59 protein-coding genes (2 of these 59 only partly in view) are annotated in these 57,100 nt (G+C 73.8%); 56 read left to right on the top strand and 3 right to left on the bottom strand.

Translation table 11 applies throughout. From position 1 onward, the window contains the following. On the top strand, positions 1–711 hold the 3' portion of the coding sequence (locus ASF50_RS09850) for an FAD-dependent oxidoreductase (protein WP_056904387.1). It extends 1,023 nt beyond the left edge of the window; 711 of the gene's 1,734 nt are visible here — the last part of the coding sequence; its start codon lies beyond the left edge, outside the window; the stop codon is at positions 709–711. 54 nt (positions 712–765) lie between these two features. Here ASF50_RS09850 and ASF50_RS19460 read toward each other — a convergent pair whose 3' ends face one another. Continuing rightward, positions 766–903: a hypothetical protein gene (locus ASF50_RS19460; RefSeq protein WP_165699018.1), complete on the bottom strand. Its 138-nt coding sequence runs from the start codon at positions 901–903 to the stop codon at positions 766–768. A 122-nt stretch (positions 904–1,025) separates the two neighbouring features. On the opposite strand from ASF50_RS19460, the gene ASF50_RS09845 reads away from it, so the two are divergent. The 5 genes from ASF50_RS09845 to pdxS are packed head-to-tail and all read left to right on the top strand — an operon-like array spanning position 1,026 to position 4,796. Continuing rightward, the gene (locus tag ASF50_RS09845) at positions 1,026–1,811 is read left to right on the top strand and encodes a TetR/AcrR family transcriptional regulator (RefSeq protein WP_156697724.1); all 786 of its coding nucleotides are present in this window, start codon (positions 1,026–1,028) and stop codon (positions 1,809–1,811) included. After that, the gene (locus ASF50_RS09840) at positions 1,808–2,368 is read left to right on the top strand and encodes an HIT family protein (protein WP_056904386.1); all 561 of its coding nucleotides are present in this window, start codon (positions 1,808–1,810) and stop codon (positions 2,366–2,368) included. The genes ASF50_RS09845 and ASF50_RS09840 overlap by 4 nt, the downstream gene beginning before the upstream one ends. 3 nt (positions 2,369–2,371) lie before the next feature. Next, complete coding sequence (locus ASF50_RS09835; protein WP_056904385.1) at positions 2,372–3,208, top strand: inositol monophosphatase family protein; 837 nt, start codon at positions 2,372–2,374, stop codon at positions 3,206–3,208. A 12-nt stretch (positions 3,209–3,220) separates the two neighbouring features. Then, positions 3,221–3,829 carry a phosphatidylinositol phosphate synthase gene (gene pgsA / locus ASF50_RS09830; RefSeq protein WP_056904384.1) on the top strand — a complete coding sequence of 203 codons (609 nt, stop codon included), beginning with the start codon at positions 3,221–3,223 and terminating at the stop codon, positions 3,827–3,829. A 52-nt stretch (positions 3,830–3,881) separates the two neighbouring features. Beyond that, entirely contained in the window at positions 3,882–4,796 is a 915-nt protein-coding gene (gene pdxS, locus ASF50_RS09825) for a pyridoxal 5'-phosphate synthase lyase subunit PdxS (protein ID WP_056862745.1), read from the top strand. A 99-nt stretch (positions 4,797–4,895) separates the two neighbouring features. Here pdxS and ASF50_RS09820 read toward each other — a convergent pair whose 3' ends face one another. Further along, positions 4,896–5,756, bottom strand: coding sequence for a hypothetical protein (locus tag ASF50_RS09820; protein WP_056904383.1), 861 nt, complete (start codon positions 5,754–5,756; stop codon positions 4,896–4,898). Between the two features lie 249 nt (positions 5,757–6,005). Between ASF50_RS09820 and ASF50_RS09815 the strand changes: the two genes are divergently transcribed. From ASF50_RS09815 to ASF50_RS09725, 19 genes are all read left to right on the top strand, one after another. Next, a complete protein-coding gene (locus ASF50_RS09815) occupies positions 6,006–6,539 on the top strand; it encodes an alternate-type signal peptide domain-containing protein (protein WP_056862747.1) in 534 nt (177 codons plus the stop codon). Positions 6,540–6,543: 4 nt separating this feature from the next. Further along, positions 6,544–7,146, top strand: a complete 603-nt coding sequence (locus ASF50_RS09810; RefSeq protein ID WP_056904382.1) for a signal peptidase I — start codon at positions 6,544–6,546, stop codon at positions 7,144–7,146. Beyond that, complete coding sequence (locus tag ASF50_RS09805; RefSeq protein WP_056904381.1) at positions 7,139–7,747, top strand: SipW-dependent-type signal peptide-containing protein; 609 nt, start codon at positions 7,139–7,141, stop codon at positions 7,745–7,747. The genes ASF50_RS09810 and ASF50_RS09805 overlap by 8 nt, the downstream gene beginning before the upstream one ends. Next, complete coding sequence (locus ASF50_RS09800; RefSeq protein WP_056904380.1) at positions 7,744–8,190, top strand: hypothetical protein; 447 nt, start codon at positions 7,744–7,746, stop codon at positions 8,188–8,190. Before ASF50_RS09805 ends, ASF50_RS09800 begins: the two co-directional genes overlap by 4 nt. Positions 8,191–8,351: 161 nt before the next feature. Continuing rightward, positions 8,352–8,945 carry an alternate-type signal peptide domain-containing protein gene (locus ASF50_RS09795; protein WP_156718234.1) on the top strand — a complete coding sequence of 198 codons (594 nt, stop codon included), beginning with the start codon at positions 8,352–8,354 and terminating at the stop codon, positions 8,943–8,945. Then, complete coding sequence (locus ASF50_RS09790; protein ID WP_056904378.1) at positions 8,945–9,538, top strand: signal peptidase I; 594 nt, start codon at positions 8,945–8,947, stop codon at positions 9,536–9,538. Before ASF50_RS09795 ends, ASF50_RS09790 begins: the two co-directional genes overlap by 1 nt. Before the next feature lie 105 nt (positions 9,539–9,643). Beyond that, the gene (locus ASF50_RS09785) at positions 9,644–10,270 is read left to right on the top strand and encodes a hypothetical protein (RefSeq protein ID WP_056904377.1); all 627 of its coding nucleotides are present in this window, start codon (positions 9,644–9,646) and stop codon (positions 10,268–10,270) included. 64 nt (positions 10,271–10,334) lie between these two features. Further along, on the top strand, positions 10,335–10,904 hold the full coding sequence (locus tag ASF50_RS09780) for a TasA family protein (protein ID WP_056904376.1): 570 nt from the start codon (positions 10,335–10,337) through the stop codon (positions 10,902–10,904). Beyond that, the gene (locus ASF50_RS09775; protein WP_056904375.1) at positions 10,901–11,746 is read left to right on the top strand and encodes a hypothetical protein; all 846 of its coding nucleotides are present in this window, start codon (positions 10,901–10,903) and stop codon (positions 11,744–11,746) included. The genes ASF50_RS09780 and ASF50_RS09775 overlap by 4 nt, the downstream gene beginning before the upstream one ends. A 61-nt stretch (positions 11,747–11,807) precedes the next feature. Next, positions 11,808–12,407 (top strand): pyridoxal 5'-phosphate synthase glutaminase subunit PdxT, encoded by a 600-nt coding sequence (gene pdxT / locus ASF50_RS09770; RefSeq protein WP_056862756.1) that lies wholly within the window; start codon positions 11,808–11,810, stop codon positions 12,405–12,407. 81 nt (positions 12,408–12,488) lie between these two features. Next, positions 12,489–13,256 (top strand): YebC/PmpR family DNA-binding transcriptional regulator, encoded by a 768-nt coding sequence (locus ASF50_RS09765; RefSeq protein ID WP_056862757.1) that lies wholly within the window; start codon positions 12,489–12,491, stop codon positions 13,254–13,256. 152 nt (positions 13,257–13,408) lie between these two features. Next, positions 13,409–14,044, top strand: a complete 636-nt coding sequence (gene ruvC, locus ASF50_RS09760; RefSeq protein ID WP_056904374.1) for a crossover junction endodeoxyribonuclease RuvC — start codon at positions 13,409–13,411, stop codon at positions 14,042–14,044. Continuing rightward, positions 14,041–14,637: a Holliday junction branch migration protein RuvA gene (ruvA, locus tag ASF50_RS09755; RefSeq protein WP_056904373.1), complete on the top strand. Its 597-nt coding sequence runs from the start codon at positions 14,041–14,043 to the stop codon at positions 14,635–14,637. The genes ruvC and ruvA overlap by 4 nt, the downstream gene beginning before the upstream one ends. Before the next feature lie 49 nt (positions 14,638–14,686). Next, positions 14,687–15,703, top strand: a complete 1,017-nt coding sequence (gene ruvB, locus ASF50_RS09750) for a Holliday junction branch migration DNA helicase RuvB (protein ID WP_227489176.1) — start codon at positions 14,687–14,689, stop codon at positions 15,701–15,703. Between the two features lie 204 nt (positions 15,704–15,907). Next, positions 15,908–16,237, top strand: a complete 330-nt coding sequence (yajC, locus tag ASF50_RS09745) for a preprotein translocase subunit YajC (RefSeq protein ID WP_056862761.1) — start codon at positions 15,908–15,910, stop codon at positions 16,235–16,237. A gap of 1 nt (position 16,238) precedes the next feature. After that, entirely contained in the window at positions 16,239–18,110 is a 1,872-nt protein-coding gene (secD, locus tag ASF50_RS09740) for a protein translocase subunit SecD (protein ID WP_056904372.1), read from the top strand. Continuing rightward, positions 18,110–19,372 carry a protein translocase subunit SecF gene (secF, locus tag ASF50_RS09735; RefSeq protein ID WP_056904371.1) on the top strand — a complete coding sequence of 421 codons (1,263 nt, stop codon included), beginning with the start codon at positions 18,110–18,112 and terminating at the stop codon, positions 19,370–19,372. Before secD ends, secF begins: the two co-directional genes overlap by 1 nt. Further along, positions 19,369–19,929, top strand: coding sequence for an adenine phosphoribosyltransferase (locus ASF50_RS09730; RefSeq protein ID WP_056862764.1), 561 nt, complete (start codon positions 19,369–19,371; stop codon positions 19,927–19,929). Before secF ends, ASF50_RS09730 begins: the two co-directional genes overlap by 4 nt. Positions 19,930–20,199: 270 nt before the next feature. Then, the gene (locus ASF50_RS09725; RefSeq protein WP_056862989.1) at positions 20,200–22,449 is read left to right on the top strand and encodes a RelA/SpoT family protein; all 2,250 of its coding nucleotides are present in this window, start codon (positions 20,200–20,202) and stop codon (positions 22,447–22,449) included. 131 nt (positions 22,450–22,580) lie between these two features. On the opposite strand, the gene ASF50_RS09720 is transcribed toward ASF50_RS09725, so the two are convergent. Next, on the bottom strand, positions 22,581–23,810 hold the full coding sequence (locus tag ASF50_RS09720) for a DUF349 domain-containing protein (RefSeq protein ID WP_056862765.1): 1,230 nt from the start codon (positions 23,808–23,810) through the stop codon (positions 22,581–22,583). Between the two features lie 141 nt (positions 23,811–23,951). Between ASF50_RS09720 and ASF50_RS09715 the strand changes: the two genes are divergently transcribed. The 31 genes from ASF50_RS09715 to hrpB form a co-directional block, all read left to right on the top strand. Then, the gene (locus ASF50_RS09715) at positions 23,952–24,680 is read left to right on the top strand and encodes an MBL fold metallo-hydrolase (protein ID WP_056904370.1); all 729 of its coding nucleotides are present in this window, start codon (positions 23,952–23,954) and stop codon (positions 24,678–24,680) included. A gap of 5 nt (positions 24,681–24,685) precedes the next feature. After that, on the top strand, positions 24,686–26,047 hold the full coding sequence (gene hisS / locus ASF50_RS09710) for a histidine--tRNA ligase (protein WP_056904369.1): 1,362 nt from the start codon (positions 24,686–24,688) through the stop codon (positions 26,045–26,047). Then, complete coding sequence (gene aspS / locus ASF50_RS09705) at positions 26,044–27,834, top strand: aspartate--tRNA ligase (RefSeq protein WP_056904368.1); 1,791 nt, start codon at positions 26,044–26,046, stop codon at positions 27,832–27,834. The genes hisS and aspS overlap by 4 nt, the downstream gene beginning before the upstream one ends. A gap of 158 nt (positions 27,835–27,992) precedes the next feature. Next, the gene (locus ASF50_RS09700; RefSeq protein ID WP_056862769.1) at positions 27,993–29,024 is read left to right on the top strand and encodes an ABC transporter permease; all 1,032 of its coding nucleotides are present in this window, start codon (positions 27,993–27,995) and stop codon (positions 29,022–29,024) included. An 88-nt stretch (positions 29,025–29,112) separates the two neighbouring features. Further along, entirely contained in the window at positions 29,113–30,876 is a 1,764-nt protein-coding gene (locus ASF50_RS09695) for an ABC transporter substrate-binding protein (RefSeq protein ID WP_056862770.1), read from the top strand. Positions 30,877–31,129: 253 nt separating this feature from the next. Beyond that, the gene (locus ASF50_RS09690) at positions 31,130–32,152 is read left to right on the top strand and encodes an ABC transporter permease (RefSeq protein WP_228943334.1); all 1,023 of its coding nucleotides are present in this window, start codon (positions 31,130–31,132) and stop codon (positions 32,150–32,152) included. 11 nt (positions 32,153–32,163) lie between these two features. Further along, complete coding sequence (locus ASF50_RS09685) at positions 32,164–33,261, top strand: ABC transporter ATP-binding protein (RefSeq protein WP_056862771.1); 1,098 nt, start codon at positions 32,164–32,166, stop codon at positions 33,259–33,261. After that, positions 33,261–34,484, top strand: a complete 1,224-nt coding sequence (locus tag ASF50_RS09680) for an ABC transporter ATP-binding protein (protein WP_056862772.1) — start codon at positions 33,261–33,263, stop codon at positions 34,482–34,484. Before ASF50_RS09685 ends, ASF50_RS09680 begins: the two co-directional genes overlap by 1 nt. Continuing rightward, positions 34,471–35,847 (top strand): replication-associated recombination protein A, encoded by a 1,377-nt coding sequence (locus ASF50_RS09675; RefSeq protein ID WP_235557627.1) that lies wholly within the window; start codon positions 34,471–34,473, stop codon positions 35,845–35,847. The genes ASF50_RS09680 and ASF50_RS09675 overlap by 14 nt, the downstream gene beginning before the upstream one ends. A gap of 22 nt (positions 35,848–35,869) precedes the next feature. After that, entirely contained in the window at positions 35,870–36,421 is a 552-nt protein-coding gene (locus ASF50_RS09670; RefSeq protein ID WP_056904367.1) for a hypothetical protein, read from the top strand. A gap of 10 nt (positions 36,422–36,431) precedes the next feature. Then, positions 36,432–36,812: a DUF6167 family protein gene (locus ASF50_RS09665; protein WP_156718232.1), complete on the top strand. Its 381-nt coding sequence runs from the start codon at positions 36,432–36,434 to the stop codon at positions 36,810–36,812. Next, positions 36,812–39,484: an alanine--tRNA ligase gene (gene alaS / locus ASF50_RS09660; RefSeq protein WP_056904366.1), complete on the top strand. Its 2,673-nt coding sequence runs from the start codon at positions 36,812–36,814 to the stop codon at positions 39,482–39,484. The genes ASF50_RS09665 and alaS overlap by 1 nt, the downstream gene beginning before the upstream one ends. A 3-nt stretch (positions 39,485–39,487) precedes the next feature. Continuing rightward, on the top strand, positions 39,488–39,982 hold the full coding sequence (ruvX, locus tag ASF50_RS09655; protein ID WP_056904365.1) for a Holliday junction resolvase RuvX: 495 nt from the start codon (positions 39,488–39,490) through the stop codon (positions 39,980–39,982). Continuing rightward, entirely contained in the window at positions 39,975–41,249 is a 1,275-nt protein-coding gene (mltG, locus tag ASF50_RS09650) for an endolytic transglycosylase MltG (RefSeq protein ID WP_056904364.1), read from the top strand. Before ruvX ends, mltG begins: the two co-directional genes overlap by 8 nt. Positions 41,250–41,259: 10 nt before the next feature. Next, positions 41,260–42,099 (top strand): shikimate dehydrogenase, encoded by an 840-nt coding sequence (locus tag ASF50_RS09645; RefSeq protein ID WP_056904363.1) that lies wholly within the window; start codon positions 41,260–41,262, stop codon positions 42,097–42,099. Continuing rightward, the gene (locus ASF50_RS09640) at positions 42,096–42,989 is read left to right on the top strand and encodes a prepilin peptidase (RefSeq protein WP_156718231.1); all 894 of its coding nucleotides are present in this window, start codon (positions 42,096–42,098) and stop codon (positions 42,987–42,989) included. The genes ASF50_RS09645 and ASF50_RS09640 overlap by 4 nt, the downstream gene beginning before the upstream one ends. A gap of 79 nt (positions 42,990–43,068) precedes the next feature. Continuing rightward, positions 43,069–44,247, top strand: a complete 1,179-nt coding sequence (gene aroC, locus ASF50_RS09635; protein ID WP_200920109.1) for a chorismate synthase — start codon at positions 43,069–43,071, stop codon at positions 44,245–44,247. Continuing rightward, on the top strand, positions 44,244–44,765 hold the full coding sequence (locus ASF50_RS09630; protein ID WP_308196067.1) for a shikimate kinase: 522 nt from the start codon (positions 44,244–44,246) through the stop codon (positions 44,763–44,765). Before aroC ends, ASF50_RS09630 begins: the two co-directional genes overlap by 4 nt. After that, on the top strand, positions 44,762–45,934 hold the full coding sequence (aroB, locus tag ASF50_RS09625) for a 3-dehydroquinate synthase (protein WP_056904361.1): 1,173 nt from the start codon (positions 44,762–44,764) through the stop codon (positions 45,932–45,934). Before ASF50_RS09630 ends, aroB begins: the two co-directional genes overlap by 4 nt. After that, positions 45,931–46,368 carry a type II 3-dehydroquinate dehydratase gene (locus tag ASF50_RS09620; protein WP_056904360.1) on the top strand — a complete coding sequence of 146 codons (438 nt, stop codon included), beginning with the start codon at positions 45,931–45,933 and terminating at the stop codon, positions 46,366–46,368. Before aroB ends, ASF50_RS09620 begins: the two co-directional genes overlap by 4 nt. Before the next feature lie 115 nt (positions 46,369–46,483). Next, positions 46,484–47,047 carry an elongation factor P gene (efp, locus tag ASF50_RS09615; RefSeq protein ID WP_056862780.1) on the top strand — a complete coding sequence of 188 codons (564 nt, stop codon included), beginning with the start codon at positions 46,484–46,486 and terminating at the stop codon, positions 47,045–47,047. Then, positions 47,047–47,454, top strand: coding sequence for a transcription antitermination factor NusB (nusB, locus tag ASF50_RS09610; protein WP_056862781.1), 408 nt, complete (start codon positions 47,047–47,049; stop codon positions 47,452–47,454). Before efp ends, nusB begins: the two co-directional genes overlap by 1 nt. 87 nt (positions 47,455–47,541) lie before the next feature. Then, positions 47,542–48,927, top strand: a complete 1,386-nt coding sequence (locus ASF50_RS09605; RefSeq protein WP_056904359.1) for a dihydrolipoyl dehydrogenase family protein — start codon at positions 47,542–47,544, stop codon at positions 48,925–48,927. Between the two features lie 102 nt (positions 48,928–49,029). After that, the gene (locus tag ASF50_RS09600) at positions 49,030–49,848 is read left to right on the top strand and encodes a DUF1206 domain-containing protein (RefSeq protein WP_082503078.1); all 819 of its coding nucleotides are present in this window, start codon (positions 49,030–49,032) and stop codon (positions 49,846–49,848) included. Between the two features lie 58 nt (positions 49,849–49,906). After that, positions 49,907–50,116 (top strand): I78 family peptidase inhibitor, encoded by a 210-nt coding sequence (locus ASF50_RS09595; protein ID WP_056904357.1) that lies wholly within the window; start codon positions 49,907–49,909, stop codon positions 50,114–50,116. Positions 50,117–50,229: 113 nt separating this feature from the next. Beyond that, entirely contained in the window at positions 50,230–51,720 is a 1,491-nt protein-coding gene (locus tag ASF50_RS19650) for a MinD/ParA family protein (RefSeq protein ID WP_056904356.1), read from the top strand. 93 nt (positions 51,721–51,813) lie between these two features. After that, on the top strand, positions 51,814–52,830 hold the full coding sequence (locus ASF50_RS09585) for an NADPH:quinone reductase (protein WP_056904355.1): 1,017 nt from the start codon (positions 51,814–51,816) through the stop codon (positions 52,828–52,830). 155 nt (positions 52,831–52,985) lie between these two features. Next, on the top strand, positions 52,986–53,612 hold the full coding sequence (gene pyrR, locus ASF50_RS09580) for a bifunctional pyr operon transcriptional regulator/uracil phosphoribosyltransferase PyrR (protein ID WP_056904354.1): 627 nt from the start codon (positions 52,986–52,988) through the stop codon (positions 53,610–53,612). Further along, entirely contained in the window at positions 53,609–54,637 is a 1,029-nt protein-coding gene (locus tag ASF50_RS09575) for an aspartate carbamoyltransferase catalytic subunit (RefSeq protein WP_056904353.1), read from the top strand. The genes pyrR and ASF50_RS09575 overlap by 4 nt, the downstream gene beginning before the upstream one ends. Positions 54,638–54,639: 2 nt before the next feature. Beyond that, positions 54,640–55,947, top strand: coding sequence for a dihydroorotase (locus tag ASF50_RS09570; protein ID WP_235557681.1), 1,308 nt, complete (start codon positions 54,640–54,642; stop codon positions 55,945–55,947). Positions 55,948–56,840: 893 nt separating this feature from the next. Beyond that, a protein-coding gene (gene hrpB, locus ASF50_RS09565; protein WP_414855737.1) for an ATP-dependent helicase HrpB crosses the window boundary here: on the top strand, positions 56,841–57,100 show its start. Its footprint extends 2,572 nt past the window's final position; the window shows 260 of its 2,832 coding nt (coding positions 1–260); its start codon is at positions 56,841–56,843; its stop codon lies off the right edge, out of view.

Genomic DNA, 57,100 nt, shown 5'->3' with positions numbered 1-57,100 from the left:
GTCGAGGGCGACCTGCGCCGCCAGGTGCTCGCCGAGCTCGCCTCCCGCACCCCCGACCCGGCGCTGCGCACGATCGTGCTGCGCTTCCTCACCTCGCCGACGCGGCTGCTCGCCGGACCCGACGGACGGGTGGGCGGGATCGAGCTGGTGCGCAACGAGCTGGTCGCCGACGCCGCCGGGGTGCTGCGCGCGCGGTCCACCGGCGAGACCGAGGTGCTGCCCGTCGGGCTGGTGCTGCGCTCGGTGGGCTACCACGGCGAGCCCGTCGACGGCCTGCCCCACGACGCCGCCACCGGCACCGTGCCGCACACCGCCGGACGGGTCGTCCCCGGCGTCTACGTCGCCGGCTGGGCCAAGCGCGGCCCCAGCGGCTTCATCGGCACCAACAAGGCCGACGCCCAGGAGACGGTGTCGACCCTGCTCGACGACCTCGACGCCGGCCTCGTCGCGGGGCCCGACGGGTCCGTCGGGGGGCCGCGGTCGCAGCGGGGCGACCTGGCCCGGGTGCTGCGGGAGCGCGGTGTCGCGGTGGTCGACCTCGCCGGGTGGCGCGCGATCGACGCCGAGGAGCGCCGCCGCGGTGCCGCTGCGGGGCGCCCCCGGACCAAGGTCGTCGACGTCGCGGAGATGCACCGGATCGCGGCGCAGGCGGCGGACGCCCGGCCGCGCCGGCGGACCCTGCTCGGCGTACGGACCTCGAGCAGGGCCTGAGCGCGCGAGCCCGACCGAGCCCGACCGAGCCCGGGCGCGCGGTCGGCGCTGGGCTCAGCGCTTGCGGTCGGTGAGCTTCTCCACCCCGCTCGTCGCGGCGTCGGCCGCCTTGTCGCGCTTGGCTCCGCGCTTCTCCTTGAGGGACTTCCCGGACTTCTTCGACAGGGCTTGGCGCGGGGACTTGTCGCTCATGGCGGTTCCTCTGGTGGAGGGCCTGGATGGCCCCGTGCGATCGACAGTACGCCGGTGCCACGGGTTAGGGTTGTCAGCACAGCGACAGCGACGCGCCGACGGGCGCACGGGACGGGGTGGGGATGGCGTCGACCGAGCGCGGCCGTCCCGACGGGCGCCAGGCGCGCTGGGACCGCCACAACCAGGAGCGGCGCCAGCAGATCATCGACGCCGCCCTCGCGGTGATCGAGGCCGGTGAGCCCGGCGCCGAGGTCCACGTGCAGCAGTACGCCGAGCAGGCCGGCCTCAGCCGCACCGTCATCTACCGCCACTTCGCCGACCGCGCCGACCTCGACCGGGCCGTGCAGACCGCGATCGTCGAGGGGCTGGCCGCCGAGCTGCTGCCCGCCGTCACCCTCGACGGCACCATCCCCGAGATCGTCGGCCGCGTCGTGCGCACCTACGTCGACTGGGCCACCACCCACCCCGCGCTGCACCACGTGGCCGAGCAGGACACCTCCCTCGACGGCTCCGGCCCGCTCCAGCAGGGCATCGAGCGGATCGCCGCCCAGGTGGTCGAGGTGATCACCACCGCGGTCGACCTGCTCGACCTCGAGGTCAGCGAGGACGAGCGCGCCGCCCTCGACCCGCTGGTCTTCGGCCTGGTGGGCGCGGTCTTCGGCGCCGTGCGCCGCTGGATGGCCAAGCCCGAGCAGACCCCGCCCGCCCCGCTGCTGGTCGCGCTGACGACCGACTCGGTGTGGTTCATCCTCCAGGGCCACGCCCGGAGCCTGGGGCTGGAGCTGCGCTCCGACCAGCCCATCGAGCAGCTGCTCGAGCAGGCCTCCGCCGCCGTCGACGCGGCGGCGAGGGTCGAGACCAGCGACCTCGTCGACCTCCCGCCCGCCCGGGTCGAGGGCCCGCGGTGAACGGCCGAGGAGCCGAGGACGAGGCGGTCCTGGTGCAGGACGGCATCGGCGAGCCCGACGGCCTCGACCGGCTGTGGACACCCCACCGGATGGCCTACATCCGCGGGGAGAACAAGCCGGCCGACGCGACGTCGGGGGAGTGCCCCTTCTGCCGGATCCCCTCGCTGCCCGACGAGGACAGCCTCGTGGTGCACCGCGGCCGGCTGAGCTTCGTGCTGCTCAACCTCTACCCCTACGCGCCGGGCCACCTGATGGTGTGTCCCTACCGCCACATCGCCGACTACACCGAGACCACCGACGAGGAGGCCGCGGAGATCGCCGACCTGACCCGCACGGCCATGCGCGTGGTGCGCTCGGTCTCCGGTGCGGGCGGCTTCAACATCGGCATGAACCAGGGCGAGATCGCCGGGGCCGGCATCGCGGCCCACCTGCACCAGCACGTCGTGCCGCGCTGGCCCGGCGACCAGAACTTCATGCCGATCATCGGGCGCACCAAGACCCTGCCCGAGCTGCTCGGCCAGACCCGCGCGCTGCTCACCGACGCCTGGCCCTCCTGAGCCGTGGCCCCTCCCGCGCCGCGCGACCGGCGTCCCGACCCCGCTGACGTGGAGCTGGCCGTCGCGCTCGTGCGCGACGCGGGGCGCCTGGCGCTGCGCATGCGCGGCGCCGGAGCCCTCGACACGACCCGCAAGACGTCGGTCTCCGACGTCGTCACCGCGGCCGACCACGCCGCGGAGCGGCTGGTGCTCGAGCGGCTCGCCGCGCTGCGCCCCGACGACGGCGTGCTGGGGGAGGAGGGCGCCGAGCGGGTCTCGCGCAGCGGCCGCACCTGGGTGGTCGACCCCGTCGACGGCACCTACAACTTCGTGCGCGGTCTCACCGGGTGGTGCTCGGCCCTGGCCCTGGTCGAGGGCGACCCCTCGCGCCTCGACGCCGCCCTGCTGGGGGCGGTGCACCACCCCCACGACGACACGACCTGGGTCGGCGGCCCGGCCCTGCCGAGCACGCGCGACGGCGTGGCGCTCGACCCGGTGGTCGACCGCACCCTTGACCAGGCCTGCGTGGCGACCTACCGCCACCCCCCGACCCACGCCACCCCGGCCGGCCTGGCCTGGGGCCACGCCCTGGCGCCCGCGGCGACGGTGCGGATGCTCGGGTCGGGGTCGATGGACGCCGCGCTGGCCGCCGGCGGAGTCGTCGACGTGGTCGTGCAGCACTCCGTGCCCGACTGGGACCGGCTGCCCGGCGAGGCGCTCCTGCGCGGGGTCGGGGGCGTCGCGCGCCTCGTCGAGGCCGCGGGCCGGCGCTGGTACGTCGCCGGCGCTCCGAGCGCGGTGGCCGAGGTCTGCGAGCGCCTGGCCGAGGCGGGTGCCGGTGCCGCGGCGCCGGGCCGCTAGCCTGCTCCCGCCATGATGGAACGTTTCCGCGCCTTCTGGACGAAGGTCATCGCCCCCGTCGCCCACCTCCTGATCCGCCTCGGGGTGAGCGCCGACGTGGTGACCCTCGTCGGCACCCTCGGGCTCAGCGCCGGCGCCCTCGTCTTCTTCCCCCAGGGCATGCTGCTCACCGGTGTGATGGTGGCGACCGCCTTCGTCTTCAGCGACCTCATCGACGGCTACATGGCCCGGTCGCAGGGCAAGAGCAGCAAGTTCGGCGCCTTCCTCGACTCCACCCTCGACCGCATCGGCGACGGCGCCATCTTCATCGGGCTCTCGCTCTACTTCGCGGGCCCGGGCGACAGCACGCTCTACCTCGTGCTGTGCCTGGTCTGCCTCCTCATGGGGGCGGTGACCTCCTACGCCCGCGCCAAGGCCGAGGGCCTCGGCTTCACCGCGAAGGTCGGCATCGCCGAGCGCGCCGACCGTCTCGTGGCCATCCTGGTGATGACCGGGCTGAGCGCGATCTTCGACGCCCCGATCCTGCTGCACGTCGTGCTGTGGGCCCTCGCCGTGGCCAGCACGGTCACCGTGGTGCAGCGGATCTGGGTCGTGCGCCAGCAGGCACTCGCCGAGGTGTGAGGACCCTCTCGTCGAATGGGTCGGGCAGGTAAACGGCCGTAGAATTCGTCCCATGGCTGACACCGCTGGCACCCCGTCCGAGACCACCGGCACCGGCACCACCCGCGTCAAGCGCGGCATGGCCGACATGCTCAAGGGCGGCGTGATCATGGACGTCGTCACCGCCGAGCAGGCCAAGATCGCCGAGGACGCCGGCGCCGTGGCCGTCATGGCCCTCGAGCGGGTGCCCGCCGACATCCGCGCCCAGGGCGGCGTGAGCCGGATGAGCGACCCCGACATGATCGACTCGATCATCGAGACCGTCTCGATCCCCGTCATGGCCAAGGCCCGCATCGGCCACTTCGCCGAGGCGCAGGTGCTGCAGAGCCTCGGGGTCGACTACATCGACGAGTCCGAGGTGCTGACCCCGGCCGACTACGCCAACCACATCGACAAGTGGCAGTTCACCGCCCCCTTCGTCTGCGGCGCCACCAACCTGGGCGAGGCCCTGCGCCGCATCGCCGAGGGCGCGGCCATGATCCGCTCCAAGGGCGAGGCCGGCACGGGCGACGTCTCCAACGCCGTCATGCACATGCGCACCATCGGTGGCGAGATCCGCCGGCTCTCCTCGCTGCTGCCCGACGAGCTCTACGTCGCCGCCAAGGAGCTCCAGGCGCCCTACGACCTGGTCAAGGAGGTCGCCGAGCGCGGCTCGCTGCCCGTGGTGCTCTTCACCGCCGGCGGCATCGCCACCCCGGCCGACGCCGCGATGATGATGCAGCTCGGCGCCGAGGGCGTCTTCGTCGGCTCGGGCATCTTCAAGTCCGGCAACCCCCAGCAGCGCGCCGAGGCCATCGTCAAGGCCACGACCTTCTACGACGACCCCGACGTGGTCGCCAAGGTCTCGCGCGGCCTGGGCGAGGCGATGGTCGGCCTCAACGTCGACGAGATCCCGCAGCCGCACCGCCTGGCCGAGCGCGGCTGGTGACGTCCGGGCCCGCCGCGCCCTGACGGGCCGGCGGGTCGTGCGGCCCGGCGTCGGCTGGGCCGACGCCGCCGGCTCGGCCGCCGCCGGTCACCGCAGGGCTCAGCGCAGCTCGGGGCAGGGCAGCCGCGCCCGGTCACGGGCCGTGAGGGCGTCGTAGTCGCCGACCAGGTCGAGCACCCGGCCCGTGGTGTCGAGGTAGGCGCGGAAGTCGTAGGGCGCGGCCGCCCAGTAGAGCTGCGGCTCGCCGCCGTCGGCGACGGTGTAGCGGCCCGACGGCTCGCCCATGAGGTCCACCACGACGCCCGACGGCGACCCGGCCTCGAGGTCGCACCACGCCGCGACCCACCGCGCGGTGACGGCGTCGTCGACGGCCCCGCCGCCCCGGGCCACGGTGGCGAGCACCCGCCACCGCGCGTCGTCGTAGGTCATCGTCACCGTCTGGTCGCGGCCGGGCAGGTCGACCGCCAGCACGGTCCGCTCCGCGGTGGCCGAGGTGACCTCGAGACCGGCGACGTCGGTCGCGAGGGTCTCGGTCGGCTCGTCCCACAGCACGCCGACGAAGCCGGTGCAGGGGTCGCCGAGGCCGGCACGACCCAGCAGGATCGCCCTGCTGCGCAGTTCGATCGTCAGCTCGGGCGCCTGCCGCGCGCAGGCCCCGGCGGCGTCGCGCGCCGCGAGCGCCCCCAGCCACGCCAGGTACGCCGACTCCGCGGCCGTGCCGCCGCCGGGCGCACCGGGGCCCGCCGTCGCGTCGCCGGCGTCGGACCCGGCGTCGGACCCGGCGTCGGACCCGGCGTCGGACCCGGCGGTGTATGCGTCGGTGTCTTCGGGGGCGGTGGCGACCGACGGGTCCGCCGGGAGGGAGGCGGCCCGGCGCGGAGCGCCGGGGTCGGTGCAGGCGCCGAGCCCGAGGACGGGGGCGAGGAGCAGCGCCGCGACGACGACGCTGGCCCGGGTCATGGTGTCAGCCTGCCACGCGGCGTACGCCCCCGGCGGCGCACGGACGGGCGGGCCCGTCCGGGCCATGCCACGACCCGCACCGCGCACCGACGGGCGGGCCCGTCCGGGCCATGCCCGGCCCCGACCGGGTGGACCGGGTGGACGGACGGGTCATCGACGCGCGGAAGCCTCCGACGGGCGCCGCGCCGACCGATGGGCACGGGGAGCCGGCTGCCGCCAGGGCGCTGCCGGAGCCAGGAGGGCGTCGACGTGCGCACCATCGTCAAGGGATCACTCGCCGCGGGCGCAGGCGTCGTGCTGCTGCTCGGGGGCGCCGGCACGCTCGCGGTGTGGACCGATGCCGAGGACCTCCCCGGCACCGGCTCCACCAGCGGCTACCTCGACCTCACCGACCCGGTCTGCGACCCGTGGGAGCTCGACGGGGGCGCTGCGTTCACGACCCAGCTGATCGTGCCCGGCGACGAGCTCAGCCACCGCTGCACCTTCACCCTCGACGCCGCGGGTGAGCACCTGTCGGCGACCTTCGAGACCTCCGACCCCGTCGTGACCGAGACCAACGCGCTGGTCGACGACCTCGTGGTCTCCACCGCCTACACCGTCGGCGGCGTCCCCGTCGACCCGGAGGCCGGCGGGGTGGCGGTGCAGGACGGTGACGTCGTCACCGCGGTGGTGACGGTGTCCTTCCCGCTGGGGTCCGACAACGCCAGCAACGTGCCGACCGCCGGGCTGCAGGCGACGCTCGAGGACATCACGGTCACCGCGACCCAGGACCACTCCGGCTGAGGCCGTGCGCGTCCTGACGTGGGTCCGTCGCGTCGCCCGGGTCGCGGCCTGGGCGGCGACGCTGCTCGCGCTCGCAGCGCTGACCGTGGGGCTGGTCGTGCCGCGTCTCGCAGGCGGCTCGGCCTACACCGTGCTCACCGGCTCGATGCGGCCCGGGCTGCCGCCGGGCACCCTGGTCGTGGTGCGGCCGGCCGAGACCGGCGCGCTGCGCACCGGCGACGTCGTCACCTACCAGCTGCGCAGCGACGAGCCCGCCGTCGTCACCCACCGCATCGTGGCCGTCGGGGTCGACGGGGCGGGCGAGCTGCGCTTCACCACCCGGGGCGACGCCAACGACGTCGCCGACCCCGTCGCCGTGCGGCCCGAGCAGGTGCGCGGACGGCTCTGGTACGCCGTGCCGCACCTCGGCCACGTCGGGCGGCTGCTCAGCGGGGAGCAGCGGCGGCTGGCCGGCCTCGTCCTGGCCGGCCTGCTGCTGTCCTACGCCGCCTCGGCGTACGCCCGGGCGGTGCGGGAGCACCGCGCCGCGTCGTCGCGGCGCACCCCCGTCGCACCGGGGCGGCACCGGGCCCCGGTCGAGCACCCCCGCGAGCGCGCCGATGCCTAGCCACCGCGCGACCCCCGCCCGCGGCGGGGTGCCCCGACCGCTGCGGTCGCTGCGGGTGCGGGCGGCGCTCGGTCTCGCGGTCGTGGCCTGCGTCGCGACCACCGGCACGTGGGCGGCGTGGACCGACGAGGTGCCGGTCAGCGGCGCCACCGTCACCGCGGGGAGCATCGACCTGACCGTCGACGGCAGCAACGCCGTGACCGGCTACACCTCGCTGTCGGTGGGGGCGATGGTGCCCGGGGGCAGCGTCGCGGCGGTGCTCACCGTGCGCAACGCGGGCACCGCTCCGCTGCGCTGGACCGCCACGTCGACCGCGACCAACGGCGACGGCAAGGGCCTGGCCGCGACGCTGGTGGTCAAGGTCACCGGCGACACCACGGTCACCGGCAGCGCCCCGACCACCACCTGCGCCGGCACCGCCCTGGCCGGCGCGGGCTCCGCGCTCAACGGGGCGCTGGTCGGGACCGGTCGCACCCTGGCCCCCGCCACTACGGAGAAGGTGTGCGTGCAGCTCACCCTGCCCGGCAACGCGGCCAGCGGCCTGCAGGGCGCCACGACGGCGGTGACCCTCACCTTCACGGCCTCCTCGGACCTGTCGTGACCCCGCGGCACCGGGACGACCCACGCCCGCCCGGCCGGGCCCGCGCCGCGGCGCACGCCACGCTGGCGGCGCTCGCGCTCGCCGCCGGCCTGCAGCCGGCGCCGGCGCGGGCCGCCCCCTGGACCGACACCGTCGGCGTCGGCGGCACCATCCTGAGCGCAGGCACCGTGCCGGCGCCGGCCACGTTCACCTGCACCGGTCTGGGCCTCGGCAGCGTGCGGTTCACCTGGTCCCCGGTGGCGGGCGCGACGAGCTACACGGTGTCCTACGACGGCGGAGCCGGATCGGTCACCACGACCGGCACCTCGGTGGACCTCGTGGGTCTGCTCAGCGGGGGCACGGCCTGGGTGCGGGCCCACGTCGCCTACCCGTCGGTGACCTGGTCCTCGGTGCCCTCGACCACCCGCACCTACACCTTCGTCGTCGTGAGTCTCTGCGGCTGACCCGCGCCACCGCACCCGAGTCCCGTCCTGGCCCGCACGGAAGCCGGTGAGTAGTCCGTCCGGGCCGGTGCGGCGCCGGTCGGGCAGAACCCCTGACCCGTCATGACCATCTCCGTCGGAGGGCCATGACCCCGGCGCGACGGGCCCGTTGAGGAGGTGTCTTGCCCGCCACCCACCGACCGGAGCCCCTCATGAACAAGACCACCAAGGGTGCCCTCGCGGCGTCCACCGCCGCCGTGCTGCTGCTCGGGGGCGCCGGCTCGCTGGCCTACTGGACCGACAGCGACACCGTCCAGCCCGGGTCCTTCGCCAGCGGCGAGATCAAGCTGACCGACGGCGCGTGCGCGACCAGCTGGACCTACGCGAGCGGCAACGCCAAGGCGGGGACCGTGGTCACCGCCATCGTCCCCGGCGACAGGATCACGAAGACCTGCACCTTCACGGTGCTCGCCAAGGGCGACAACCTGTCGGCGACGCCGACCCTGCCGGCGTCGATCCCCGTCCGCAAGACGTCGTCCGACCCGGGCACGTCCACCCTCGACGCCACCGCGGCGGCGACCTACACCACCACCAGCGGGTTCACCGGGGGCAAGCTGACCCGCTCGAACGACAACGACACGCTGAGCGCGGCCATCACGGTCTCCTTCCCGTACGGCGACGCGACCACCAAGAACGCCAACGACACCCAGAACCTCATCGCCGCGGTCGACGCGCTCACGGTGTCCCTGGTGCAGGACAACCCCAACCCGGCCTGATGAGCAGCCGCAGCCGCAGCCGCAGCCGCAGCCGCAGCCGTAGCCGCGGCACAGCGCGGGGCTGGGCGGGGCAGGTCGCCGCCTGGACCGTGCTGCTCGCGGTCGCGGCGGTCGTCGCGGCCGGGGTCGTCGTGCCACGGGTGGTCGGGGCGACGCCCTACACGGTGCTCACCGGGTCGATGGCCCCGACCTACCCGCCGGGGACCCTCGTCGTGGTGAGGCCCGTCGACGCCGCCGACGTCGGCCCGGGCACGCCGGTGACCTTCCAGCTGGAGTCCGGACGGCCCGAGGTCGTGACCCACCGCGTCGTCGGCGTGGCCTACGACCTGACCGGCCGGCGGCTGCTCACCACCCAGGGCGACGCCAACCCGGTGCCCGACGCCGAGCCCGTCGAGGCCGCGCAGCTGCGCGGCGAGGTCTGGTACGCCGTGCCGCACCTCGGCCGTGTCAACGCGCTGCTCACCGGCCACCAGCGCCAGGTCGCGGTGTGGGTCGTCGGCGGTGGGCTGCTGGCCTACGCCGGCGCCATGTTCGCCGGAGCCGCCCGCGAGCGGGGTCGCCGCCCGCGCCCGACCCACCTGCGCACCGCCTGACCTCCACCGCTTGACCTGCACCGCACACCGCGATCGTCCGCGGATGCGCCGCCGCCCGCCCGTCCGTTCGACCGCCCGCCCGACCGACCCAGGAGAGGAGCCACCGTGTCGCACGCCCGTCGCCTCCGCACGGTGCTCGTCGCCGCCGTCCTGGTCGCGCTGCCGGTGAGCACCGTCGCGATGCGCCCGGCAGCCGGGCCGCCCGGGGCGGGTGCGAGCCGGGCCGAGGAGTCGGCGCTGCGCGACACCGACGTGTCGTCGTACCTCGCCGTGTCGCGCGACCGCGCCTTCGTCTCGGCCTGGGACGGCCCCGTGTGGGGCCGCGGGGTCCGCTGGGTGCCGGGGGAGCGGCGCGCGGGGGACTTCTGGGTGCGCAACGACGGTCCGGTGCCGGCCGACCTGACCCTCACGGTCGCCTCGCGCGGCGCGAGGCCGCTGCTCGCGGCCGACCGGTTCAGCGTGCGGGTGGCGGGTCGTGCCCGTCGCGGCGCTCCCAGCCGCGACCTCACGCGGAGCCTCGCCCGGGTGGAGGGGTCGCTGCGGCGCACCGCCCCGGTCGTGCTCGCCTACCACCTGCGCCCGGGCCGGCTGGTGCACGTGCGGGTCGTCGCCGCCCTGGCCTACACGGCCGGCAACCGCACCCAGGGCCGGGGATCGCGCGTGTCCCTCGAGCTCCGCCTGACCCAGGACGTCAACGGCTTCCGTGACGACACGGTGGTGCTCCGTGGCTGAGCACCGCCGGACCCGGCGGCCGTCCCGGCCCGCGCGCCCCCGACCCACGGGGCGCCGTCGGGCGGTGGCGCCGCGGCACGGTCGGGCCACCAAGGGCTGGGCGGCGCTGGCGCTGGCAGGGGGACTGGTCCTGGGCGCCGGCAGCAACGGCACCTTCGCCTTCTGGAGCGACACCGACACCGTGGCCAGCGGCTCCTTCACCACCGGGCGCCTCGACCTCACCGTCGACGGCGCCCAGGGCAACCCCACCGCCCACACCGTCACCAACCTCGCGCTCGCCACGATGGTGCCGGGGGAGAGCGTCGCCGCGACGCTCACCGTGCGCAACGCCGGCGACGCGCCCTTCACCTTCCGCGCCAGCGCCACCAAGGCTGGCGACCTGGCCACGCCGCTGGTGGTCGAGGTGGTCGCCGGGTCGACGCAGACCGGGGACGACGCGACCTACCCCCGCACCGAGGGGTGCTCCGGCGGCACGCCGCTGTCGCCCACCACGGCGACCCGGCTCGACGTCGCCGCCTCCACCACGCTCTGCGTCAAGGTGACCCTGCCCTTCGAGACCGCCGACACCTTCCAGTCGAAGACCGCGCCGAGCACGGTCTCCCTCGCGCTCGCCGCCAGCCAGGTCGCCCCGTGAGCCGCCTCGCCGCTGTCGTGCTCGCGCTCCTGCTGGGGCTGGGCGTCGGCGCGGCCCTCGGGGCGTCGCCCCGCGCGACGCTGGCCGCCTTCTCCGACTCCGCCGCCGCGAGCAGCGGGGAGCTCACCAGTGGGGCGATCGCCAAGCCGACCTCGCCGGTGGGCAGCCGCTCGCTGGCGGGCGCGGTGACCCTGAGCTGGGCGGCCACACCGGCGGGCACCGGCACGGCCGGCACCTACCGGGTGCTGCGCTGGAGCGCGCCCACGGGCGGCACCAGCGTGCAGGCCTGCGCCACCACGGCCCCCACCACGACCTGCTCCGACGCGGGCGCGCCGCTGCTCGCCACCACGTACTACTCCCTCGTCGCCACCGTCGGCGCCGCCTGGAGCAAGGAGTCCGACCGGGTCGCGGTGCCGGTGGCCGGCTCCTCCGACACCGTCGCCCCCGCGCTCGCCGTGGGCTTCCCGACCACCGGCACGTCCTCCTCGTCCAGCTCGTTCTCGACCAAGGTCGCCGCCGGCTGCCCGGCGGGCGGGGTGGCCTGCGGCTCCACGTCGGACAACGTCGCCACCACCGAGGTCACCTACCGCCTGGAGCGGCGCAGCGGCACGGGCCCGGGTGCGAGCACGGTGTGCTGGAACGGGTCGGCGTGGGCTTCGGCCACCTGCCTGCTCGGCCAGCAGCCGGCCACGCTGGTCGGCGGCACGGCCTGGCGGGTGCCGGGCTCGCCCGAGTCCGCCTATCCCAACACCTTCGGGGCGGCGGCCTTCACCCTCACCGTCCGTGCCGTCGACGCCGCCGGCAACGCCACCACCGCGACCAGCACCTTCTCCACCACCTGACCCGCCCCGCGCGGTCCCACCTGCCCGCGCGGGGCTCCGGGCCCGGCCCTACGATCGCCCGGTGCCGTCACCCCGCATCGGAGTCCTCGCCCTCCAGGGCGACGTGGTCGACCACGTCCGCGCGCTGCGTGCGCTGGGGGCCGAGGCGACCGGCGTACGCCGCGCGGCGGAGCTGGCCGCCGTCGACGCACTGGTCGTGCCGGGCGGCGAGTCGACCACGATGATCCGCCTGGCGAGGGTCTTCGACCTGCTCGGACCGCTGCGCGAGCGGATCGCCGAGGGCCTGCCGGTGCTCGGCACCTGCGCGGGGATGATCATGCTGGCCGACCGCGTCGAGGACGCCGCGCCCGGGCAGGAGACCCTCGGCGGGCTGCATGTCACGGTGCGCCGCAACGCCTTCGGGCGCCAGGTCGACTCCTTCGAGGGCCCGCTCGACGTGGCCGGCCTCGACTCCCCGGTGCACGCCGTCTTCATCCGGGCGCCCTGGGTGGAGGCCGTCGACGACGACGTCGAGGTGCTCGCGCGTGTGGCGCACGGTCCGGCCGTGGGTAGGATCGTCGCGGTCCGGCAGGGCCCGCTCATGGCCACCTCGTTCCACCCCGAGGTCGGCGAGGACACCCGCATCCACGGGTTGTTCCTCGACCTGGTCCGGGAGCGTTGACCGGCCGGCGCAGCACTTCGACAAGCACGACCGCCCCGGTGCGCCGGGAGCAGGGCGTGGACGGACGGGAAGAGGGAACGCATGTCGGGGCACTCCAAGTGGGCGACCACCAAGCACAAGAAGGCCGCGATCGACGCCAAGCGCGGCAAGATGTTCGCCAAGCTGATCAAGAACATCGAGGTCGCGGCCCGCATGGGCGGCGGTGACCCCACCGGCAACCCGACGCTCTACGACGCCATCCAGAAGGCCAAGAAGTCCTCGGTGCCCAACGACAACATCGACCGCGCGGTCAAGCGCGGCTCCGGTGCGGAGACCGGCGGCGCCGACTACCAGACGATCATGTACGAGGGCTACGGCCCCTCCGGCGTCGCGATGCTCATCGAGTGCCTCACCGACAACAAGAACCGCGCCGCCATGGAGGTCCGCACCGCCATGACCCGCAACGGCGGCTCGCTGGCCGACCCGGGCTCGGTGTCCTTCCTCTTCCACCGCAAGGGCGTCGTCGTGGTGCCCGCGCAGCAGGAGGGGAAGACCGTCTCCGAGGACGACGTGCTCGAGGCGACCCTCGAGGCCGGCGCCGACGCCGTCAACGACCTGGGGGAGGCCTTCGAGGTCGTCTCCGAGCCCACCGACCTGGTGGCGGTGCGCACCGCGCTGCAGAGCGCCGGCATCGACTACGACTCCGCCGACGCCTCCTTCGTGCCCGACATGCAGGTCGCGCTCGACAAGGACGCCGCGGCCAAGATGTTCCGCCTCGTCGACGTCCTGGAGGACCTCGACGACGTGCAGAACCTCTACGCCAACTTCGACGTGGCCGACGACGTCATGGCCCAGCTCGAGGACGCCTGACCCGAGGCCGGGCCCGACCTCGTTCCCCCTGGCCGCGCCCGGCCCGCGTGTCGCCGCGGCGCAGGTCGGTCGTGGTGGGTAGCGTTGCCTGCGAACACATGTTCGACACGACGCCGGCCCACCGAGGCCCGGTGCGAGGACCAGGAGGCGCGATGCGGGTGCTCGGGATCGACCCCGGCCTGACCCGCTGCGGCCTCGGGGTGGTGGAGGGGTCGGTGGGCCGCCCGCTGACCCTCGTCGACGTCAACGTGGTGCGGACCTCCCCGCACCTGCCGGTCGCGGAGCGCCTGGTCACCATCGAGAAGGGCGTGGACGCCTGGCTCGACGAGTTCTCACCCGACGCCGTCGCGGTGGAGCGGGTCTTCGCCCGCTCCGACGTGAGCACGGTGATGGGCACGGCGCAGGCCAGCGGGATCGCCATGGTGTGCGCGGCGCGACGCGGGCTGCCGATCGCGCTGCACACCCCTAGCGAGGTCAAGGCCGCGGTCTCGGGCAACGGTCGCGCCGACAAGCAGCAGGTCGGGGCGATGGTGACCCGGATCCTGCGCCTCGACGCGCCGCCGAAGCCGGCCGACGCGGCCGACGCCCTGGCCCTGGCCATCACCCACATCTGGCGCGGCGGGGCCCAGCAGCGCCTCGACGCCGCCGTCGGGGCCAGCGGCGCGCGCGCCCACCGGCAGGCGCAGGTCGACGCCCAGGTCAGGGCCCAGCGGGCCGTCCAGCAGCAGGCGCGCAGGCGCGCGTTGGAGCAGGCCGCCGAGGTCGCGGCCGGGAGGAGCAGCAGGTGATCGCGTTCGTGCACGGCCAGGTGGCCACGGTGGGCCTGTCCAGCGCCGTCCTCGAGGTGGGCGGCGTGGGGCTCGAGCTGCTCTGCACCCCCGGCACCCTGGCGTCGCTGCGCGTGGGGCAGCCGGCGACCCTGCCCACCAGCATGGTGGTGCGCGAGGACTCCCTGACGCTCTTCGGCTTCCTCGACGACGACGAGAAGGCCTGCTTCGAACTCGTGCAGACCGCCTCCGGCGTCGGTCCCAAGCTGGCCCAGGCGGTGCTGGCCGTGCTCGCGCCCGACGACCTGCGCCGCGCAGTCTCGGCCGAGGACGTCAAGACCCTCACGCGCGTGCCCGGCATCGGGCAGAAGGGCGCGCAGCGGATCATCCTGGAGCTCAAGGACCGCCTCGGCGCGCCCGTCGGCGGTCGCTCGGCGCCGGCCGCCGCCTCGGCCGAGCCGTGGCGTGAGCAGGTGGCGACCGGTCTGGTCGGTCTGGGCTGGTCGGCGAAGGACGCCGAGAAGGCCGTCGACGCCGTGGCCCCCGAGGCGGGGCCGGTGCCCGACGTCGCGGCGCTCCTGCGCGCCGCGCTGCGCTCGCTGAGCAGGGCCTGACGTGCGCGAGGAGGACCTCGCGGCCGCCGAGGACGCCTACTTCGGGTCCCTGACCGCCGCCGAGGCCGAGGGCGACGAGCGTGCGGTCGAGGCCGCGCTGCGACCGCGCAGCCTCGACGAGGTCGTCGGGCAGGCCCGGGTGCGCGACCAGCTGGGCCTGGTGCTGGAGGCGGCGCGGATGCGCGGGCGCTCGCCCGACCACGTGCTGCTGTCGGGCCCGCCGGGTCTCGGCAAGACCACGCTGGCCATGATCATCGCCCACGAGATGACCGCACCGCTGCGCCTGACCAGCGGCCCGGCCATCACCCACGCCGGCGACCTGGCCGCGATCCTGTCGGGGATGAACGAGGGCGAGGTCCTCTTCGTCGACGAGATCCATCGGATGTCGCGCCCGGCGGAGGAGATGCTCTACATGGCGATGGAGGACTTCCGCGTCGACGTCGTCATCGGCAAGGGGCCCGGCGCCACCGCCATCCCGCTCGAGATCCCGCCCTTCACCCTCGTCGGCGCGACCACCCGTGCCGGGCTGCTGCCCGGCCCGCTGCGTGACCGCTTCGGCTTCACCGCCCACCTCGAGTACTACGAGCCCCACGAGCTCGACCGCATCGTGCACCGCTCGGCGGGCCTGCTCGGGGTCGAGCTGCGCCCCGACGGCTCCAGCGAGATCGCCTCGCGCTCGCGCGGCACCCCGCGCATCGCCAACCGCCTGCTGCGCCGGGTGCGCGACTTCGCGCAGGTCCGCGCCGACGGCGTCGTCACCCTCGACGTGGCGCGCGCGGCGCTCGACCTCTACGAGGTCGACGAGCTCGGCCTCGACCGGCTCGACCGGGCCGTGCTCGACGCGCTGTGCCGCCGCTTCGGCGGCGGCCCCGTGGGGGTCTCCACCCTCGCCGTGGCCGTGGGGGAGGAGCGCGAGACCGTCGAGGAGGTCGCCGAGCCCTTCCTGGTGCGCAACGGCTTCCTGGCCCGGACCCCCCGCGGGCGCATCGCCACCCGCGCGGCCTGGCACCACCTCGGCCTGGCCGCACCCGCCGCGGTGGCCGACACGGCGCTCTTCGACGACTGAGCGGTCGCGCGCCGCGTGGCCACGCCACCGCCGCGCGCCGGGCCCGCACGACCTGGTCCGAGAGGGTGTGGCGGTGCGCGCCCCGCCGGGCACGGTGGTGCACGACGTGGCCTGGGCCACGGCTACACTTTGCCGTCGGTCGCCCCCGGGACTCCTCCGGGGTCCCGCGGCCCTGCACCCACTCCCTGCTCGAGAGGTCTTGTCGTGTCGACGCTCGTCAACCTGCTGCCGATCATCCTGATCGCGCTGGTGTTCTGGCTGCTGATCATCCGGCCGCAGACCCGGCGCCAGAAGGAGCTCGTGCGCATGCAGGGCTCCCTCACCGTCGGCGACCGGGTGATGCTGACCTCGGGCGTCTTCGGCGAGGTCCGCGAGATCACCGACGAGCACGTCGGGGTCGAGATCGCCGACGGCGTCGTGATCCGCGTGGTGCGCGGGGCGATCGGCTCGATCATCCCCGCCCACGACCCGCTCGAGGACCCGACCGACGGGCCGGCCCTCGGCGAGGGCCGCGCCGAGACCGAGGAGCGCTGACGTGGCGCGCCCCTCGACCCGTCCGGGCCGCACCCTGGTGGTGTTCTTCCTCGGCGTGGCGATCCTCTACGGGCTCACCGCGCTGGCCGGCACCTGGAAGCCGGCCCTGGGCCTGGACCTCCAGGGCGGCACCCGCATCGTCCTGATCCCCGACGGCGACCCCTCGCAGGAGAACCTGGAGGAGGCCCGCCAGATCATCGACGACCGCGTCAACGGCTCCGGCGTCTCCGAGGGCGAGGTCACGACCTCGAGCGGCAACATCACCGTCGAGATCCCCGGCGAGGACCAGAGCGACCTCGAGGAGACCGTGCAGCGCACGGCCCAGCTCCGCTTCCGTCTCGTCGCGTGCTCCCCGCTGCTCGGCACCTCCTGCGGCGCGGCCGGCCAGGTGAGCACCGACCCCGGCACGCAGGTGCCCGGCGCCACCACCCCCGGTGGCCAGCAGGGTGGCCAGCAGGGCGGCACCCAGAACGGTCAGCAGAACGGCCAGCAGCAGGGCGGCCAGCAGGACGGCGCCGGTCAGAGCGGCAACAACCGCCCCGCTCCCGGCTTCGCCCAGCGCGACCTGCTCACCTCCGGCACGGCCTCGCCCAGCCCCAACGGCCAGCCCAGCGACCAGCCCAGCGGCCAGCCCAGCGGCCAGGCCGGCGACGGTGCGAGCACCAGCCCCTCGGCCCAGCCCTCCGGCAGCGCCTCGCCCTCGGGCAGCGCCGGCCCGGGCGCCGCCGCCGGCGGCCAGGCCGCGATCGACAGCTGCCTGGCGGCAGCCGCCGACGACGAGACCCTTGCCGACCCGCTGGCCTGGATCAACAGCCCCACCCCAGCGTGCGCCGAGGCGTTCACGGCGTACCAGTGCCCCGCCGAGGGCACCGGCCAGGCCATGCCCGACGACCCGGCCACGCCGCTCATCACCTGCGACGACGAGGGCATCCCCTACCTGCTGTCGAGCTCGATCATCGAGGGCACCGACCTCACCGACGCCGCCGCGGGCATCCCGCAGGGCCAGGTCGGCTGGGCGGTCACCCTGTCGTTCAACGGCGAGGGCACCGACACCTTCGGCGAGGTCTCCCAGGCCCTGGCCGGCCAGGAGCGTCCCTTCGCCATCGTGCTCGACGGCGGCGTGATCTCCGCGCCCACCATCGACACCCCCATCCTCAACGGCGAGGCCCAGATCACCGGCGACTTCGGCGAGGAGGAGGCCGACAGCCTGGCCACGAGCCTGAAGTACGGCTCGCTGCCGATCGCCTTCGGCGACACCTCGGTCGAGACGATCGGCCCCTCGCTCGCGGGCAGCCAGCTCAGCGCGGGCATCTACGCCGGCGCGGCCGGCCTGCTCCTGGTGATGCTCTACTGCCTGGTCTACTACCGCGGCCTGGGCCTGGTGGTCGTCGGCTCGCTCGCCGTCGCGGCGGCCATCACCTACGCCATGGTCCTGCTCCTGGGCGCCGGCGCGGGCTTCACGCTGACCCTGCCCGGCATCGCCGGTCTCATCATCGCGGTCGGTGTCACCGCCGACTCCTTCATCATCTTCTTCGAGCGCATCCGCGACGAGATGCGGGAGGGCAAGTCGATGCGGGTCGCGGTCGAGTCGGGCTGGCAGCGCGCCCGGGTCACCCGGCTGGCCGCCAACGTGGTCTCGCTGCTCTCCGCGGCGGTCCTCTACATCTTCGCGACCGGCGTCGTGAAGGGCTTCGGCTTCGCGCTGGGCCTCTCGACGCTGATCGACCTCGCGGTGCTGTTCTGGTTCACCAAGCCGATGGTGTCCTACCTCGCGCGCTACTCGTTCTTCAACGGCGGCGGTCGGCTCTCCGGCCTCAGCCCCGAGACCCTGGGCATGGACCGGGTCCCGGCCACGGCAGGAGGCAAGGCCTGATGGGCACGTTCTCACGGCTCGGCAACGACCTCTACGGCGGTCGGAAGTCGATCGACTTCGTCAACAAGCGCGGCCCCTGGTACCTCGTCTCGGTGCTGCTCGTGGCCGCGGCGATCGCCATCGTGCTGCTCAAGGGCCTCAACTTCGGCGTGGAGTTCACCGGCGGCACGCAGTTCGACGTCGACGTCGCTGCGAGCTCCGCGACCCAGGACACCGCCGACGAGCTGCGCCAGGAGATCGCCGACTCCGGGATCGAGGCCGCGGGCACGCCCACGGTCACGACCTCGAGCCGCGACGCGCTCATCGTGCAGACCGAGAACCTCTCCAACGCCGACAACGACGCGATCCTGCAGATCATCGACGACGTCACCGGCGCGTCCGGTGACGCGATCTCCCAGACCGAGATCGGCCCGAGCTGGGGCCAGCAGGTCGCCCAGCGCGCCGTGCTCGGCGTAGTCATCTTCCTCATCCTCGTGGTGCTCTTCATCTGGGCCTACTTCCGCGAGTGGAAGATGTCGGTGGCCGCGCTCGTCGCGCTCTTCCACGACATCGCCATCACGATCGGCATCTACGCCCTCTCCGGCTTCCCCGTGACACCGTCGGCTGTCACGGGTCTGCTGGCGATCCTCGGGTTCTCGCTCTACGACACCGTCGTCGTCTTCGACAAGGTCCGCGAGAACACGACGTCGGCCGAGCTGCGCCGCACCCGCTACACCTACGCCGAGGCCGCCAACCTGGCGGTCAACCAGACGCTGGTCCGGTCGATCAACACCGCGATCGTCGCGCTCATCCCGATCGGCGCGATCCTCTACGTCAGCACCGTGCAGCTGGGCGCGAGCTCCCTGCAGGACCTGGCGCTCTCGCAGTTCGTCGGCATGGCGGTCGGTGTCTACTCCTCGATCTTCCTGGCGCCCCGCCTGCTGGTGCACATGAAGTCCTCGGAGACCGAGGTCAAGCTGGAGGAGAAGCGCGCCAAGGCCCGGGCCCGGGCCATGGCCGACCCCTACGCCACCGTGCCGAGCTTCGCCGAGGACATGCCGGTCGAGGACGAGCCGGGCACCGACCCGGCCGACCGCCCGGTCGTCGACCGCGACCGGCCGCAGATCGCCGGCAACGCCCCGCGCACCGCACCCCCGCGGGCCTCGGAGGCGGTGGGACGCGGTCGGGTGGTGCCCCCGTCGCGGGGTCCGGTCGCCGACTCCCGCGCCGCCGGTCGGCAGCAGCCCTCGCGCCAGACCCGCTCCAAGCGCGGCAAGAAGTGACCTCGCCCGGCGAGGACCCACTCGCCCCCGCCCGTGACGCCCTGGCCCGGTTGATCCTCGACGTGGCCGACTACCCCGAGCCGGGCGTGGTGTTCAAGGACATCACCCCGTTGCTCGCCGACCACGACGGCCTCAGCGCCGTGGTGGCCGCGCTGGCCTCGGCCGGGCGCTCGGGCGCCGACAGCGTGGTGGACAAGGTCGTCGGCATGGAGGCGCGGGGCTTCATCCTGGCCGCGCCGGTGGCGCTCTCCCTCGGTGCCGGCTTCGTCCCGGTGCGCAAGGAGGGCAAGCTGCCCCGTGAGACCCACGGCGTCTCCTACTCCCTGGAGTACGGCGAGGCCACGCTGGAGATCCACCGCGACGCCATCGCCCCCGGCGACCGCGTCCTGCTCGTCGACGACGTGCTCGCCACCGGCGGCACGGCGCGCGCGACCCAGCAGCTGGTCGAGCAGTGCGGCGGCAGCGTCGTCGGCGTGGCGGTGCTGATGGACCTGTCCTTCCTGCCGTGGCGCGAGGCGCTCGGCGAGCTGCCGGTGACCACGCTGATGACGGTCTGACCCGGCCCGGCCACGGACTAGACTGACCAGGTGACCGAGGAGCGCACGGCCCCGCAGACCGGGTCCGGTGCGCCCGGCCCCGCCGACTCCTCCCCGGGCGCCGCGGCGGACGCCGCCTCTTCCCCGTCCTCGTCCGGCCCTGCGCCGCGTGTCGAGCCCGGCACTCCGGTCGACCGCCCGGGCGCGCCGCGCCAGCCGACCCGCACGCCCCCGCGGCGCCCCGACCGCGTCGCCGACCACCGCCAGGTCGAGGCGCCGTCGTCACGCAGCATGCGCTCCCGGCTGGCCCGGATGGGCACGCGCAGCGGCCAGAGCGGCACCAACCCCGTGCTCGACCCGCTGTTCCGTGCCGTACGCGCCAACCACCCGAAGGCCGACCTCGCGCTGCTCGAGCGGGCCTACGCCACCGCCGAGCACCACCACGGCTCGCAGATGCGCAAGAGCGGCGACCCCTACATCACCCACCCGCTCGCGGTGACGACCATCCTGGCGGGCATCGGCATGACCGAGCCGACGCTGGCCGCGGCCCTGCTGCACGACACCGTCGAGGACACCGACTACACCCTCGAGCAGCTGACCAAGGACTTCGGCGAGGAGGTCGCGCTCCTCGTCGACGGGGTGACCAAGCTCGACAAGGTCCGCTACGGCGAGACCGCCGAGGCCGAGACCATCCGCAAGATGATCGTCTCGATGTCGCGCGACATCCGGGTGCTGGTCATCAAGCTGGCCGACCGGCTGCACAACATGCGCACCCTGCGCTTCGTGCGCCAGGAGACCCAGGAGCGCAAGGCCCGCGAGACCCTCGACATCTACGCCCCGCTGGCCCACCGGCTGGGCATGAACACCATCAAGTGGGAGCTGGAGGACCTCGCGTTCGCCACGCTGCACCCCAAGATCTACGACGAGATCGTGCGGATGGTCGCGGAGCGGGCGCCCTCGCGCGACCAGTTCATGGCCGAGGTCATCAACCAGGTGGAGGCCGACCTGCGCGAGGCGAAGGTCAAGGCGAAGGTCACCGGTCGCCCGAAGCACTACTACTCCATCTACCAGAAGATGATCCTGGGCGGTCGGGAGTTCTCCGACATCTACGACCTCGTCGGCATCCGCGTGCTGGTCGAGGAGGACCGCGACTGCTACGCCGTCCTCGGCGTGCTCCACTCCCGGTGGAACCCCGTGCTGGGGCGCTTCAAGGACTACGTCGCGATGCCGAAGTTCAACATGTACCAGTCGCTGCACACCACGGTGATCGGTCCGCAGGGCAAGCCCGTCGAGATGCAGATCCGCACCTTCTCCCAGCACCGCCGCGCCGAGTACGGCGTGGCCGCGCACTGGAAGTACAAGGAGGACGGCCGCGCCGGCCTCGACACCGACCGTCGCGCCGAGCCCGGCCAGACCGGCGGCGATATGACCTGGGTGCGCCAGCTGCTCGACTGGCAGAGCGAGGTCGAGGACCCGGGCGAGTTCCTGGAGTCGCTGCGCTTCGAGATCAACCGCGCCGAGACCTACGTCTTCACCCCGCGCGGCGACGTGATCGCACTGCCCTCGGGGGCCACCCCGGTCGACTTCGCCTACGCCGTGCACACCGAGGTCGGCCACCACACCATCGGCGCGCGGGTCAACGGCCGGCTGGTGCCGCTGGAGTCGACGCTGGAGAACGGCGACGTCGTGGAGGTCTTCACCTCCAAGTCGGTCAACGCCGGTCCCTCGCGCGACTGGCTGACCTTCGTGAAGTCGCCGCGCGCCCGCTCCAAGATCCGCCAGTGGTTCACCAAGGAGCGGCGCGAGGAGGCGATCGAGCAGGGCAAGGAGCAGATCGCCAAGCTGATGCGCAAGGAGGGGCTGCCCCTCAAGCGGCTGCTGTCCCACGAGTCGCTCACCCTGGCCGCCGAGCACTTCAAGATCAGCGACGTCTCCGCGCTCTACGCCGCGGTCGGCGAGGGCAACCTCTCGGCCCAGGCCGTCGTACGCCGCGTCATCGACCTGCACGGCGGGAGCGAGGGCGCGCAGGAGGACCTCGCCGAGGCCGTGACGATCACGGGCCGGCGCGGTCGCAGCAAGGTCGCCGGGGCCGGCGACGCCGGCGTGGTGGTCAAGGGCGCGCCCGACGTGTGGGTCAAGCTCGCCAAGTGCTGCACGCCGGTGCCGCCCGACGCGATCCTCGGCTTCGTCACCAAGGGCGGGGGAGTCTCGGTCCACCGCCAGGACTGCACCAACGCCAGCTCGCTGCAGTCGCAGCCCGAGCGGCTGCTCGAGGTCGAGTGGGCGCCGGACTCCAAGTCGACCTTCCTGGTCAACATCCAGGTCGAGGCCCTCGACCGGGCCCGGCTGCTCTCCGACATCACGATGGCGCTCTCCGACGCCCACGTGAACATCCTCTCGGCCAACCTCTCCACCACGCGCGACCGCGTGGCCAAGAGCCGGTTCACCTTCGAGATGGCCGAGACCAAGCACCTCGACACGGTGCTGCGCGCCGTGCGCGGCGTCCCCGGCGTCTTCGACGCCTACCGCGTCACCCAGTAGTCCGCGCCGCGGCGCCGGTCGATCTCTTACCGACCGTTGAGACCTCTACCTGACAGTCGTGACGGTCAGGTAGAGGTCTCAACGGTCAGTAGGACGCGTCGGCCCCCGCGCTCAGCCGGGGCCGACCGAGGTCAGCCGGAGAAGTCGGCGCTGGCCCGGCGGGCCATGTCGAGGAACTGTCGGCGCGAGGCCAGGTTGTCCTCGAGGTCGGCGACCTTCTTCTGGTCGCCCTTCTCGCGGGCCTTCTCCAGGTCGGCCTCGACCTGGGCGATGGCCGACTCGAGCTTGGCGACCATGTCGGAGGCGCGGGCCGACTTCTCGGGGTCGGAGCGCTTCCACTGGTCGTCCTCGACCCCGCGGATGGCCTGCTCGACCGCGCGCATGCGGCCCTCGAGCTCCTTCATCCGGTCGCGCGGCACCTTGCCGGCGGCGTCCCACCGGTCGGCGAGGTCGCGGAAGGTGCGCTTGGCGGCGTCGAGGTCGGTGACCGGCACGAGCGCCTCGGCCTCGACGAGGATCTGCTCCTTGACGACGGCGTTGCCGGCGAACTCCTGGTCGAGCGCGGCGTTGGCGGCGTCACGCGCACCGAAGAAGGTGTCCTGGGCGCCGCGGAAGCGCTTCCACAGCGCGTCGTCGGCGTCCTTGGGCGCGGGGCCGGCGGCCTTCCAGTCGCGCATCAGGTCGCGGTAGCGGCCCGACGTCGGGCCCCAGTCGGTGGAGTCGGCGAGCGCCTCGGCCTCGGTGGCCAGCCGCTCCTTGACCACGCGCGCCGACTCGCGCTTCTCGTTCTGCTCGGCGAAGTGGCTCTTGCGGCGGCGCGTGTAGGCCGTGCGGGCGGTGGAGAAGCGGCGCCACAGGGCGTCGTCGGAGGCGCGGTCGATGCGGGGGAGCGCCTTCCACTGCTCGAGCAGGTCGCGCAGGCGGTTGGCGCCGTTGCGCCAGTCGGTGCCCTCGGCGAGCTTCTCGGCCTCCGCGACCAGCTTCTCCTTGGCCGCCTTCGACTCCGCGGAGCGCTGCGCCTTCTCGGCGCGCCGGGCCTCGCGCTGCTGCTCGAGCACCGGGGCGAGCGCGTCGAGCCTGGCCTCGAGGGAGGCGAGGTCGCCGACGGCGTTGGCGTCGGTGACCTGCGCACGCACCTTGCCGAGGGACTCCGTCGCCTCCTCGGGCGACATCACCCCCGACTTGATGCGCTGCTCGAGCAGCTCCACCTCGAAGGTCAGCGCGGCGAAGCGCTCGGTGAAGAAGGTCAGCGCCTCCTCGGGCGTGCCCTCGGGGTACTGCCCCACGGAGCGCTCCCCGTCGGCGGTCTTCACGTAGACGGTGCCGTCGTCGTCGACGCGGCCCCACTGCTCGCTCGTCACTGCGGTTCCCTCGGTCTCGGTGTCACTCGGTGGTCACTCGGTGGACGCGAGGCCCCATGCTAGTCAGACCGTGGCCGCGGGGGCCGAGGCGCCCGCCAAACCGGTGCGACGAGGGCCCGGGAGCCTCGCTAGGGTGAGGGCGTGCTGATCGCCGGATTCCCCGCAGGCCCCTGGGGCACGAACTGCTACGTCGTGGCCACCGGGCCCGGGGCGGAGTGCGTCGTGGTCGATCCCGGCAAGGACGCCGCCGACGGCGTCGCCGAGGTCGTGCGCGAGCACCGCCTCAAGCCGGTCTCGGTCCTCGTCACCCACGGCCACCTCGACCACATGTGGTGCGTGGCCCCGGTGGCCGGGGGCTACGACGCCACGGCCTGGATCCACCCGGCCGACCGCCACCTGCTGAGCGACCCGATGGCCGGCATGTCGCCCGAGACCAGCCGGATGCTGCTCGGGCAGTCCTACGAGTGGGCCGAGCCCGACGACGTGCGCGAGCTCGCCGACGACCAGCACCTCGAGCTCGCGGGCCTGCGCTTCGTCGTCGACCACACCCCGGGCCACACCGCCGGGTCGGTCACCTTCCGCACGCCGTACGCCGCCGCGGCGGGGCAGCCCGAGGTTTCCGAGGTGATGTTCTCCGGCGACCTGCTCTTCGCGGGCTCGATCGGTCGCACCGACCTGCCCGGCGGCGACCACCCGACCATGCTGCGCAGCCTCGCCAGCAAGGTGCTGCCCCTGGCCGACGACGTGGTCGTGCTCCCCGGTCACGGCGAGCAGACCTCCATCGGGCGCGAGCGCGCCACCAACCCCTACCTGCTGGACCTGGCCGACGGCGACACCGACGGCCCGGCCCGCGTCACCCGAGGTCTCTAGAGCCGATGAACGCCAAGATCCGCCCGCTCAGCGGGTTCCCCGAGCTGCTGCCTGCCCAGCGCGTCGTCGAGCAGCAGGTGGTCGACACCCTGCGCCACGTCTTCGAGCTGCACGGCTTCGCCGGCATCGAGACCCGCGCGGTGGAGCCGCTCGACCAGCTGCTGACCAAGGGCGAGACCTCCAAGGAGGTCTACGTGCTGCGTCGCCTGCAGGAGCAGGAGGGCGGCAAGGACGCGGGCCTGGGCCTCCACTTCGACCTCACCGTGCCCTTCGCGCGCTACGTCGTCGAGAACGCCGGGAGGCTGGAGTTCCCCTTCCGCCGCTACCAGGTGCAGAAGGTGTGGCGCGGCGAGCGCCCCCAGGACGGCCGCTACCGCGAGTTCACGCAGGCCGACATCGACGTGGTCGGGCGCGACACGCTGTCGTTCCACCACGACGTCGAGGTGGCCCGGGTGATGCTCGACGCGCTGCGCCGCATCGACTTCCTGCCCGGCTTCCGGCTCCAGGTCAACAACCGCAAGCTCCTCGAGGGCTACTTCCTCGGCCTGGGCCTCGACGACCCGGCCCCGGCCATGACGGCGGTCGACAAGCTCGACAAGCAGTCGCCCGAGGCCGTGGCCGCCCTGCTCGTCGAGGGCGGGCTCGACGAGGACCTCGCCCGTCGCTGCCTGGCCATCGCGGAGATCTCCAGCACCGACACCTCCTTCGTGCAGCAGGTGCGCGACCTCGGTGTCGAGCACCCGCTGCTGGAGGAGGGCCTCACGGAGCTGGCGGCCGTCGTCGAGGGCTGCGCGAGCCTGGTCGGCCCCCGTGTCGAGGTGGTCGCCGACCTGAGGATCGCGCGCGGCCTCGACTACTACACCGGCACGGTCTTCGAGACCCGCATGCGCGGCCACGAGGCGCTCGGCTCGATCTGCTCCGGCGGTCGCTACGACGCCCTGGCCACCGACGGCCGCACCACCTACCCCGGCGTGGGCATCTCGCTGGGCGTCAGCCGGGTGCTGGTGCCGCTGATCTCGCGCACCGGGCTGGTGGCCGACCGCTCGGTGCCCAGCGCCGTGCTCGTGGCCCTGGTCGACGACGCCCCCGAGGCGCGTGCCGCGAGCGAGGCCGTCGCCGACGCCCTGCGTGCACGCGACGTCGCCTGCGAGGTCTCGCCCAGCCCGCAGAAGTTCGGCAAGCAGATCCGCTACGCCGAGCGCCGTGGCATCCCCTTCGTGTGGTTCACCACCGCCGAGGGCGGCCACGAGGTCAAGGACATCCGATCCGGGGAGCAGGTGACGGCCGACCCCGCCGCCTGGACCCCGCCCCACGAGGACCTGCGACCGCAGGTGACCTCGCACGACCCACAGGAGATGACGAAGTGATCCGCACCCATGACGCCGGCGCCCTGCGCGCCGAGCACGTCGGCCAGACCGTCACCCTCGCCGGGTGGGTGGCCCGCCGACGCGATCACGGCGGCGTGGCCTTCCTCGACCTGCGCGAGGCCAGCGGCGTGGTCCAGGTCGTCGTGCGCGACGAGGACGTCGCCCACAGCCTGCGCAGCGAGTACTGCCTCAAGGTGACCGGCGAGGTCGCCGCGCGCCCCGAGGGCAACGCCAACCCCGGCCTGCCGACCGGCGAGATCGAGGTCATCGTCTCCGACCTCGAGGTGCTCAACGCCGCGGCCCCGCTGCCCTTCCCCATCGACGACACCGGCCACGGCTCGGGTGACGTGGGGGAGGAGGCGCGACTGCGCCACCGCTACCTCGACCTGCGCCGCGCCGGCCCCGCCGCCGCCCTCCGCCTGCGCAGCAAGGTCAACAAGGCCGCCCGCGACGTGCTCGACGCGCAGGGCTTCATCGAGGTCGAGACCCCGACCCTGACCCGCAGCACCCCCGAGGGCGCCCGCGACTTCCTGGTGCCCGCCCGCCTGCAGCCCGGCAGCTGGTACGCCCTGCCGCAGAGCCCGCAGTTGTTCAAGCAGCTGCTCATGGTCGCCGGCATGGAGCGCTACTTCCAGATCGCGCGCTGCTACCGCGACGAGGACTTCCGCGCCGACCGCCAGCCGGAGTTCACCCAGCTCGACATCGAGATGAGCTTCGTCGACCAGGAGGACGTCATCGCCCTCATGGAGGACGTGCTGGCCGCCATGTGGAAGCTCATCGACGTCGACATCCCGCGACCGATCCCGCGCATGACCTACGCCGACGCGATGCGACGCTACGGCTCCGACAAGCCCGACCTGCGCATGGGCCTGGAGCTGGTGGAGTGCACCGACTACTTCGCCGACACGCCGTTCCGCGTGTTCCAGGCGCCCTACGTCGGTGCCGTGGTCATGCCGGGCGGGGCGAGCCAGCCCCGCAAGAAGCTCGACGCCTGGCAGGACTGGGCCAAGCAGCGCGGCGCCAAGGGCCTGGCCTACGTGCTGGTGCAGGACGACGGCTCGCTGACCGGCCCGGTCTCGAAGAACATCACCGACGAGGAGAAGGCCGGGCTGGCCGCCCACGTCGGTGCCGCCCCCGGCGACTGCATCTTCTTCGCCGCCGGCGCGCCCAAGCCCAGCCGGGCGCTCCTCGGCGCCGCCCGCCTCGAGATCGGGCGCCGCGGCGGCCTGATCGACGAGAGCGCCTTCGCCTTCACCTGGGTCGTCGACGCCCCGATGTTCGAGCCGGCCTCCGACGCGGTGGCCAGCGGCGACGTCGCCGTCGGCGCGGGGGCCTGGACGGCGGTGCACCACGCCTTCACGGGTCCGAAGCCGGAGTTCGCCGACACCTTCGACACCGACCCCGGCAACGCGCTGGCCTACGCCTACGACATCGTCTGCAACGGCAACGAGCTCGGCGGCGGGTCGATCCGTATCCACCGCGAGGACGTCCAGAAGCGGGTCTTCGCCGTCATGGGCCTCAGCGAGGAGGAGGCCCAGGAGAAGTTCGGCTTCCTGCTCGACGCGTTCAAGTACGGCGCCCCGCCGCACGGCGGCATCGCCGTGGGTATGGACCGCATCTGCGCGATGCTCGCCGGGTCGGACTCCATCCGCGACGTCATCGCCTTCCCGAAGTCCGGCGGCGGCTTCGACCCGCTCACCGCGGCGCCTGCGCCCATCACCGCCGAGCAGCGCAAGGAGGCCGGTGTCGACGGCCCGCCCGCGAAGGACGTCCCGGCCCAGGCCTGATCCACCGGACGCGCCCCACCGGCGAGCCGTCTCGACTGCCGAGACCAGATCGTTACTCGCGGTTGACCGTCGGTGGGGCACCGAGCACATAGAGTCGCTCGCGGCGCAGGGCTCCGGCCCTGCACCGTGTCCAGTGTTCGTAGTGGAGAGGTGACTCGGTGAGCCTGACGGCATCGAGCGTGGAGCAGCCCGGCGACTCGGAGTTCCACGAGCCCCAGGGAGACGACCAGGCCGAGGGCCGGGTCGCGGTGGAGGGCCGCTCGCCGGCCAAGCTGGCCTGGGCCCGCTTCCGCAAGGACAAGCTGTCGATGGCGGCCTTCCTCGTCGTCGTGCTCTTCACGGTCACGGCCATCGCGACGCCGATCCTGGTGTGGATCGGTGTCCTCAAGCCGCAGGACTTCAACCCCGACCTGGTCGACCTGATCAGCGGTGGCCTGCCCATCGGCCCCGCGGGCGGGGTGTCGCTGTCGCACCCCCTCGGTGTCGAGCCGGGCACGGGACGCGACCTGCTCTCCCGGATCCTCCTGGGCATGACGCTCTCGATGACGATCGCCGTCTCCGGGGCCATCATCACCGTGATGATCGGCACCGTGCTGGGGATCATCGCGGGGTTCACCGGCGGCGTGGTCGACGGTGTCATCGGTCGTTTCATCGACCTCACGCTGTCCTTCCCCAGCACGCTCATGCTCCTCGCGCTCTCGGGCGTGGTCGTGGACCGGATGCGCGACATCGGTGTGCCGAACGGCCCCGACGGAGCCTTCGTCAACGGTCTCTACATCGTGCTGGTGCTCTCGGCCTTCGGCTGGCCGCCGGTGGCGCGACTCATCCGCGGGCAGGTGCTGTCGATCCGCGAGCGCGAGTTCGTCGACGCGGCCCGCCTCATGGGCGCCTCGCGCCGGCGGATCTACTTCAAGGAGATCCTGCCCAACCTCTGGGCCCCGATCCTCGTCTACTTCACGCTGCTGATGCCGGCCTACGTCTCGGCCGAGGCCGCCCTCAGCTACCTCGGAGTGGGCATCCAGGCGCCGACGCCGACCCTGGGCAACGTGCTGCGCGGCGCACTCCTCTACGCCAGCACCGACCCCATCTTCTTCTTCGCCCCCGCGATCTTCATCGCCGCCATCGTCATCTCGTTCAACCTCCTCGGCGACGGCGCGCGCGACGCGCTCGACCCGAAGGCCGGTCGCTGAGCCGACCTCCCCGGCGGGTGCGAGCCCGCCCCAGGACTTTCCGCAGGAAAGACGCGCCGACCCCGGCGAGAACACAAGGAGAAATCACATGGGTAGGACCCCGAAGCGTTTCGTCGCCCTGGCGTCGTCCGCGGTCGTCGCGGCCAGCCTCGCCGCTTGTGGCGGCGGCAGCGGTGGCGGCGGCGACGACGTCAGCGACCAGTCGAACCAGGAGGTGACCGAGGCCACCAAGGGTGGCGCCATCACCTACCTGCAGACGTCGGTCACCGAGCACCTCGACCCCCAGCGCGTCTACGTCGGTCGTGACATCTCGAACCTGGGCCGCCTGGTCTACCGCAGCTGGGTGCAGTTCCCCAGCGGCACGACCGACGCCACCGAGGGCACCACCCCGATCGCCGACCTCGCCACCGACACGGGCACCTCCAACGAGGACGCCACCGAGTGGCAGTTCACGCTGAAGGATGGCCCGGTCTGGCAGGACGGCGAGCCGATCACGTGTGAGGACTTCGCCTACGGCGCGTCGCGCACCTTCGCCACCGACGTCATCACCGGCGGCCCGAACTACATCATCGGCTACCTCGACGTCCCCACCGCCGACGACGGCTCCTCGCAGTACAAGGGCCCCTACACCGGTGAGGGCCAGGAGCTCTTCGACCAGGCGGTCTCCTGCGACGGCAACACCATCACCTACAAGTTCAAGAAGCCGTGGCCGGACTTCCCGCTGGCCATCGCCTCGCTGCGCGCCTTCGACCCGGTGCGCGAGGACCAGGACAAGGGCGACCGCTCCGACCTGGTGCCCTTCTCCAGCGGCCCCTACATGCTCGACGGCGAGTGGGACGAGGACTCCGGCGGCACCTTCGTGCGCAACCCCGAGTGGGACGGCGAGGAGGACACCAACCGCCAGGCGAACTTCGACGAGATCACCTTCGAGGTCGGCATCGAGCCGGAGACGATCATCGAGCGCCTCATCGCCGACCAGGGCGAGGACACCACCGCGATCGCGGCCACCAACGTCACGGCGGCGCAGTACCCCGAGATCACCGGCGACGTCGCCGAGCGCGCTGTCAACATCCAGTCGCCGTTCACCAACTACCTGGTGCCGAACTTCAACCAGATCGAGGACGTCAAGGTCCGCCAGGCCCTCGCCCTCGCGACCAACCGCGCGGCCTACATCGGCGCCCTCGGCGGGGAGAACGCCTCGTCGCCGGCGCTGACCATCGTCAGCCCCGACGTGCCGGGCCACCAGCCCCTCGACACCTTCGGCTCCGAGGAGGGCGGTGACATCGAGGGCGCCCAGGCGCTGCTCGAGGAGGCCGGCGTCGACACGCCGTACCCGATCACCCTGACCTACCCGATCGGCTCGGAGGCCTCCCAGAACGCGTTCGCCGCGCTCAAGGAGACCTACGACCAGGCGGGGTTCGACGTCACCCTCGACGGTCTGGACCCCTCGGGCCCGTACTACGAGACCATCCAGAAGCCCGACTCCGAGTCCGACCTGATCTGGGGCGGCTGGGGTGCTGACTGGCCCTCGATCTCGACGGTCCTGCCGCCGCTGTTCGACAGCCGCATCAACCTGACCGCCAACTCCAACGGCCAGGACTACGGCAACTACGACAGCGACGAGGCCAACGCCCTCATCGACGAGGCGCTCGCCGAGACCGACCTCGACGCCGCCAACGAGCTGTGGGGCCAGCTGGACCAGCTCCTCGCCGACGACGTCGCCTACATCCCGCTCGACACCACCAACTTCTACTACCTGCGCGGTTCGGGCATCGAGAACTACGTGAACTCGGTGTCCACGAGCGGCTACCCCGACCTCGGCGTCATCGCCGTGGCCGAGGACGCGCAGTGACCCCTGCTCCCTGAGCAGGCACCACCGCAGCACCACCGCAGCACCACCGCAGCACCGCCGCCGCTCCCGGGTGACGGCACCACCCGCAGCACCGCGTGTCGACGACACGCACCGACCGTGCGGTCCCACCCCCCATCAGGGGGCGGGGCCGCACGGTCCCGCGAGGCGGCACTCCTGCCGCGTGCCGGGCCACCGCCCGGCCCCTCGCACGACGCGGTCACCGCCGCGTCGCGTACCGACGAGAACTCCTGAGGTGAACGTGTTCGCTTACGCCCTTCGACGCCTGTTCAGCGGTGCGCTGCTGCTCGTCGTGATGAGCATGGTCACCTTCCTCCTGTTCTACGCCAGCTCCAGCACCCCTGAGCGCTACGCGTGCGGGCAGAAGTGCACGGCCCAGCAGCTCGAGCAGACCAAGGCGGCGCTCGGCTACGACGAGCCGATCACGACCCAGTGGGCCAAGTTCGCCGAGGGCGTCGTCGTGGGTCGCGAGTTCCCCGACGACGAGGCCCTGCGCGAGGCCGCCCCGGAGCTGGTCACCGAGTGCGACGCCCCCTGCCTGGGCTACTCCACCGGCTACGGCGAGAACGTGCGGGACCTCATCACCGACAAGCTCCCGGTCTCGGTGTCACTGGCGCTCGCGGCCTTCGTCATCTGGATCATCGGAGGCGTCCTCCTCGGCGTGGTCGCCGCACTGTTCAAGGGGCGCGTGCTCGACCGCGGCATCGTGGCGGTCTCGCTGATCGCCTTCGCCTTCCCCACGTTCTTCGTCGGGCAGATCTTCCTGACCTACGTCGCGATCCGATGGGGGTTGGTGGACAAACCCGCCTACACCTCGATCGCCGACGGGGGCGTGTTCGCCTGGGCCTCCTCGCTGATGCTCCCGGCGATCACCTTGGCCCTGGTCTACATGGCCGGCTACATCCGCATCACCCGGGCCTTCGTGCTCGAGACCCAGACCGAGGACTACATCCGCACCGCCCGGGCCAAGGGGCTGCCCCAGCGCACGGTCATCGGCAAGCACACCCTGCGGGCCGTGCTCACGCCGCTGGTGACCCTGTCGGGGCTCGACCTCGCCGGCCTGCTCGGTGGTGCGATCATCACGGAGTCGGTCTTCAACTACAACGGTGTCGGCAAGCTGTCGGTGACCGCGATCGCCCGCTTCGACCTCCCGCTCATCGTGGGGATCGTGCTGCTTGTCGCCGCCATCGTGATCACCGCCAACATCATCGTCGACATGCTGTACGCGGTCATCGACCCCCGCGTCCGGCTCGGATAAGGAGCACCTCGATGTCTGCCACGACCCAGACCGGTCCGGCACCCCGCCCGGCGGGGGCGGGCGAGCCGCTGCTGGTGGTCGAGGACCTCAAGGTCCACTTCCCGACCAGCGACGGCGTCGTCAAGGCCGTCGACGGCCTCAGCTACTCCGTCGAGCGCGGGAAGACCCTCGGCATCGTGGGGGAGTCGGGCTCCGGCAAGTCGGTGTCGAGCTCGGCCATCATGGGCCTCTTCCACGGCTCCAACGCGCAGGTGAGCGGTCAGATCCGCGTCGGCGGCACGGACGTGCTGCAGCTCAGCGAGAAGGAGATGCGTGGTCTGCGCGGTCGGGAGGTCTCGATGATCTTCCAGGACCCGCTCTCGGCGCTGCACCCCTACTACACGGTCGGCGCCCAGATCGTCGAGGCCTACCGCGTGCACCACGACGTCAGCAAGAAGGTCGCGCGCAAGCGGGCCGTCGAGATGCTCGACCGCGTCGGCATCCCGCAGCCCGACCAGCGCGTCGACTCCTACCCCCACCAGTTCTCCGGCGGCATGCGCCAGCGGGCGATGATCGCGATGGGCCTGGTCAACGACCCGTCGCTGCTGATCGCCGACGAGCCGACCACGGCCCTCGACGTGACCGTGCAGGCGCAGATCCTCGACCTGCTCCAGGACCTCCAGCGCGAGTTCAACTCCGCGGTCATCATCATCACCCACGACCTCGGCGTGGTGGCAGAGATGACCGACGACACCCTGGTGATGTACGCCGGTCGGGGCGTGGAGTACGGCCCGACCAAGGAGATCCTCACCCACCCCGAGATGCCCTACACCTGGGGGCTGCTGTCCAGCGTGCCCGACGTCGTGGGCGACACCTCCGCCAAGCTGATCCCGATCCCGGGCAACCCGCCGAGCCTGCTGAACCCTCCCACCGGCTGCGCGTTCCACCCGCGGTGCACCCACCGCGACAAGGTGCCCGGCGACCTGTGCACCACCACGTTGCCCGAGCTGGTGCCCGGCAACCGGTCGATGGGCCACCTCAAGCGGTGCCACCTCGCCGACCCCGAGGCCATCTACCAGACCGAGATCCTGCCTGAGATCGCGCCTGATCTCGTCGACGAGGAGCGTTGATGTCCACCACGGAGAACGGCGACCAGCTCGCCACCCGTCCCGAGCCCGTCGCGGCGCACGCGGCGTCGGAGAACCCCGAGGACGCCCGCACGCTGCTGTCGGTCGAGAACCTCAAGATGTACTTCCCGGTGAAGTCCTCCGGGCTCATCCACCGCAAGGTCGGCGACGTCCAGGCCGTCGACGGTGTCTCCTTCGAGGTCAAGGCCGGCGGCTCGCTGGGCCTGGTGGGGGAGTCGGGCTGCGGCAAGTCGACCACCGGTCGCCTCATCACCCGGCTCTACGAGCCGACCGCGGGCCACATCCGCTTCGAGGGCGAGGACATCGCCTCGGTGCCCGAGCGCAAGCTCAAGCCGCTGCGCCGCGAGATCCAGATGATCTTCCAGGACCCCTACACCTCGCTGAACCCCCGCCACACCGTCGGCTCGATCATCGGCACCCCGCTGCGCATCCACAACGTGGTGCCCGAGAAGCAGGTGCTGCCGCGGGTCAAGGAGCTCCTCGAGATCGTCGGCCTCAACCCCGAGCACTACAACCGCTTCCCCAACGAGTTCTCCGGCGGCCAGCGCCAGCGCATCGGCATCGCCCGTGCGCTGACCCTGAACCCGAAGCTGCTGGTGGCCGACGAGCCGGTCTCGGCCCTCGACGTGTCGATCCAGGCCCAGGTCATCAACCTGCTCCAGGACATCCAGCGCGAGTTCGGGGTGGCGTTCCTCTTCATCGCCCACGACTTGGCCATCGTGCGCCACTTCTGCCCCGAGGTCGCCGTGATGTACCTCGGCAAGATCGTGGAGATCGGCGACCGCGACAGCATCTACAACCAGCCGCGCCACCCCTACACCCAGGCGCTGCTCTCCGCGGTGCCCGACGTGAAGCAGGCCGCGATCGGGGGTCGCCGCGAGCGGATCCAGCTCGAGGGCGACGTGCCGAGCCCGATCAACCCTCCCTCGGGCTGCCGCTTCCGCACCCGCTGCCCCATCGCGCAGGACATCTGCGCGCGCCTCGAGCCGCCGCTGCTGCAGATCGGCAAGAAGCACAAGGTCGCCTGCCACTTCCCGGGCGCGCTGGGCCAGCACCCCAACGAGCCGCTCACCGCGGGCATGCTGGGCGTCGACCACCAGGGCAACCCCGACCCCGGGGCGAGCCCCAGCCCCGACCTGACCGACAAGCCGGGCTACGACGACACCTGGTTCGACCTGGACACCAGGACTTTTGGCCGAGCCTGAGGGCCTCTTCGACACCGGTCCGCCGTCCCCTCCCCGAGGGGGCGGCGGCTCGCTGTCGGCCCAGCAGGGCATGGCCGCGCCGCTGGCGGTGCGGATGCGCCCGCGCACGCTCGACGAGCTGGTCGGCCAGCAGCAGCTGCGCGAGCCCGGCTCGCCGCTGCGCCAGCTGATCGACGACCAGCGCTCCCTGTCGCTGCTGCTGTGGGGGCCGCCCGGCACGGGCAAGACGACGATCGCCTCCATCGTCAGCCAGTCCACCGACCGCCGCTTCGTCGAGGTCTCGGCGGTCTCGGCCGGGGTCAAGGAGGTGCGCGCGGCCATCGACGCCGCGCGCGCCGAGCTGGCCCGAGGCGGCGCGGAGACGGTGCTTTTCGTCGACGAGGTGCACCGCTTCAGCAAGGCCCAGCAGGACGCCCTGCTGCCCGGGGTGGAGAACCGCTGGGTCTCGCTGGTGGCCGCGACCACGGAGAACCCCTTCTTCAGCGTCATTTCGCCGCTGCTCTCGCGCAGCCTGCTGCTGCGCCTGGAGTCGCTGAGCGACGACGACGTGCGCGGGGTCATGGGCAGCGCGCTCACCGACGAGCGGGGGCTGGGCGGGCGCTTCACCGTCGAGGACGACGCCCTCGACCACCTCGTGCGGCTCGCCGGCGGCGACGCCCGGCGCTCGCTGACCTACCTCGAGGCGGCCACCGGCGCCGCCGCCGCCCGGGGCACGAGCGTCGTCGACCTCGCGACGGCCGAGACCGCCGTCGACCGGGCCGCGGTGCGCTACGACCGCCAGGGCGACCAGCACTACGACGTCACCAGCGCCTTCATCAAGTCGGTGCGCGGGTCCGACGCCGACGCCGCGCTGCACTACCTGGCGCGGATGATGGAGGCGGGGGAGGACCCACGCTTCATCGCCCGGCGGCTGGTCATCCTGGCCAGCGAGGACATCGGCCTGGCCGACCCCACGGCGCTGACCACCGCGGTGGCCGCCGCCCAGGCCGTGCAGCTCATCGGCATGCCCGAGGCGGGTCTCAACCTCGCCCACGCCACGATCGCGCTGGCGGTGGCCCCGAAGTCCAACGCCGTCACCACCGCGATCGCCGCCGCGAGCGCCGACGTGAAGGCGGGCAGGATCGGGCCCGTGCCCTCGCACCTGCGCGACGCGCACTACGGCGGCGCCAAGAAGCTGGGCCACGGCACGTCCTACGTCTACGCCCACGACGCCCCCTTCGGCATCGCCGAGCAGCAGTACGCCCCTGACGTCGTCGCCGACGCCAGCTACTACCAGCCCACCGACCACGGCGCCGAGGCCGCCGTGAAGGAGCGCTGGGAGCGCATCAAGCGGCTGGTGCGGGGCCGCGCTCGTGGCCGCTGACCCCGCGATAGGGTCGGTCACCATGACGCAGCAGTGGAGCACGCCGGGGTGGGCGCTGGCGGTGGTCCTCGCTCTGGGCGTGCTGCTGCTCGCCGCCCTCGTCGCGACCGGCCTGGCGCTGCGCGGCGTACGACGCTCCGCGGCGCGGGCCGAGGCGGAGGCGAGGACGGCGACCGCGCTGCTGCGCGAGCGCCTCGAGGTGCTGGAGCGCCGTGTCGACGCCCCGGCGCGGGCGCGGGCGGCGGAGGGGGAGTTCGTCATCACCCACCTCGGCGCCGACGATGAGGTCGACGAGACCACGGCACGGACGGACGGCACGTCGCCGGCCGCGCGCCCCGACGCGCCCCTCTTCGCCGACCTCGTGCTGCGCGAGTCGGTCGTGCAGGCCGCCTCGTTGGCCGCCGGCGTGCGTCGCGCCCTCGGCCCCGAGGTGCGACACCGGGTGCGGCTGGAGATGCGCCGCGAGGTCAAGCGCGCCCGCAAGCAGCGCCGCACCGACCAGCGGGAGGCGCGCCGCGTCGCGCAGGCCCGGCAGCGCGCCGGCCTCGACCTCTCGCGGGAGCCCGCGGCGTGAGGCGGGCCGCATGAGCCGGGGGCTGTGGTTCGCCGCAGGGGCCGGCGCCGGCGTGTGGGCCATGGTGCGGGGGCGCCGCGTGGCCGAGGCCCTCACGGTCGACGGCATGCGCGACCGGGTCGGCGCCGCCGTGGTCGGGGCCCGGATCCTGCGCGACGAGGTCGCCCAGGGCCGCGCCGACGCCGAGCCCGCCGTGCGGGCCCGGGTGGGCGGGGCGCTCCAGGGGTCCGCCCGCCCGGAGCTCAGCGCCCCGCCGCCCGTCGCGGACCCGGCGGCCGGCACCCCCACCGGCACCGGCACAGACCGGAGCACCGACACAGACCCGAGCACCGACACCGCCGCCCGCGCGACCAGCGCGGACCGGCACCACCCAGGACAGGAAGGCAGCTGATGGAGACCGCGGAGATTCGCCGGAGGTTCCTCGCGCACTTCGAGCGCGCGGGCCACACCCCCGTCCCGTCGGCGTCGCTGCTGCTCGACGACCCCAACCTGCTCTTCGTCAACGCCGGCATGGTGCCCTTCAAGCCGTACTTCCTCGGCCAGGAGACCCCGCCCTACGACAAGGCGACCAGCGTGCAGAAGTGCGTGCGCACCCCCGACATCGAGGACGTCGGCAAGACCACCCGCCACGGCACGTTCTTCGAGATGTGCGGCAACTTCTCCTTCGGCGACTACTTCAAGGAGCGGGCCATCGAGCTGGCCTGGGACCTGGTCACCAAGCCCCAGTCCGACGGCGGCTGGGGCTTCGACGAGGCCAGGCTCTACCCCAGCGTCTACGTCGACGACCCCGAGGCCGTCGCGCTGTGGCGCAAGATCACCGGACTGCCCGACGACCGGATCGCGCGGCTGGGCAAGTCGGAGAACTACTGGTCGATGGGCGTGCCCGGCCCCGGCGGCCCGTGCTCGGAGATCCTCATCGACCGCGGCCCCGCCTACGGCGCCGACGGCGACTTCTCCGCCGAGGACCGCTACCTGGAGTTCTGGAACCTGGTCTTCATGCAGGACGAGCTCTCCGCGGTGCGCTCGAAGGAGGACTTCGACATCGCGGGCTCGCTGCCGAAGAAGAACATCGACACCGGCATGGGCCTCGAGCGCGTCGCGTTCATGACCCAGGGCGTCGAGAACATGTACGAGATCGACGTCATGTTCCCCGTGATCCGGATGGCCGAGCAGCTCACCGGGCGCCGCTACGGTGCCGACCCGGTCGACGACGTGCGCTTCCGGGTCGTGGCCGACCACGTGCGCAGCGGCATGATGCTCATCGGCGACGGCGTGACCCCGGGCAACGAGGCCCGCGGCTACGTGCTGCGCCGGCTGCTGCGGCGGGCCGTGCGCTCGATGCGGCTGCTGGGCTACGAGGACCCGGCGCTGCCCGAGCTGATGCCGGTCAGCCGCGACAAGATGGGCGAGACCTACACCGACCTCCACACCGACTGGGACCGCATCTCCCGGGTGGCCTTCGCCGAGGAGGAGGCCTTCCGCAAGACCCTCCAGGCCGGCACCCACATCTTCGACCTGGCCGCGGGTCAGGTGAAGCAGGCCGGCGGCACCCGCCTGGCCGGTGACCAGGCCTTCGCGCTGCACGACACCTACGGCTTCCCGATCGACCTGACGCTGGAGATGGCCTCCGAGGCCGGGCTGAGCGTCGACGAGGAGGGCTTCCGCGCCCTCATGGGCGAGCAGCGCCAGCGCGCCAAGGACGACGCGCGCTCCAAGAAGGGCCAGCACGCCGACACCGGGGTCTACCGCGGGATCCTCGACGGTCACGGCCCCACGGAGTGGCTGGCCTACGAGACCCTCGAGACCGAGTCGCGCGTCCTGGCCGTCCTCGCCGGCGGCGTCGGCGTGCCGGTGCTGCGCGAGGGCGAGGTCGGCGAGGTCGTGCTCGACCGCACGCCCTTCTACGCCGAGTCGGGAGGGCAGGTCGCCGACGCCGGGCGGCTCGTCGCCGACGGTGCGCTGCTCGAGGTGCTCGACGTCCAGCGCCCGGTGCGCGGCCTCGTCGTCCACCAGGTGCGGGTGCTCGAGGGCGAGCTGGTGCAGGACGCCACCCTCCACGCCCGCGTCGACCCCGCCTGGCGCACCGGCGCGCGGCAGGCGCACTCCGGCACGCACGTGGTCCACGCCGCCCTGCGCGAGGTGCTCGGCCCCTCGGCGCTGCAGTCGGGCTCCTACAACCGCCCGGGCTACCTGCGCCTCGACTTCGGCTGGACCACCGCGCTCGACCCCGACCAGGTCCGACAGATCGAGCAGGTCTCCAACGCCGCGCTGCGCGCCGACCTGCCCGTCGGCTGGCAGTACATGACCCTGCCCGAGGCCAAGGACTGGGGCGCCATCGCGCTCTTCGGCGAGACCTACGACAACACCAAGGTCCGTGTCGTCGAGATCGGCGGCCCCTGGTCACGCGAGCTGTGCGGCGGCACCCACGTCGACCACTCCTCCCAGATCGGCACGATCGTGGTGACCGGTGAGGCGTCGGTGGGATCGGGCAACCGCCGCATCGAGGCCCACACCGGCATCGAGGGCTTCGACTACCTCGCGCGCGAGCGCGACGTCGTCGGCCAGCTGACCACCCTGCTCAAGACCCGGCCCGACGACCTGGTCGGACGCGTCGGCGACCTCGTCGAGCGGCTGCGCGCCGCCGAGAAGGAGGTCGAGAAGGCCCGGCTCGCCCAGCTCCTCGCCGGCGGCGAGACCATCGCCGCCCAGGCCAGGCAGGTCGGGCCGGTGCACGTCGTGGCCCACCGTGTCGACGGCGCCGGGGGTGGCGACGCGCGGACCCTGGCCATGGACGTGCGCGGCCGGCTGCCCCAGGGCGAGCCCGGCGTGGTGGTCGTGATCGGTGTCGTCGACGACAAGGTCGCCGTCGTCGCCGCCACCAACGACGCCGCGCGCGAGCGCGGCCTCTCCGCCAACGACCTGGTCCGCGCCGTCGGCCCGCTGGTCGGGGGCAAGGGCGGCGGCAAGGCCGACGTCGCGCAGGGCGGCGGCACCGACGCCTCCCGCGTCGACGAGGCCCTCGACCTGGTCGTCGCCGAGGTCGGCCGCACGGCAGGAGCCTGAGCCGTGCGCCACGGAGTCAGGCTCGGCATCGACCCGGGCGACGCCCGGATCGGTGTCGCCCGCAGCGACCCGACCGGCTTCCTGGCCACGCCGGTGGAGACGGTCAAGCGGGGCCGGGGCGACCTGGCCCGCCTCGCGGCCATCATCGCCGAGATCGGCGAGGACTCCGAGGTGCTCGAGGTGGTCGCCGGCCTGCCGCGGTCGCTGTCGGGCGGGGAGGGTCCGGCCGCGGCCAAGACCCGGGCGTGGGCGGCGACGCTGGCCCGCCGTGTGGCCCCGGTGCGGGTGAGGCTGGTCGACGAGCGGCTCACCACCGTGTCGGCGGAGGCTATGCTGCGCGGCAGCCCAGGGGGCGTCCGCAAGGGCCCCAAGCAGCGGTCCGTGGTCGACCAGGCCGCGGCGGTGCTGATCTTGCAGCACGCACTGGACACCGAGCGCGCCACCGGGAACCCTCCCGGCGAGCTCCTCGGTGACGACGTCGAGGAGCAGCATGAGTGAGCACGACCGCGACCCCGCGGACGGCGCCCCCAGGGACGCGGCCCCGGACGACGGTGCGGCCCACGCAGCGGCGTACCCCGAGCAGCCCGAGCACCCCGAGCACCCCGAGCACGACGACTCCCCGCTGCCGCTGAGCAGCGCCCCCGACCTCGGCGGGCGACGTCGCAAGAAGCGCAGCCGGCTGCCCGGCTGCCTCGCGGTGCTGGTGGCGCTGGCCGTGCTCGTGGGCGGCGGCTACCTGGTCTACGACCGGGCCAGCAGCTTCATCGCCGACCAGTTCAGCGACCCCGAGGACTTCGAGGGCCCCGGCTCGGGGCGCGTGCAGTTCGAGGTCGCCTCCGGCGACAGCTCCACCCAGATCTGCCGCAACCTCAAGGACGAGGGCGTCGTGGCCTCGGTCGACGCCTGCGTCGGCGCCGCCACCGACGACCCCGACTCCGCGGCCATCCAGGCCGGCTTCTACCGGCTCAAGGAGGAGATGTCCTCGGCCGACGCCATCGACGTGCTCGTCGACCCGGCCAACGTCATCACCGACTCCGTCACCATCCCCGAGGGCCTGCGCGTCGTCGACATCGTGGCGATCCTTGCCGAGCAGACCAAGGTCACCACCGCCGAGCTCGAGGCCGTGCTCGACGACCGGCGCCTGCTCGCCGACCTCGGGCTGCCCGACTACGCCGAGGGCAACCCCGAGGGCTACCTCTTCCCCTCGACCTACGCCTTCGCGCCGCGCGAGGACGCCGAGGGCATGGTGCAGGCGATGCTCACCCGGTGGCGCCAGGCCGCCGACGACGCCGACCTCGAGGCCTCGGCCCAGCGGCTCGGCATCAGCCCCCAGGAGCTGATGACCATCGCCAGCCTCGTCGAGGCCGAGGGCCGCGGCGACGACATGCCCAAGGTGGCACGGGTCATTTACAACCGGCTCAGCCCCGACAACGACGAGACCGCCGGTCTGCTGCAGATCGACGCCACGGTCAACTACGCCCTCGGTGAGTCGGGCATCGCCCGCCTCACCACCGACGAGATCGCGTCGGTGGCCGACTCGCCGTACAACACCTACGAGCAGCCCGGCCTGCCGCCGACCCCGATCGAGGCGCCCGGCGACGCCGCCATCGCGGCGGCCGCCGCGCCGGCCGAGGGCGACTGGCTCTACTACGTCACGGTCGACCTGCGCACCGGGGAGACCAAGTTCGCCGACACCTACGACGAGTTCCTGGTCTACGAGGCGGAGTTCGACGAGTACTGCGCCACCCAGTCCGACCGCTGCTGAGGCGTCCCGGATGCGCTGCGCCGTCGTCGGCGACCCCGTCGGTCACTCGCTCTCGCCCGTCCTGCACCGGGCGGCCTACGCCGCGCTCGGCCTGGACTGGACCTACGAGGCCGTGCGCGTCGCCTCCGGCACGCTGCCGGAGGTGCTCGCGGGCCTCGACGACTCGTGGCGCGGGCTGTCGCTCACCATGCCGCTCAAGCGCGAGGTGATGGCCCTGGCCGTCGGCGCCCGCGGCGAGGTCACCGAGCGGGCCCGGCTGGTGGGCGCCGCCAACACCCTGCTGGTCGACGAGCCCCGACTGCGCGCCGACAACACCGACCTCCCCGGCGCCGTCGCGGCGGTGCGCGAGCGGTGGGACGGCGAGGTGACACGGGCCGTCGTGCTCGGCGGGGGCGCCACGGCCGCGTCCACCGGGCTCGCCGCCTGCGAGCTGGGCGCCCGCGAGGTCGTGGTGCTCGCGCGCACCCCGGAGCGCGCCACCGAGACGGTCGACGCGATCCGCCGCCACCCCGGCGGGGCCCACGTGAGGGTGCTGCCCCTCGCCACACCGGCCGAGGAGGTCGGCCCCGCCGAGCTGGTGGTCTCCACCGTGCCCGCGGCCGCCCAGACCCCCGACCTGGTGCTGCGCTGGGCCCGCACGCCGGTCGTCTTCGAGGTCGTCTACGACCCGTGGCCGACGCCCCTCGCCGCGGCCGCGGCCGCCGCCGACGGCACGGTGCTGGTGGCCGGCCTCGACCTGCTGGTGCACCAGGCCGCCCTCCAGGTCGAGTTCATGACCGGACGCCTCGGCCCCGTCGACGTCATGCGCGCCGCGGGCGCGGCCGCGCTCGCCGCGCGGGCACCGGCGTGAGCGACGCCGCCGCCGAGCTCCTCGTCGTGGCCCTCGCCGTCCTCGGCTGCGGTCTCGCCGGGCTGGGCGTGCCCGCGCTGATCCGGGCGCTGCCCGAGCCCCCCGCCCCCGCGTCAGCCGCGGATCCCCCTGCCGGTCCCTCTGCTGATCCCTCTGTCGATCCCTCGGCCGATCCCCCCGCAGCTCCTGCGACCGGGACCCTCGTGGGCGCGGAGGCCCCGCACGGGTCGACCACCGGGTCCGGACCCGCGAGCGCCGCCCGGCCCGCCGAGCCGCCCAAGCCGCTCTACGTCGACCTCGCGGCACGTCCCCACCTGGGCCCGTGGGTGGCCCTCGTCTCCGCCATGGCCGGCGGCCTGGTCGCCCGGGCCGTGCTCGGTGACGGGCTGACCGAGGACACCGCGTGGGCCCTGGCCTACGCGCTGCCGGTCGTGCCGCTGTGCGTCGCCCTGGCCTACGTCGACGGCCACACCCGCCTGCTGCCCTCGCGCCTCGTGCTCCCGGCGACCGGGGCGCTGGTGCTGCTCGCGCTGGGGGAGTGGGCGGCCACCGGCGAGCACGACGCGGTCCTGCGCGCGGGCGTCGGCCTGCTCGTGGCGCGGTCCCTCTACTGGCTGCTGTGGGCCGTGCACTCCGCCGGCATGGGCTTCGGCGACGTGCGCCTGGCCGCGCTGCTCGGGCTCGTGCTCGGCCGCCTCGGCGTCGCCGAGCTCGTCGTCGGCGTCTACGCCGGCTTCCTCGTCTTCGGCCTGCCGGGTCTCGTGCTCGCCCTCGTGCGCCGCGACCGGGCCCTGCTCAAGGCCGCCTACCCCTTCGGGCCGTTCATGGTGGTGGGCGCGCTGATCGGCGCGCTGACCGGACCCGCCGTGATCGACGCCCTGCTGCGCTGACGCGGGAGCGCTGCGGGGGCCGGTCTCGGGACGCGACGGGGGTCGTCGGCCTCGCGCAGCGCCGTGGGACACTGCCGTCATGCTGCGTTGGCTCACCGCGGGCGAGTCCCACGGCCCCTCCCTGGTCGCCGTCCTGGAAGGGCTCCCCGCCCACGTCCAGGTCACGAGCGACGACATCGCCGACTCCCTGGCCCGCCGCCGTCTCGGCTACGGCCGCGGCGCGCGGATGAAGTTCGAGCAGGACCAGGTGACGATCACCGGTGGCGTGCGCCACGGGGAGACCCAGGGCGGACCGGTCGCGATCATCGTCGGCAACACCGAGTGGCCCAAGTGGGAGAAGGTCATGTCGGCCGACCCGGTCGACGCCGAGGAGCTGGCCTCGCTGGCCCGCAACGCGCCGCTCACCCGGCCCCGTCCCGGTCACGCCGACCTGGCGGGCATGCAGAAGTACGACTTCCCCGACGCCCGCCCGATCCTGGAGCGGGCCTCGGCCCGCGAGACCGCCGCCCGGGTCGCGCTCGGCCGCGTGGCCAGCAACTTCCTGGCCCAGGCCTGCGGCGCGACCATCCTCTCCCACGTCATCGAGCTCGGCGGCGTGCGCGCCCCCGACGGGCTGTGGCCGGGCGAGGGCGACCTCGAGCGCCTCGACGCCGACCCCGTGCGCTGCCTCGACCCCGCGACCAGCGAGGCGATGGTGGCGCGCATCGACCAGGCCCACAAGGACGGCGACACCCTCGGCGGCGTCGTCGAGGTGGTCGTGCACGGGCTCCCGCCGGGCCTGGGCTCCCACGTCCACTGGGACCGGCGCCTCGACTCGCGCCTGGCCGGAGCGCTCATGGGCATCCAGGCCATCAAGGGCGTCGAGGTCGGCGACGGCTTCGCCCTGGCCGCCACCCCCGGGTCGCTGGCCCACGACGAGATCGTGCCCACGCCCGAGGGCATCCGCCGTACGAGCGGCCGCTCCGGGGGCACCGAGGGCGGCATGACCACCGGCGAGGTGCTGCGCGTGCGCGCGGCCATGAAGCCGATCGCCACCGTGCCCCGCGCGCTGCGCACCGTCGACGTCGCCACCGGCGAGGAGGCGGTGGCCCACCACCAGCGCTCCGACGTCTGCGCCGTGCCGGCCGCCGGCATCGTCGCGGAGGCCATGGTCGCCCTCGTCGTGGCCGAGGCGCTGCTGGAGAAGTTCGGCGGCGACGCGCTGTCGGAGACCCGGCGCAACGTCGAGACCTACCTCGACGCGCTGACCTACCGGTGAGCGCAGGCAGCCCCGCCGTCCGTCCCCGCGTCGTGCTCGTGGGGCCCATGGGCGCGGGCAAGACCACCGTCGCCGACCTGCTGGGCGCCCGGTGGGGCGTCGGTGTCCGCGACACCGACCGTGACGTCGAGGCCGCCGAGCAGCGCGCGATCTCCGACATCTTCGTCGACGACGGGGAGCAGCACTTCCGCGACCTCGAGGCCGCGGCCGTCGCCGCCGCGCTCGCCGAGCACCCCGGCGTGCTGGCCCTCGGCGGGGGAGCGGTGCTGCGCGAGGACACCCGCGCCCTGCTCGCCGGCCACGTGGTCGTCTTCCTGCGCGTGGGGCTCGCCGACGCGGCCTCCCGGGTCGGCCTCGGGGTCGCCCGACCGATGCTCATGGGCAACGTGCGCGGACGGATGAAGCAGCTGCTCGAGGAGCGCACGCCCGTCTACGAGGCCGTCGCCACCCACGTCGTCGACACCGACGCCCGCACCCCCGACCAGGTCGCTGACGCGATCGAGGAGCTCCTGCCGTGACCGACCCGACCGACGGCCCGACCGACGACCCCACCCGACCGTCCGACGCGACGGTGCTGCACGTCGGCGGCGCTTCGCCCTACGACGTGGTGGTGGGCCACCGGGTCACCGACCGCCTCCACGACCTGCTCGGCCCCGGTGTGCAGCGCGTGGCGTTCCTCTACGCCGGAGCCCTCGGCGAGCTCGCCCAGCCCGTCGTCGACGCGCTGCGGCCCCACCACGACGTCCTGGCGCTGGGCCTGCCCGAGGGCGAGGCCGCCAAGACCGCCGGCGTGCTGGTCGACGTCTGGGAGGCGCTCGGCGCGGCGGGCTTCACCCGCTCCGACGCCGTCGTCACCTTCGGCGGCGGCGCCACCACCGACCTGGGCGGCTTCGTCGCAGCCAGCTGGCTGCGCGGCGTGCGGGTCGTGCACGTGCCGACCACGCTGCTGGCGATGGTCGACGCCGCCGTGGGCGGCAAGACCGGCATCAACACCGCGGCGGGCAAGAACCTCGTCGGCGCCTTCCACGAGCCCGCCGGCGTGCTGTGCGACCTGGCCCTGCTCGAGGGGCTGCCCCGCGAGGAGCTCGTCGCAGGGCTCGGCGAGGTCGTCAAGTGCGGCTTCGTGGCCGACCCGGTCATCCTGGACCTGGTGGAGGCCACCGACCCCGCCGACCTCGTCGCGGGCTCGCCGGTGCTGCGCGAGCTCGTCGAGCGCGCCATCCGCGTCAAGGTCGACGTCGTCGTGACCGACCTGCGCGAGACCGGCGGGGCCGACGGCCACCCCGGTCGCGAGGTGCTCAACTACGGCCACACCCTGGGCCACGCCATCGAGCGCGCCGAGGGCTACGCCATCCGTCACGGCGAGGCCGTGGCGATCGGCTGCGTGTTCGTCGCCGAGCTGGCGCACCGGGCGGGCAGTCTCCCGGCAGCCGTCGTCGAGCGGCACCGCAACGTGCTCGCCCGGGTCGGCCTGCCCACCGGCTACGCCGGGGCGGCGTACGACGACCTGCTGGCCACGATGCGGGTGGACAAGAAGACGCGCGGCGACCAGCTGCGCTTCGTGGTGCTCGACGACGTCGCGCGACCGCGCGTGCTCGCCGGGCCCTCCGACGCCGACCTGCGGGCGGCCTTCGCCGCCGTCACGACCGACGCGGGGAGCGCGGCCACCACGGGGGAGCGCGCATGAGCGTCCTCGTGCTCAACGGGCCCAACCTCGGCCGGCTCGGCAAGCGTCAGCCGGAGATCTACGGCTCCACCACCCACGCCGAGCTCGCCACGCTGTGCGTCGGGTGGGGCCGCGACCTCGGGCTCGAGGTCGAGGTGCGCCAGACCAACCACGAGGGCGTGATGGTCGACTGGCTCAACGCCGCGGCCGACGACGGCCACCCGGTGGTGCTCAACGCCGCGGCGTGGACGCACTACTCCTACGCCGTCTACGACGCCTGCGCCCAGCTGACCGCACCCCTGGTGGAGGTGCACATCTCCGACCCCCACGCCCGGCCCGAGGAGTTCCGCCACCACTCGGTGGTCACCCCGCACGCCGTCGAGGTGGTCAAGGGCCTCGGTGTCGACGGCTACCGCGTGGCGCTCGAGGTCGTCGCGCGCAGCAGCGCCGGCTGACCGGCCCCACCGCCGAGTGCGGGGCTGCGGCCCGCGCCCGGTAGACTCAGGCGTTCGTCCGAGACGCCTCGGGCGACGCTCCGACTCCCCGACGCAGTGAGGCTGAACCGCGCAGATGGCATCGACCAACGACCTCAAGAACGGCATGGTTCTCAACATCGACGGTCAGCTCTGGGCTGTCGTCGAGTTCCAGCACGTGAAGCCCGGCAAGGGCCCCGCCTTCGTGCGCACCAAGCTGCGCAACGTCGAGTCGGGCAAGAACGTCGACAAGACCTTCAACGCCGGCACCAAGGTCGAGACCGCGACCGTCGACCGCCGCACCATGCAGTACCTCTACAACGACGGCACCTCGTTCGTCTTCATGGACGTCGCCACCTACGACCAGCTCGAGGTCGCCCCGGAGATCCTCGGCGACGGCGCGAACTTCCTCCTGGAGAACCAGGAGGCCATCGTGGCCACCAACGAGGGCCGCGTGCTCTTCGTCGAGCTCCCCGCCTCGGTCGAGCTCGTCATCACCTTCACCGAGCCCGGCCTGGCCGGTGACAGCGCCACCGGCCGCACCAAGCCGGCCACGCTCGAGACCGGCCATGAGATCCAGGTGCCGCTGTTCATCAACCAGGGCGAGAAGGTCAAGGTCGACACCCGCGACTCCTCCTACCTCGGTCGCGTCAAGTCCTGATGGCGGCCCGCTCCAAGGCCCGCAAGCGGGCGCTGGACGTGCTCTTCGCCGCCGAGATGCGCAGCGAGGCTCCCCTGGAGCACCTCGAGCGCGCCGTCGCCGACGGCGAGGGCCCGCAGCACGCCTACACCGGTGAGCTGGTGCGCGGCGTGGTCGAGCACCAGGCGCGCATCGACGAGCTGCTCGCGACCTACTCCGAGGGCTGGACCCTCGACCGGATGCCGGCCGTCGACCGCAACGTGCTGCGCCTGGGCGTCTTCGAGCTGCTGTGGGCCGACGACGTGCCCGACCCGGTCGCCGTCTCCGAGGCCATGGCCCTGGTGCGCGACCTGTCGACCGACGAGTCGCCGTCCTTCGTCAACGGCGTCCTGGGCGCGGTCATGCGCGACAAGGCCTCCCTGGTCTGAGCGCCATGACCGCCCTCGGCGGCCGCCCCCGCCCGGGTCCCACGATCGGGTGATCCGTGGGCCCGCCCGGGCGGGCAGGCTGGCGCCATGAGCGAAGAAGTGAGCGTCGACCTCGTCGTCATCGGCCTCGGCCCCGGGGGCGAGGCCCTCGCCACGGGTGCGGCGCAGGCGGGGCTGCGGGTCGTGGCCGTCGACAAGCACCTCGTCGGCGGCGAGTGCCCCTACTACGGCTGCATCCCCACCAAGATGATGGTGCGCGCCTCCGACGCGCTCGCCGAGGCCCACCGCGTCGGCGAGCTGGCCGGCGACGCGACCGTCGTGCCGTCGTGGTCGCCGGTGGCCCGCCGCATCGACACCGAGGCCACCACCGGCTGGGACGACCAGGTCGCGGTGGACCGGCTCGTCGACGCCGGCGCCACGGTGGTGCACGGCGTCGGCCGCCTCGACGGCACCGGTCGGGTGGTCGTCGAGGCTCCCGACGGCGGCCGCACCACCTACGTCGCGCAGCGCGGCGTCGTGCTCAACACCGGCACCCGCCCCGCGGAGCTGCCGATCGACGGGCTCGCGGGCACGCCGTACTGGACCAACCGTGACGTCGTGCGCCTCACCGAGCTCCCGGGCTCGGCCGTCGTGCTCGGCGGGGGGCCGATCGGCTGCGAGATGGCCCAGGTGCTCGCCCGCTTCGGGGTGCGCGTGACGATCGTGCAGCACGGCGAGCGTCTCGTGCCCGGTGACGAGCCCGAGGCCGGGCGGCTGCTGGAGGAGGTCTTCGCCGCCGAGGGGATCCGGGTGATGACCGGTGTCGAGACCACCTCGGTCTCCTACGCCGACGGTGCCTTCACCCTCGCCCTCGACGGGGAGGAGGGCGAGCGCCTGGTGGCCGACAAGCTGCTCGTGGCGGCCGGTCGCACCCCCAACCTCGACGACCTGGGCCTGGAGACGGTCGGCCTCGACCCCACCGCCCGCACCGTCGAGGTCGACGAGCGCCTGCGGGCGGGGGACCGGCTGTGGGCCATCGGCGACATCACCGGCCACGGGGCCTTCACCCACGTGTCGATGTACCAGTCGGCGATCGTGACCCGCGACATCACCGGCGAGGAGGGCCCGGCGGCCCGCTACCACGCCGTGCCCCACACCACCTTCACCGATCCCGAGGTCGGCGGCGTGGGCCTCACCGAGCAGCAGGCCCGCGACGCCGGCCTGCGCGTGCGCACGGGCAGTGCGCCGCTCGAGCAGTCCTCGCGCGGCTTCACCCACGGCCCGGGCGGCCGGGGGCTGGTCAAGGTGGTCGAGGACGCCGACCGCGGTGTGCTGGTGGGGGCCACCGCCATGGGCCCTGCCGGTGGGGAGATCCTCGGCCTGCTCGCACTGGCGGTGCACGCCGAGGTGCCGGTCGAGGTGATGCGCACGATGATCTACGCCTACCCGACCTTCCACCGCGCCGTCGAGACCGCCCTGGGCGACCTGTCCTGAGCCGACGCGGGCGCCCCGGGTCCGGGGGCGGGGAGGCTTCACCCTCACAGGTGGCCCAGGACCCGGGCGCGGAGGGCCCCGGAGGGTCTAGGTTCACCCCCCATGGGAGAGATGACGCGCAAGGCGGGCGACGCCACCGACCGGGCCGAGTCCAGCGACTGGCTCGACCACGCGGTGCGGGCGGGGCTCGTCGCCTACGGCGTGGTGCACCTGATGATCGCCTGGATCGCGCTCCAGCTCGCGCTGGGCGACCAGAGCGGCTCGGCGTCGAGCACGGGCGCGCTGCAGCAGCTGACCGACGAGCCCTTCGGTGAGCTGGCGATCTGGCTGATCGCGATCGGCATGCTGCTGCTCGTCGTGTGGCGCGTCCTCGAGGCCGTCGGGGGGCACCGCGGCGAGGAGGGCAAGGACCTCTGGCTCAAGCGGGCCTCCTCGGTGCTCAAGGGCGTCATCTACGCCGTGATCGGGTGGAGCGCCGTCAAGGTCGCGACCGGATCGGGCTCCAAGGGCGGCTCCGACGACACCACCGCCACGGTGATGAACATGTCGGGTGGGCAGTTCATGGTCGGCCTCGCCGGCGTGCTCGTCATCGCCTACGGCGTGGGTCAGATCGTGCGTGCCTGGACCGAGAAGTTCCGCGAGCACCTCACGGCGGAGGGCAAGAGCGGTGAGGCCGGGACGGCCTACATCTGGTTCGGCAAGGCCGGCTACGCCGCCAAGGGCGTCGCCATCGGCATCGTCGGCGGGCTCTTCCTCTACGCCGCCTACACCCACCAGGCCAAGAAGTCCGGCGGGCTCGACCAGGCCCTCCACAAGGTGCTGCAGCAGCCCTACGGCCCCGTGATGCTCGGCGTCATCGCCGTCGGCATCGGCTGCTACGGGCTCTTCTGCTTCGCCCGCGCGCGTCACCTCTCACGCTGACGTCGCCGGGACCGCGGGGTCGGGCCGACCCGGTCGCCGCACCGGGCATGCTGGGGCGATGACCTCCACGCCCCCGCCGGTCGACCCGACCCCGCCGACCGGGCTCGTCGGCCTCACCGCCACCGACGCCGTCAGCGAGCTCGACGCCGCCGGACGCCCCCACCGCCTGCTGCGCCCGGGCACGATGCGCACCCTCGACTTCCGCCCCGACCGGGTCAACCTGCTCCTCGACGAGGACGACGTGGTCGTCGAGGTCACCCTCGGCTAGACATCACGGCCAGGCATCACGGCCAGGGCGCCGGCGCCCGCGGCACGAGCGGGTGTGACACGGGCGGGTGGTGGGAAGGAGACCGGCACGCCGCACCGTCTCTCGGAGGACCCATGACGCAGCCGCAGCCGCACGACCCCCGGCCCGCGACCCAGCCCGGACCCCCTCCCGGGTCGCGCCCCGAGTCCGCCGACGCCAGCGACCGGCCCCACCGGCCGGAGGACCTCGTGGCCCACGCCGCCGACCGTGCGCCGGCCTCCGACCGCAGCGGGCCGCCCCCGGGCGACGGCGCCCCGGTCACCGACCACCTGGCCGACCCCCTGGGGGACCCCCTGACCGACCCCGTGGCCGACCCCGTGGCCGACCCCCTGACCGACCCCCTGGCCACTCCGCCCGACGTGTCCCCGTCCGACCCGTCGGCCGGCCCGGTGAGGGACGCCGACCGACCGCCTGCCGGCCCCCCGCCCGCCGTGGGTCCGCCGCAGTGGACGCCGACCTCGCCACCACCGGCCCCCCTCGCCGCCTCGCCGGCCCCGCCACCGTCCTCCCCGCCCGCTGGCCCGCCCGCCGGCCCGCAGGCCGGCCCGGCGCCGACGGTCGCGCCGACCGCCCCGCCGGCCACCGCGGGCGAGGCGGGCGCCGGCGGCGCACCGGCGCAGCCGCGACGCTTCATGTCGGCCACCGACTTCCTCGACCGCCGCGCCGACGTCGCCGACCACGGGCCGGCCACGTGGGGCTGGCGCGGACGGGTGCGCCGGTGGAGCGGCGGACTCCTCAGCCCGGCCATGGGCCGCGCGGAGGCAGCCCACGAGCGCGACCGCGCCGCGGTGCAGCGCGAGCTCTCGGGCCCGCGCACCATCGCCTTCGTCAACCCCAAGGGCGGGGCCGCCAAGACCACCGGCGTGCTGGCGGCGGGCTACACCTTCGGCACCGTGCGGGGCGGGGGAGTCGTGGCCTGGGACAACAACGAGACCCGGGGCACGCTGGGCATCCGGGGCACCCGCGGCCACCACCGCAACACCACCCGCGAGCTGCTCGGCGACCTCGGCCGCTTCGACGACGTCGCGCAGTCGCGCATCGGCGACCTGGGGTCCTACGTCCGCACCCAGGGCGACGCCCACTTCGACGTACTGGCCTCCGACGAGCGGGCCGACGTCACCGGCACGATCCGCGCCGACGACTTCGCCGCCGTCCACGGGCTGCTCGAGCGCTTCTACCGGATCCTGCTCGTCGACACCGGCAACAACATGCGCGCCGAGAACTGGCTGGCCGCAGCCGCGGCCGCCGACCTGCTGGTGGTCACCAGCACCGTGCGGGAGGACACCGGCTACAGCGGGCTCTGGATGCTCGACGCCCTCCAGGACGCCGGTCACCCCGACCTCAAGCACAAGACGGTGACCGTGCTCTCCGACCCCTCCCCGAAGGTCGACGCGGCCTTGGCGCGCGACCTCGTCGACGTCTACGAGCAGCGCACCCGCGCGGTCTACCGCGTGCCCTACGACCCCGCGCTCGTCTCCGGCTCCGTCGTGCCCTACGCCCGGTTGTCCCAGGAGACCCGGCGCGCCTGGCTCACCGCCTGCGCCGGCATGGCCGCGACCCTGTGAGCCCGGCGGACACCGCCACCGGCCGCGAGGGCCCGGCGGGGGCCTGAGGCCCTCCACGGGAACAAGTCCCGTGCCCGGGGCGCTACGCCCTCCATGCGAGCAGTCGTCTACAGCAAGCCCGGTCCCTCCTCCGTCCTCGAGGTCGTCGAGCGCGACCTGCCCGAGCCCGGGCCCGGCGAGGTCCGGGTCCGCCTGGTGCGGGCGGGGGTCAACCCCACGGACTGGAAGTTCCGCGCCAACGGCATGAACGGCGACTTCACCGAGGTCGCCCCTGGTCAGGACGGTGCCGGCGTCGTCGACGCCGTCGGCGAGGGCGTCACCACCCACGCCGTCGGCGACCGGGTCTGGCTGGTCCTGGCCCAGTCGGGTCGCGGCCTCGGTACGTCGACCCAGCACACCGTGCAGCTTGCCGAGCGCGTCGTGCCGCTGCCCGAGGGCGCGTCCTTCGACCTCGGTGCCTCCCTCGGCGTCCCCGCGGTCACCGCCCACCGGGCGCTCACCGCGGGGGAGACCACCACGCGTCTGGCACCGGGCTCGATGGCCGGACAGACCGTGCTGGTCGCCGGCGGGGCCGGTGCGGTCGGCAACGCCGCGATCCAGCTGGCCGTCTGGGCCGGCGCCACCGTGGTCACCACGGTCAGCGGTGAGGAGAAGGCCGACCTGGCCCGCGCGGCCGGAGCCCACCACATCGTCAACTACCGCACCTCCGACGCCGCCGCCGAGATCCGGGCGGTCGCGCCCGAGGGCGTCGACCTGGTCGTGGAGGTGGCCCTGGCGCAGAACGTCGGCCTCGACGTCGAGGTGCTCCGCAACCGCGGCACCCTGGCCTACTACGCCGACAACGGCGGGGCCGAGGCGACCGTGCCGGTGCGGGCCACCTTCGCCAAGAACCTGCGCCTGCAGGGCCTGCTGCTCTACACCCTGGGCGCCGACCTCGTGCAGGCCGCCGCCGAGGACGTCACCGCGGCCGTGTCCGCCGGTGCCCTGCGCGTGGGTGCGGAGGCCGGCGTGCCGCTGCACCACTACCCGCTGGAGGAGACGGGCGCCGCGCACGACGCCGTCGAGGGCGGCGCCGTCGGCAAGGTCCTGCTCGACATCGCCGAGGCCTGAGCCCGCCCGGGGCCCGGAGCCCTGGCGCCCTGGAGCACCTGCCGGCCGCCGGGTCCGACGTCGCGGCGTCGGACCCTGCGGCTGCTAGTGTCGGCGCCGATCGACATCCTTTAACGAGCCGTCCCGTGAGGCGGAGAAGGAGGTCCGGCGGCACCGTGTGCGCCCAGCCTGCAGCACCCGACGACCCGACGGCCGGAGGCCGCGTCGTCCTCGACGCCCGTGACATCGCCCGGGCACTGACCCGGATCTCCCACGAGATCCTCGAGCGCAACAAGGGCGGCGCCGACCTCGTCCTGCTGGGCATCCCGAGCCGCGGCGTGCCACTGGCGCAGCGCATCGCCGAGCGCCTCGCCGCGGTCGAGGGCACCGAGGTGCCGGTGGGCTCGCTCGACGTCACGATGTACCGCGACGACCTGCGCCTCAAGCCGGCCCGCGCGCTGCTCCCCACCCAGATCCCGCCCGGCGGCATCGACGGGCGCACCGTGGTGCTGGTCGACGACGTGCTCTTCTCCGGGCGCACCATCCGCGCGGCGCTCGACGCCCTCGGCGACATCGGCCGCCCGCGCGCGGTGCGGCTGGCCGTGCTCGTCGACCGCGGTCACCGCGAGCTGCCCATCCGGGCCGACTTCGTGGGCAAGAACCTGCCCACCTCGCTGGTCGAGCGCGTCAGCGTGAGGCTCGAGGGCGTCGACGACCTCGACGCGGTCACCATCACCGGGCCGCCCCCCGGCCTGGGCGACCAGACCGGCGAGCAGACCGGCGGCGCGGGGGTGGGGGCGTGAAGCGGCACCTGCTCAGCGCGGCCGACCTGACCCGCGACGACGCGGAGCTGGTGCTCCGCACGGCGGCCGAGCTCCGCTCGCTGGCCGACCGGCCGATCAAGAAGCTCCCCGCTCTTCGCGGGCGCACCGTGGTCAACCTCTTCTTCGAGGACTCCACCCGCACCCGCATCTCCTTCGAGGCCGCGGCCAAGCGCCTCAGCGCCGACGTCATCAACTTCGCCGCCAAGGGCTCCAGCGTGTCCAAGGGCGAGAGCCTCAAGGACACCGCGCTGACGCTGGAGGCGATGGGGGCCGACGCCGTGGTGGTGCGTCACGGCGCCAGTGGTGCACCCCACCGCCTCGCCCACTCGGGCTGGGTCCGCTCCAGCGTGGTCAACGCCGGCGACGGTACCCACGAGCACCCCACCCAGGCGCTCCTCGACGCCTTCACCCTCACCCGCCACCTCGGTGCGGCCGACGGCGGCGGGCTCGACGGGCGGCGGGTGGCCATCGTGGGCGACGTCCTGCACAGCCGGGTCGCGCGCTCCAACGCGCTGCTGCTGCAGACCCTCGGCGCGGAGGTCACGCTCGTGGCGCCCCCGACGCTGATGCCGGTGGGCGTCGGCTCGTGGCCGGTCGAGACGTCCTACGACCTCGACGCGGTGCTGCCGAAGGCCGACGCCGTGATGATGCTGCGCGTGCAGCGCGAGCGGATGAGCGGGGGCTTCTTCCCGACCCCGCGCGAGTACTCGCGCCGCTACGGCCTCGACGGTCGCCGGATGGCCACGCTGCAGGACCACGCCATCGTGATGCACCCCGGTCCGATGGTGCGCGGCATGGAGATCACCGCCGACGTCGCCGACTCCCCGCGCTCGGTCATCGTCGAGCAGGTCACCAACGGCGTGGCCGTGCGGATGGCGGTGCTCTACCTCCTCCTCAGCGGCGCCGACCTCTCCGCCGACGGACCCGCCGGCCTCCCGGGCGGCCCCGGCAGCCCCGGGACCGCCGACGCCCCGCTCCTCCCGACAGAAAGCGCACCCGCGTGACGATGTACCTGCTCCGCAACGCCTCGATCCTCGGCGGCGAGACCACCGACCTGCTGCTCGCCGACGGCGTGGTGGCCGCGGTCGGCCCCGACCTGGCCGCCGGCCCCGGGGCCGACGGCGCGACGGTGGTCGACGCCACCGGCCTCCTCGCGCTGCCCGGACTGGTCGACCTGCACACCCACCTGCGCGAGCCGGGCCGGGAGGACGCCGAGACCGTCGACACCGGCACCCGTGCCGCGGCGATGGGCGGCTTCACCGCCGTGCACGCCATGGCCAACACCGAGCCGGTCGCCGACACCGCCGGCGTCGTCGAGCAGGTGTGGCGCCTGGGCCGCGAGGCCGGTCACTGCGACGTCTTCCCGGTCGGCGCGGTCACCGTCGGGCTGGCCGGCGAGCGGCTGGCCGAGCTCGGCGCGATGGCCGACTCCGCCGCCCGGGTGCGGGTCTTCTCCGACGACGGCCGGTGCGTGAGCGACGCGGTGCTGATGCGACGCGCGCTGGAGTACGTCAAGGCCTTCGACGGCGTCGTCGCCCAGCACGCCCAGGAGCCGCGCCTGACCGAGGGGGCGCAGATGAACGAGGGCGAGCTCTCGGGCCGCCTCGGCCTCACCGGTTGGCCGGCGGTGGCCGAGGAGGCGATCATCGCCCGCGACTGCCTGCTCGCCGCCCACGTCGGCTCGCGGCTGCACGTGTGCCACGTGTCGACCGCCGGGTCGGTGCAGATCGTGCGCGAGGCCAAGGCCCGCGCCGCGCGTGAGGGCGGCTGGGAGGTCACCGCCGAGGTGTGCCCCCACCACCTGCTCCTCACCGACGAGCTCGCCGCGACCTACGACCCGATCTACAAGGTCAACCCGCCGCTGCGCACCGCGGCCGACGTCGAGGCGCTGCGCGCCGGACTGGCCGACGGCACGATCGACGTCGTGGCCACCGACCACGCCCCGCACCCCCACGAGGACAAGGACTGCGAGTGGGCCGCGGCGGCCTTCGGCATGCTGGGCCTCGAGACCGCGCTGTCGATCGTGCAGGAGACGATGGTCGACACTGGGCTGCTCGACTGGGCCGGCGTCGCCGAGCGGATGTCGGCCGCGCCCGCGCGGATCGGCCGGCTCGCCGAGCACGGTCAGCCCCTCGCGGTCGGCGCCCCGGCCAACGTCGTGCTCTACGACCCCGCCGTACGTCGCGTCGTCGACCCCGCGACATCGGCGTCGCTGTCGCGCAACACCCCCTACCGCGGCATGGAGCTGCCCGGCCGGGTCGTGGCGACGTTCCTGCGCGGCACCCCGACCGTGCTCGACGGCGCCCTGGTCTGAGCCGGCCGGGCCGCACGCAGGGCCCCGACCGGTCGAGCGCGTCGGGGCGCCCGGGGCGCCCGGGCGCCCGGGCGGGCGGCGGTGCGCCCCGACCCCTGCCGCGGTGCGGTGGTCGAACGTCCGTGTCACCGGAGCGTGGTGCCTCGGCGCCTCTGGGGCCTCGGGGGCGTGTGGTGAAGCCGGCGCTGGTCGGCGCGCGGGTTGATCGAACGTTCGTTCAACCAGGACGTGGTCTGCTGCCGCGGGCTGCTGGCCGCCGCCTCTCGCGACCGCTGCGGCTCCTCGTGCGGGGGAGCCGGCGTGGCTGCCGTCGCGGATCGGCCGAGGGAGCGGCGGAGCGGGCGCCTGTCGGCGCGCGGGTTGATCGAACGTTCGTTCAACCAGGACGTGGTCTGCCGCCGCGGGGGTGCTGGCCGCCGCCTCTCGCGACCGCTGCGGCCCCTCGTGCGGGGGAGCCGGCGTGGCTGCCGTCGCGGATCGGCCGAGCGTGCGGCGGAGCGGGCGCCGGTCGGCGCGCGGGTTGATCGAACGTTCGTTCAACCAGAACGTGGTCTGCCGCCGCGGGGGTGCTGGCCGCCGCCTCTCGCGACCGCTGCGGCCCCTCGTGCGGCGGAGCTGGCGCCGCTGCCGTCGCGGATCGGCCGAGCGTGCGGCGGAGCGGGCGCCGGTCGGCGCGCGGGTTGATCGAACGTTCGATCAACCAGAACGCGGTCTCGTGCCGCGGGCTGCTGGCCGCCGCCTCTCGCGACCGCTGCGGCCCCTCGTGCGGCGGAGCCGGCGTGGCTGCCGTCGCGGATCGGCCGAGCGTGCGGTCGACCCGAGCGCGGCCCTCGCGGGGAGGGCCTGAGCGACGGGAGGCCCGTCCCGCTCGCGCGGCACGAGACACTGTGCCGGTGAGCGACCCGATCCGGCGACTGCTGGCCCACCCGCCAGACCTCCCGGTGGTCGCGGGGCTGCCCGCGCTGCGCGTCGCGCTGGAGGACCACGGCGCCGCGGTGGTGCAGGCGCCGCCCGGCACCGGCAAGACCACCCTGGTGCCGCCGCTGGTCGCCGACCTCCTGGGCGGCGGGGGCGGTCGCGTCGTGGTGACCCAGCCGCGCCGCATCGCCGCACGCGCCGCGGCCCGGCGTCTGGCCCACCTGCTCGGTGAGCC

Source organism: Nocardioides sp. Leaf307 (genome assembly GCF_001423135.1).
GTDB lineage: Bacteria > Actinomycetota > Actinomycetes > Propionibacteriales > Nocardioidaceae > Nocardioides > Nocardioides kribbensis.
This window is presented reverse-complemented; position numbering and strand designations above follow the sequence as displayed.

Bases quoted from the DNA above. Each gene is read 5' to 3' on its own strand.
- ASF50_RS19460 (WP_165699018.1), bottom strand. From the start codon at position 903: ATGAGCGACAAGTCCCCGCGCCAAGCCCTGTCGAAGAAGTCCGGGAAG.
- ASF50_RS09845 (WP_156697724.1), top strand. From the start codon at position 1,026: ATGGCGTCGACCGAGCGCGGCCGTCCCGACGGGCGCCAGGCGCGCTGG.
- pgsA (WP_056904384.1), top strand. From the start codon at position 3,221: ATGATGGAACGTTTCCGCGCCTTCTGGACGAAGGTCATCGCCCCCGTC.
- pdxS (WP_056862745.1), top strand. From the start codon at position 3,882: ATGGCTGACACCGCTGGCACCCCGTCCGAGACCACCGGCACCGGCACC.
- ASF50_RS09820 (WP_056904383.1), bottom strand. From the start codon at position 5,756: ATGACCCGGGCCAGCGTCGTCGTCGCGGCGCTGCTCCTCGCCCCCGTC.
- ASF50_RS09805 (WP_056904381.1), top strand. From the start codon at position 7,139: ATGCCTAGCCACCGCGCGACCCCCGCCCGCGGCGGGGTGCCCCGACCG.
- ASF50_RS09790 (WP_056904378.1), top strand. From the start codon at position 8,945: ATGAGCAGCCGCAGCCGCAGCCGCAGCCGCAGCCGCAGCCGTAGCCGC.
- ASF50_RS09765 (WP_056862757.1), top strand. From the start codon at position 12,489: ATGTCGGGGCACTCCAAGTGGGCGACCACCAAGCACAAGAAGGCCGCG.
- ruvC (WP_056904374.1), top strand. From the start codon at position 13,409: ATGCGGGTGCTCGGGATCGACCCCGGCCTGACCCGCTGCGGCCTCGGG.
- secF (WP_056904371.1), top strand. From the start codon at position 18,110: ATGGGCACGTTCTCACGGCTCGGCAACGACCTCTACGGCGGTCGGAAG.
- ASF50_RS09725 (WP_056862989.1), top strand. From the start codon at position 20,200: ATGCGCTCCCGGCTGGCCCGGATGGGCACGCGCAGCGGCCAGAGCGGC.
- hisS (WP_056904369.1), top strand. From the start codon at position 24,686: ATGAACGCCAAGATCCGCCCGCTCAGCGGGTTCCCCGAGCTGCTGCCT.
- ASF50_RS09695 (WP_056862770.1), top strand. From the start codon at position 29,113: ATGGGTAGGACCCCGAAGCGTTTCGTCGCCCTGGCGTCGTCCGCGGTC.
- ASF50_RS09685 (WP_056862771.1), top strand. From the start codon at position 32,164: ATGTCTGCCACGACCCAGACCGGTCCGGCACCCCGCCCGGCGGGGGCG.
- ASF50_RS09680 (WP_056862772.1), top strand. From the start codon at position 33,261: ATGTCCACCACGGAGAACGGCGACCAGCTCGCCACCCGTCCCGAGCCC.
- ASF50_RS09670 (WP_056904367.1), top strand. From the start codon at position 35,870: ATGACGCAGCAGTGGAGCACGCCGGGGTGGGCGCTGGCGGTGGTCCTC.
- ASF50_RS09665 (WP_156718232.1), top strand. From the start codon at position 36,432: ATGAGCCGGGGGCTGTGGTTCGCCGCAGGGGCCGGCGCCGGCGTGTGG.
- alaS (WP_056904366.1), top strand. From the start codon at position 36,812: ATGGAGACCGCGGAGATTCGCCGGAGGTTCCTCGCGCACTTCGAGCGC.
- mltG (WP_056904364.1), top strand. From the start codon at position 39,975: ATGAGTGAGCACGACCGCGACCCCGCGGACGGCGCCCCCAGGGACGCG.
- ASF50_RS09645 (WP_056904363.1), top strand. From the start codon at position 41,260: ATGCGCTGCGCCGTCGTCGGCGACCCCGTCGGTCACTCGCTCTCGCCC.
- aroC (WP_200920109.1), top strand. From the start codon at position 43,069: ATGCTGCGTTGGCTCACCGCGGGCGAGTCCCACGGCCCCTCCCTGGTC.
- ASF50_RS09620 (WP_056904360.1), top strand. From the start codon at position 45,931: ATGAGCGTCCTCGTGCTCAACGGGCCCAACCTCGGCCGGCTCGGCAAG.
- efp (WP_056862780.1), top strand. From the start codon at position 46,484: ATGGCATCGACCAACGACCTCAAGAACGGCATGGTTCTCAACATCGAC.
- nusB (WP_056862781.1), top strand. From the start codon at position 47,047: ATGGCGGCCCGCTCCAAGGCCCGCAAGCGGGCGCTGGACGTGCTCTTC.
- ASF50_RS09605 (WP_056904359.1), top strand. From the start codon at position 47,542: ATGAGCGAAGAAGTGAGCGTCGACCTCGTCGTCATCGGCCTCGGCCCC.
- ASF50_RS09600 (WP_082503078.1), top strand. From the start codon at position 49,030: ATGGGAGAGATGACGCGCAAGGCGGGCGACGCCACCGACCGGGCCGAG.
- ASF50_RS09595 (WP_056904357.1), top strand. From the start codon at position 49,907: ATGACCTCCACGCCCCCGCCGGTCGACCCGACCCCGCCGACCGGGCTC.
- ASF50_RS19650 (WP_056904356.1), top strand. From the start codon at position 50,230: ATGACGCAGCCGCAGCCGCACGACCCCCGGCCCGCGACCCAGCCCGGA.
- ASF50_RS09585 (WP_056904355.1), top strand. From the start codon at position 51,814: ATGCGAGCAGTCGTCTACAGCAAGCCCGGTCCCTCCTCCGTCCTCGAG.
- ASF50_RS09570 (WP_235557681.1), top strand. From the start codon at position 54,640: ATGTACCTGCTCCGCAACGCCTCGATCCTCGGCGGCGAGACCACCGAC.